The 41,477-nt window shown below is 33.0% G+C and carries 36 protein-coding genes and 5 pseudogenes; 7 read left to right on the top strand and 34 right to left on the bottom strand.

What is annotated here, in order from left to right:
* Both AC2CGR_RS23480 and AC2CGR_RS23475 read right to left on the bottom strand, forming a co-directional pair.
* The coding region (locus AC2CGR_RS23480) for a hypothetical protein (RefSeq protein WP_484481255.1) at positions 1–185 on the bottom strand (185 nt) is incomplete at its 3' end.
* 362 nt (positions 186–547) lie between these two features.
* Positions 548–1,172, bottom strand: a pseudogene (locus AC2CGR_RS23475) (IS6 family transposase).
* Positions 1,173–1,385: 213 nt separating this feature from the next.
* On the opposite strand from AC2CGR_RS23475, the gene AC2CGR_RS23470 reads away from it, so the two are divergent.
* Positions 1,386–2,672, top strand: a complete 1,287-nt coding sequence (locus AC2CGR_RS23470) for an FG-GAP repeat domain-containing protein (protein WP_484481254.1) — start codon at positions 1,386–1,388, stop codon at positions 2,670–2,672.
* A 360-nt stretch (positions 2,673–3,032) separates the two neighbouring features.
* On the opposite strand, the gene AC2CGR_RS23465 is transcribed toward AC2CGR_RS23470, so the two are convergent.
* Together AC2CGR_RS23465 and AC2CGR_RS23460 are read right to left on the bottom strand one after the other, a co-directional pair.
* On the bottom strand, positions 3,033–3,428 hold the full coding sequence (locus AC2CGR_RS23465) for a (deoxy)nucleoside triphosphate pyrophosphohydrolase (RefSeq protein ID WP_484481253.1): 396 nt from the start codon (positions 3,426–3,428) through the stop codon (positions 3,033–3,035).
* 424 nt (positions 3,429–3,852) lie between these two features.
* Positions 3,853–4,662 carry an HNH endonuclease gene (locus AC2CGR_RS23460; protein WP_484481294.1) on the bottom strand — a complete coding sequence of 270 codons (810 nt, stop codon included), beginning with the start codon at positions 4,660–4,662 and terminating at the stop codon, positions 3,853–3,855.
* Positions 4,663–4,898: 236 nt separating this feature from the next.
* On the opposite strand from AC2CGR_RS23460, the pseudogene AC2CGR_RS23455 reads away from it, so the two are divergent.
* Positions 4,899–5,006: pseudogene (locus tag AC2CGR_RS23455) on the top strand (right-handed parallel beta-helix repeat-containing protein); the annotation flags it as partial.
* 330 nt (positions 5,007–5,336) lie between these two features.
* Here AC2CGR_RS23455 and AC2CGR_RS23450 read toward each other — a convergent pair.
* From AC2CGR_RS23450 to AC2CGR_RS23440, 3 genes are read right to left on the bottom strand one after another with little or no spacing between them, the layout of a single operon-like run.
* Positions 5,337–5,912: a replication-relaxation family protein gene (locus AC2CGR_RS23450; RefSeq protein ID WP_484481293.1), complete on the bottom strand. Its 576-nt coding sequence runs from the start codon at positions 5,910–5,912 to the stop codon at positions 5,337–5,339.
* Between the two features lie 16 nt (positions 5,913–5,928).
* The gene (locus AC2CGR_RS23445) at positions 5,929–7,101 is read right to left on the bottom strand and encodes an FtsK/SpoIIIE domain-containing protein (protein WP_484481252.1); all 1,173 of its coding nucleotides are present in this window, start codon (positions 7,099–7,101) and stop codon (positions 5,929–5,931) included.
* A gap of 10 nt (positions 7,102–7,111) precedes the next feature.
* Positions 7,112–7,432, bottom strand: coding sequence for a hypothetical protein (locus AC2CGR_RS23440; protein ID WP_484481251.1), 321 nt, complete (start codon positions 7,430–7,432; stop codon positions 7,112–7,114).
* A gap of 288 nt (positions 7,433–7,720) precedes the next feature.
* Here AC2CGR_RS23440 and AC2CGR_RS23435 point away from each other — a divergent pair, with 288 nt between their 5' ends.
* On the top strand, positions 7,721–7,942 hold the full coding sequence (locus tag AC2CGR_RS23435) for a helix-turn-helix domain-containing protein (protein WP_075312952.1): 222 nt from the start codon (positions 7,721–7,723) through the stop codon (positions 7,940–7,942).
* Between the two features lie 397 nt (positions 7,943–8,339).
* Here the strand turns inward: AC2CGR_RS23435 and AC2CGR_RS23430 are convergent, their stop codons facing one another.
* From AC2CGR_RS23430 to AC2CGR_RS23365, 14 genes and pseudogenes are all read right to left on the bottom strand, one after another.
* Positions 8,340–9,137 carry a cell wall hydrolase gene (locus AC2CGR_RS23430; RefSeq protein ID WP_484481250.1) on the bottom strand — a complete coding sequence of 266 codons (798 nt, stop codon included), beginning with the start codon at positions 9,135–9,137 and terminating at the stop codon, positions 8,340–8,342.
* A 416-nt stretch (positions 9,138–9,553) separates the two neighbouring features.
* Entirely contained in the window at positions 9,554–10,219 is a 666-nt protein-coding gene (locus tag AC2CGR_RS23425; RefSeq protein ID WP_042514452.1) for a response regulator, read from the bottom strand.
* Positions 10,219–11,373 (bottom strand): sensor histidine kinase, encoded by a 1,155-nt coding sequence (locus AC2CGR_RS23420; RefSeq protein WP_042514453.1) that lies wholly within the window; start codon positions 11,371–11,373, stop codon positions 10,219–10,221. The genes AC2CGR_RS23425 and AC2CGR_RS23420 overlap by 1 nt, the downstream gene beginning before the upstream one ends.
* A 196-nt stretch (positions 11,374–11,569) precedes the next feature.
* Positions 11,570–11,842 carry an HU family DNA-binding protein gene (locus tag AC2CGR_RS23415; protein ID WP_042514454.1) on the bottom strand — a complete coding sequence of 91 codons (273 nt, stop codon included), beginning with the start codon at positions 11,840–11,842 and terminating at the stop codon, positions 11,570–11,572.
* A gap of 241 nt (positions 11,843–12,083) precedes the next feature.
* Positions 12,084–12,284, bottom strand: a complete 201-nt coding sequence (locus AC2CGR_RS23410) for a DUF2187 family protein (protein ID WP_071680247.1) — start codon at positions 12,282–12,284, stop codon at positions 12,084–12,086.
* A gap of 211 nt (positions 12,285–12,495) precedes the next feature.
* Positions 12,496–12,894: a hypothetical protein gene (locus tag AC2CGR_RS23405; protein WP_088308903.1), complete on the bottom strand. Its 399-nt coding sequence runs from the start codon at positions 12,892–12,894 to the stop codon at positions 12,496–12,498.
* Positions 12,895–14,453: 1,559 nt separating this feature from the next.
* Entirely contained in the window at positions 14,454–15,119 is a 666-nt protein-coding gene (locus AC2CGR_RS23400; RefSeq protein ID WP_484481249.1) for an aquaporin, read from the bottom strand.
* A gap of 1,077 nt (positions 15,120–16,196) precedes the next feature.
* Positions 16,197–17,615 (bottom strand): AcpB/EbpR/MafR family transcriptional regulator, encoded by a 1,419-nt coding sequence (locus AC2CGR_RS23395; protein ID WP_088308899.1) that lies wholly within the window; start codon positions 17,613–17,615, stop codon positions 16,197–16,199.
* 578 nt (positions 17,616–18,193) lie between these two features.
* Positions 18,194–18,660: pseudogene (locus tag AC2CGR_RS23390) on the bottom strand (IS6 family transposase); the annotation flags it as partial.
* A gap of 323 nt (positions 18,661–18,983) precedes the next feature.
* Positions 18,984–19,136, bottom strand: a pseudogene (locus tag AC2CGR_RS23385) (zinc ribbon domain-containing protein); the annotation flags it as partial.
* Positions 19,137–19,405: 269 nt separating this feature from the next.
* Positions 19,406–20,290 (bottom strand): Rpn family recombination-promoting nuclease/putative transposase, encoded by an 885-nt coding sequence (locus AC2CGR_RS23380; protein ID WP_088326198.1) that lies wholly within the window; start codon positions 20,288–20,290, stop codon positions 19,406–19,408.
* Positions 20,291–20,451: 161 nt separating this feature from the next.
* Positions 20,452–20,868: an ArpU family phage packaging/lysis transcriptional regulator gene (locus AC2CGR_RS23375; protein ID WP_088326201.1), complete on the bottom strand. Its 417-nt coding sequence runs from the start codon at positions 20,866–20,868 to the stop codon at positions 20,452–20,454.
* Positions 20,869–20,895: 27 nt separating this feature from the next.
* Entirely contained in the window at positions 20,896–21,066 is a 171-nt protein-coding gene (locus AC2CGR_RS23370) for a hypothetical protein (RefSeq protein ID WP_088326204.1), read from the bottom strand.
* A 104-nt stretch (positions 21,067–21,170) separates the two neighbouring features.
* On the bottom strand, positions 21,171–21,299 hold the full coding sequence (locus AC2CGR_RS23365; RefSeq protein WP_139254182.1) for a DUF3983 domain-containing protein: 129 nt from the start codon (positions 21,297–21,299) through the stop codon (positions 21,171–21,173).
* 266 nt (positions 21,300–21,565) lie between these two features.
* Between AC2CGR_RS23365 and AC2CGR_RS23360 the strand changes: the two genes are divergently transcribed.
* Positions 21,566–22,102 carry a hypothetical protein gene (locus AC2CGR_RS23360; RefSeq protein WP_042514467.1) on the top strand — a complete coding sequence of 179 codons (537 nt, stop codon included), beginning with the start codon at positions 21,566–21,568 and terminating at the stop codon, positions 22,100–22,102.
* 692 nt (positions 22,103–22,794) lie between these two features.
* On the top strand, positions 22,795–23,100 hold the full coding sequence (locus AC2CGR_RS23355) for a hypothetical protein (RefSeq protein WP_088326207.1): 306 nt from the start codon (positions 22,795–22,797) through the stop codon (positions 23,098–23,100).
* 389 nt (positions 23,101–23,489) lie between these two features.
* On the opposite strand, the gene AC2CGR_RS23350 is transcribed toward AC2CGR_RS23355, so the two are convergent.
* The 3 genes from AC2CGR_RS23350 to AC2CGR_RS23340 form a co-directional block, all read right to left on the bottom strand.
* On the bottom strand, positions 23,490–24,473 hold the full coding sequence (locus AC2CGR_RS23350; RefSeq protein ID WP_484481248.1) for a hypothetical protein: 984 nt from the start codon (positions 24,471–24,473) through the stop codon (positions 23,490–23,492).
* Positions 24,474–24,696: 223 nt separating this feature from the next.
* The gene (locus AC2CGR_RS23345; protein WP_484481247.1) at positions 24,697–25,488 is read right to left on the bottom strand and encodes an SDR family NAD(P)-dependent oxidoreductase; all 792 of its coding nucleotides are present in this window, start codon (positions 25,486–25,488) and stop codon (positions 24,697–24,699) included.
* Between the two features lie 3 nt (positions 25,489–25,491).
* Positions 25,492–26,466, bottom strand: a complete 975-nt coding sequence (locus AC2CGR_RS23340; RefSeq protein WP_484481246.1) for a helix-turn-helix domain-containing protein — start codon at positions 26,464–26,466, stop codon at positions 25,492–25,494.
* A 396-nt stretch (positions 26,467–26,862) separates the two neighbouring features.
* Between AC2CGR_RS23340 and tnpA the strand changes: the two genes are divergently transcribed.
* Both tnpA and AC2CGR_RS23330 read left to right on the top strand, forming a co-directional pair.
* Positions 26,863–27,261 carry an IS200/IS605 family transposase gene (gene tnpA, locus AC2CGR_RS23335; RefSeq protein WP_340935311.1) on the top strand — a complete coding sequence of 133 codons (399 nt, stop codon included), beginning with the start codon at positions 26,863–26,865 and terminating at the stop codon, positions 27,259–27,261.
* 11 nt (positions 27,262–27,272) lie between these two features.
* Positions 27,273–28,384 (top strand): annotated as a pseudogene (locus tag AC2CGR_RS23330) (RNA-guided endonuclease TnpB family protein).
* Positions 28,385–28,635: 251 nt separating this feature from the next.
* Here AC2CGR_RS23330 and AC2CGR_RS23325 read toward each other — a convergent pair.
* From AC2CGR_RS23325 to AC2CGR_RS23280, 10 genes are all read right to left on the bottom strand, one after another.
* Complete coding sequence (locus AC2CGR_RS23325) at positions 28,636–29,607, bottom strand: hypothetical protein (RefSeq protein WP_134189391.1); 972 nt, start codon at positions 29,605–29,607, stop codon at positions 28,636–28,638.
* Positions 29,607–30,476 carry an RNA-binding protein gene (locus AC2CGR_RS23320; protein WP_484481245.1) on the bottom strand — a complete coding sequence of 290 codons (870 nt, stop codon included), beginning with the start codon at positions 30,474–30,476 and terminating at the stop codon, positions 29,607–29,609. Before AC2CGR_RS23320 ends, AC2CGR_RS23325 begins: the two co-directional genes overlap by 1 nt.
* A 240-nt stretch (positions 30,477–30,716) precedes the next feature.
* Positions 30,717–31,091, bottom strand: a complete 375-nt coding sequence (locus AC2CGR_RS23315) for a DUF956 family protein (protein ID WP_088326253.1) — start codon at positions 31,089–31,091, stop codon at positions 30,717–30,719.
* Positions 31,092–31,293: 202 nt separating this feature from the next.
* Positions 31,294–32,205, bottom strand: coding sequence for a PTS system mannose/fructose/sorbose family transporter subunit IID (locus AC2CGR_RS23310; protein WP_484481244.1), 912 nt, complete (start codon positions 32,203–32,205; stop codon positions 31,294–31,296).
* 24 nt (positions 32,206–32,229) lie between these two features.
* A complete protein-coding gene (locus tag AC2CGR_RS23305) occupies positions 32,230–33,030 on the bottom strand; it encodes a PTS mannose/fructose/sorbose transporter subunit IIC (protein ID WP_484481243.1) in 801 nt (266 codons plus the stop codon).
* A gap of 33 nt (positions 33,031–33,063) precedes the next feature.
* Positions 33,064–34,050, bottom strand: coding sequence for a mannose/fructose/sorbose PTS transporter subunit IIA (locus AC2CGR_RS23300; RefSeq protein WP_097995842.1), 987 nt, complete (start codon positions 34,048–34,050; stop codon positions 33,064–33,066).
* Positions 34,051–35,269: 1,219 nt separating this feature from the next.
* Entirely contained in the window at positions 35,270–36,217 is a 948-nt protein-coding gene (gene manA / locus AC2CGR_RS23295; RefSeq protein WP_484481242.1) for a mannose-6-phosphate isomerase, class I, read from the bottom strand.
* A 17-nt stretch (positions 36,218–36,234) separates the two neighbouring features.
* Entirely contained in the window at positions 36,235–38,190 is a 1,956-nt protein-coding gene (locus tag AC2CGR_RS23290) for a fructose-specific PTS transporter subunit EIIC (RefSeq protein ID WP_484481241.1), read from the bottom strand.
* Between the two features lie 156 nt (positions 38,191–38,346).
* Entirely contained in the window at positions 38,347–40,293 is a 1,947-nt protein-coding gene (locus tag AC2CGR_RS23285; RefSeq protein WP_484481240.1) for a BglG family transcription antiterminator, read from the bottom strand.
* A 337-nt stretch (positions 40,294–40,630) separates the two neighbouring features.
* A complete protein-coding gene (locus tag AC2CGR_RS23280) occupies positions 40,631–40,897 on the bottom strand; it encodes a phosphocarrier protein HPr (RefSeq protein ID WP_042514478.1) in 267 nt (88 codons plus the stop codon).
* Positions 40,898–41,477 lie beyond the last annotated feature (580 nt).

Below are 41,477 nucleotides of genomic sequence, written 5' to 3'. Positions count from 1 at the left end.
CTATCACCACCCCCAACTACTACTACACCTCCAACTACTACTACGCTACCACCACCTCCAACTACCACTACACTACCACCTACTACTACACCTCCACCGCCTCCAACTACTACTACACTATCACCACCCCCAACTACTACTACACCTCCAACTACTACTACGCTACCACCACCTCCAACTACCACTACACTACCACCTACTACTACATCTCCACCGCCTCCAACCTTATAGTAAAGTGGTGGCAGAAAAAGCTAAGGAAAAGATTGAACTTTTCCTTAGCTTTTTTGAGGTAAGTCCTTATGTTTTTTAGTGGGGTAATTGCTCAACATTGTAAATACACATTTTTCTAAAGCCACTACTCTTCTATTATCCCAAACTTATCCAATCACTAAGGTAGTATGGGATTAAATAATAAATTCTCACTTCATACTCAATAAACAATAGTATTTTAAGGTTCTGGTGCAAAAAATGATAAATAAAATTGAATCAACCGAATTACCTGTTAAGCAGCTAATCCAAACAACTGGTTGATAAAAATATCCTAATTTTAAACAGACTGATCCTGCAAATCAATTTGTTCTTTTTGGACCATATGCATGGCTTCATCACTACTCAATATAGAAGCTGATGTTTTGTATGATTTTAATCCCAACATAGAGCGTACACGTTTTTTTATAGAATGATAATATTGTTCTACTATGTTATTTAAATATTTCATCCTCCAGATTTTGGTTCCTTTTGATATCCTTTTTTCTTTCTTCAACTCTTCAATAGCAATTGGATAAGCAGTATTCTTATCGACTGTTATAACACGAGGCTCTTAAACATGAAAAAACTGCGAAGCTTTCTTGAAAAAGCGCTTTGCAGCCTTATGATTTCTAAATTTACTCAAATAAAGGTCAATCGTGTTTCCTTCAGAATCAACAGCACAATATAAATACATCGATTGTCATTTTACTTATATATATTTCGTTCACTCTCCATGAGTTATTCGTTTGTTTGAGATGACGTCGAATCTGTTTATCAAACCCCGGTCCATATTGATGTACCCATCGCATAATAGTTGTATAAGCCAGGAATAACCCTCGTTCTTCCATTATTTCCACCAAATCACGAAAACTTAAATTGTACCGTAGCTACCAACGTACAGTAAGCAAGGATACGCTGAAAATAACTTTATAGTTACTTAATGAAACTGTTTGGTAACTACTGCTACCTGCCTCATTGCGTTTACCATTTATATGCAATTTAGACAATTCACCCAATTAATTCGCCGTTGAATTTATTTTATATATGAATATATATATATAATAGTAATTTGTACAAGCAGTAGTACGTTTTTTACAACAAATTTCTCTTCAAAATTGTTAAAAGGGGGATTTATTTTGATTTGTCCATCGTTTAATAGAGCGATAAATTATATGGTAGGGACTCATCCTGTAGGAATCACGAGTGGTGATTTTAATGGGGATGGTAATCTTGATTTAGCTGTTGCAAATAACAGGTTTATATCAATCCTTCTGGGAGCTGGAAATGGTACGTTTCTGCCTGCAATGAATATTAATATTGGGGATTCTCCATTACTAGGAATCCTTGCTGCTGATTTTAATGGGGATGGAAAGTTAGATCTAGCGGTAACAAACGACACACCTAGTAACGTTGTCTCGATTTTGTTAGGAAACGGAGATGGCACTTTTCAGGCTCCAACAAATTACGTTGCGGGAACAAGTCCTGGACAATTTATTGCTGCTGATTTTAACGGAGATGGAATTTTAGATTTAGCTGTTACAAATACTCTTTCCAGTAATGTTTCCATCTTTTTAGGGAATGGAGATGGCACTTTCCAACCTTCAACTTTTTATCCGGCTGGAGACGCTCCTATAGCAATCACGACAGGTGATTTTAATGGAGACGGAAAGCTTGATCTTGCCGTTACTGATGTTAATGTAGGTGCGAATAATGTATCCGTCTTGCTAGGAAACGGAGATGGCACTTTCCAATCTCCATCAAGTCTTCCAGTAGGACAAACACCAGTAGGAATCGCTTCGGCTGATTTTAACGGAGATGGAAAACTTGATCTTGTGGTCGCAAACGAAAATAGCCAGAATATTTCGGTCTTATTAGGGAACGGAGATGGCACATTTCAACCAGCAGTAAATTACCCAGTAGGGGCCATAGGAAGTTCCCCATTGTTTGTTACGGTAGCTGACTTTAACAATGATGGCCTTCTTGATCTTGCAGTTGGAAACCTTGGCACAAACAATATTTCGGTCTTATTGGGGAACGGAGATGGCACATTCCAGGCTGCAGTGAATTTTGAAGTAGGACAAAGTCCTGAAGTAATTATAGCGGCTGATTTTAACAATGATGGTGCCATCGATATCGCTGTCCCAAATTATGAATCTAATAATGTATCAGTATTACTAAACAACTGTTTCTCAAGTTGTGGTCAACAACATTCTCAACAAGTTTGTTACGTTCTTCAATTCAATATTTCCACAGAGAAATTCTCCACGACAGTAACTTGTGAGTCGTGCAATCAATCAGTTACATTTAACCCTACAACAGGAAATCTGACTATCACACTACCATTTACAGTTACTTATACAGTTACAATCACAAACACTTTCGAGTTAGATTGTAGTCTCATAAGTGTACAAGCAAATTTCTAAATAACAAAGGGAAAAGAATCCTGGTAACTAATCAAGGATCCTTTTCCCTATATTATTAAGGAAGCAAACTCTACTGATCCCTGTTTACCTTAAATTATTTGTCTTATTAGTTTTATCAATGGCTTACCCTTCACAATATTGCCCCTGCATTACAAGTCGAATATGTTCCCAAACACAATAATGCTGATAATAACCAACCAAACCTTTCAAGGTAGTTCTCACCTATCACTGTAAACAAATAGAAATACACAACGTTGAGGTAATGATTTGCTACACCAACACCAATTAGTGTAATGCATGAAGGATAGCATATATTTGTCTAAAATCCCCTCTTTTAAGAATCAAATTTTCAAACAGACATTAAAACAATAAACTTAATATCTTTACAGTCGGAATATCCGCAGGTGCCCACTTTAACTCTAATAAATTTTTATCTTGAATCCACTTGAGATCTGCATGCTCAAGTGCTTTAGGTATACCGGACTTTATGTGTGCCTTATAAGTAGCTAGATGAACTATAATATTCTCATACTCATAATCCACTTCTTCTATTTTTTCACCAACTGTAATCAAACATCCTAGTTCCTCTTTGATCTCACGTATCAACGCCTCTTGCGGCATTTCCCCTTCATTAATTTTTCCACCTGGAAATTCCCAATGGTTCGGTAATGACATTTTAGGAGAACGTAATGCACATAGGACCTCATTTCTCTCATTAAAAATGACAGCTCCAACAACCGATACTTTCTTCTTCATGAATCGTCACTTCTTTCACATCTTATTTAATACTTATAATCTCTACTTCTCGTCTTCTTGTTTATACCACAATATTTTTTAAATAATTTGTAAACATCTTCATGTAGGTTTAAAACATGCAACTTCCGATGATAATTTGCATATATTCCGACAGTGTTATAAATTGTATCTTTCCCGCTTTGGGATAGTCATTCCACATAATGTGCTTCTAGATATGGATTCCTTTTTTATCTTGGAAAGAAGCATATTATTCACATAACTCTCATATACCTTGCACACGCCTTTTAGCTAGCTCAGCTACATACTTATTACGTTGATATACTGTATATTTTATAAAGCACCTACTATAACCATGGGATACTACCTTTGTAGGTCAGTCCTTTAAGTTCTTTTAACTTATTGCTCCCAACAATTTTTTACCCACTTATCCCTGAAATATACACTCCCTATGCCATTCCATGTACTGACGCTGCATTTCATTCATTTTTATCTGCAAATTATTATGTATATTTAAAAAGATTTTTAAAGCCTCGTCTAAACTGTTCGAAATTAAAATTCTCCCGTCATCTCCAAAGCTAATATAACCTTTATCAAATAAAGCATCATGGTTAGGACAAAGTAGTAGTCCATTGTTTATATCTAACCTTTCTCTATGATTAGATTGGCTCCAAGGCTTAATATGACTTGCTATTAGAAAACGTTTATCAGAGACTCCACATAGTTTACATTTCTCTTCATTCTTCAATAAGTTCTTTTTAAAAATGGATTGTCCAATTCTAGATTTTATAACTTGTTCTTTTTCAGTTTGATTTAATACATACGACAAATCCTTCTCTATTTCTTCCAGAATAGTTTCTTCGTCACTACTTCTTATGTTTGATAGCTTGTTCCAAGTATCCCTATTTTTTTCTTTAACTATTGTTAATAAATAATCAGCAAGTTCTAGAGTTACTCTAAACAGGTAACCAGTATTACCACGCCCAATCTTATTAAATGGAGCGTATTTTTCCCCCTGTAGCTTTAATATGTTTTCTATGAAATCTTTATATATAATAGGAATCTCCAAATCATGGTACTCCACATTTACAATCCATCCTTCTTTTTCCCAGAGCTCAGTCTGTTCTAGTCCAATTGGCTTATCATGAACCTTATAATCCTCTTTTGCAACCAGAATTGATACTAACTTTCCTTTAAAACTATTAAAAATGATGTCACCTTTTCTTATCATTTTCATATCTGTCCAGTGATGAAATGTTTGTCCCTTGTTATTTTTTTGTGGCGCCCAGAGAAATCCTCCCTCCCTCTCTTCCTTATAACTTTTATTTTGAAAAACAAGAAAATAATTCATTTTACTACTCCCCATATATTAGATTGGAAACTTATCTTATCAATATTTAAGTAACTGTTTATATTCAAATAAAATATTATCAAATCTAGTAACCTTTTTCACATGAAACATCTAAATTATTCCTTGTTACTTATGGTACTTCACCTCATGTACAAAATAATTTAAATCATCTTTTGATAGAAAATAACCAATTAACAAATTTGAAATTAAGACTAAGTGAAGCAATTGCTGGAATTATTACATGAATGGTATGAAGAAATTCGTTTATATCATGTAAAAGAAGCTTAAAAGGACTAGAAGCAGACCAATATGTATCATTCTATTATTCCCCACTGGATTTTTGATATAAAGTCTTGGTAGATGCGTTCTCACGACCACATCCCACTAATAAAATTGGTAACAATAATCCTACTACTAGATACTTTTTCATATCTATTCTCTCTGTTTGTACCATGTTTATACAATAACAATGGCACATTTACCGCCTTCTAACAATCACCATCTCACATGGCTGAATATATTACTGAAAAGAAAAAAGCTCTGCATTATACAGGCTTTCTTTATGATTTTACCGCTAAATTATTCATAAAATTCTCTATACAATTCGCCTGAAATATACGTAAATGATGAGAATGAACGTCATAATGTTTATCAGTAATGATAAGAATTGAAGGAAAGAATTTAGAAGTTTTCGGTTGCCAGGATTCATTATGCCATTCTTGGCTATGGAAGTATAACTCATATCTATTTATCTTCTCTTGCATTATCTTTTTACTGTACACTGACTTTTGAATTTCAATAAAGAATGGCGACCTACGCCATATAGTAAATGCATCGGGTTCCATGAATTCTTTCCCATACTTTGGTTCAACTTCGAATAGTTCAGGCAGTTCATAATGAACGAGTTGTTTATATGCATCCACAATACCAAGGAAATGAGGAATTTTTTGACTTGTTTTTCTGATAGGACTGGGTTGCAGAAAATAAATGTATGGATGTTGCAATACGTTAGCATCAACATGACCGTCTCTTCTTAATCGTTTCATAACCGTATTACAGCAGGTTATCGCATTCTTTAAGCCTTGAAAATGCAAGTCAATAATATCGTCTCGGGACATACATCTAAATCGTTTCAAATCATTCAGAATTCCTTTATCTCTGCTCTTCATCATCTAACACCCCAAATAACGGAATTTCTAATTGCGATGAATACTTGAGTATCTTCTCCTCTTTAGACATGCGATATGGTTCAACAATTTGTTTCGCCTTACTTAATTCCAAATAAGGAGCTTGCACTTTCTTTAATCCATTTCGTTTAAAAATCATTTGTCCAGATTGCTCTAAATGCTCTGAACCAGGAGTACCCATAATATTACTATTAATCAAACTATCACATTTAAAGCCCAGCCTTACAGTCATATTAAGTTTTAACTTACCATCTAGCACCTTGGCATCCGGCCTCTGCATACTAAGCAAAAGAAAAACCCCAAGTGATCGCCCAACTGCTGAAATCTTTTCAATTGTAGCCATACACTCTTTTTCATCTTTAAGCATAGCCACTTCATCAATAGCAAGCAAAATATATGGCTTTTGATGAGGTGGATTTAATTTGTTATACGCATCAATATGATCAACTTCATATTCTTCCATAAGTTTTCTTCGTTCCCTGATTTCCTTCCATAACTTTTGAAGCATTATTTTCATTTCGCTCTCTTCCATACAAACTTCTTTTACATGCTTCACTCTACGTAAAAAATGAAATTCAGAGTTTTTTAAATCACCAAGATACATATGCAACTTTTTTGGAGACATATATTGAATGAGTGTGGATAGCACAACACGTACCATACTACTTTTCCCACTTCCCGTTTCTCCTGCGATTAATAAGTGCGGTGAATTGGAACCAATCATGTCGTACGCAATCATTTTTCCGAATTGGTCCTTGCCGACCACAACAGGCAAACGGTAACCTTTTAATAGCGGCTGCCATTCTCTATAACAATAAGTATACGGCTTTAGCCCAGCATTCGAATGAAATACATGTAGGACAAACTTTTTCACGTCCCCTTCAATCGTAATATTCCGCCCTAATATTTGCTGAAAACAAAACCATTTCTTTTCAATCTTCTGTGGATCTAATCCGTTTGGTATGGTAAATACATATCTCACGCTTTCTGCTGAGGCAGAAACAGTATGTACCTTTGGATAAATAGGTACTTTCCCTCCGCGTGTTTGATGTTCCGTATATAGACCTGCTTTTCCAAATACCTCTATAAGTTGATTCTTTAATCTTTTTGTATGAAGCCAATTCTTTATCATTCTCATATGCTTCCACCTAAAACATGATTAGGATACGAATAAATACATATCCAATCAAACAAACTCCACCTATCCGCATGCCGTAATAAATACCTTCACTTATAAATTTAGCTGCCGATATATGGTCATGTCGCACTAAATACTTTTCTAACATGACTGCCCCTATTAAAACCGTTCCCATTACTCCTAATGCAATGTAAGTATGTAGTACCTGATCTGACATATGAAGGAATGCGAAAGGACTAAATGAATTGTATTTACGATTTTTCTTTTCTTTCTCTTCGTATGGTTGATTCATACATTCACGAAAAGAAATTGTTTCCTTCCTACCACGCATTTAAATGCCCCCTCTATAAACAAAATGAACAAACTAGATAAAATATAGGGTTTATACGCCTATTACCTTGATAGCATTATCTTGATTGTTAACTTGGTAGATACTTTGCTAGTACAAAGCCTGGTTGATTTGGTATCTAATTTGGTAATAAGTTTGCTATATACCATAGTGGCTACCTTGATACATCATATTACGTGGGGCTTGTACATTATTAACACTTTTGTTTAAAAAAATCAGGCTTTGGTAAAGATGTGATTAATAGAGGATTTAAGAATAGGAGTGTTCACAATGTTTGGCTTGGGGAAACCATTATCAAAGTTTGGTAAGTTTTTAAGGAGAAATAATATTACTCAAACCGAATTAAAAGAATGGAGTGGAGTAAATCAAAATACAATTAGTCGTATTTCTCGTTCAAATACATTTAAGCCTTCATTAGGAAATGGCCAAAAACTAATTAGGGCCTTAAAAAGAAAAGGTTACAGCGTAGACTTTGAGGATTTTTGGATGTAATAATCAGCTCGATAAATCGAGCTGATTATTTTTTGAGGAATTTATCATTCTTTTTGATTTTTGGGACGCGTTAACTTATATAAAAATATTAAAATTCAAAAGAGCGTGTGTAAAATGTGACAAACAAAAGATATATTGTCAATAGCAATAGTATTAGTACACAAGTAAAATACACGATAGAAATACGCTTTCTATTCTCTTTCCAATTACGTATACTGGAGATTATAAAACTTACTATTACCATGCAACAAATCCCTACCAAAAACACCAATACATACTCGTGAATAATAACACCACACATTAAAAATATAACTGCTAGTATTGCTAATAGTGAATGAACTACACGCAAAAATAACCTCTCCTTATCTCATTGGAAACCTATTAATGTACGATTATTTTATTTAGCAAACAGATGGTTCCCAATTTGTGCAACGGTTTGACGTGTTGTAATCCATTTATCAGTCGAGGTTTTTGGATTGTAGAAATAAAGCCAATCAGAATTTGTTCCTTTTGAAGTGAGAGCCTCTTCTACTGCCATTTTTGCTTCCTGTGTAGCAGGCTGATTAATTCTACCGTCTGTAACAGGAGTAAATGCATAACCATTTTTAATGGGTTCATAAATTACGTCTGTAATTGTATTTGGAAAACCATTTGCGTTAGCACGATTTAATACTACCTTTGCAACCGCAACCTTTCCTGCATGCGGTTCTCCTCCTGCTTCTGCATTTACTAACCTGGCCATTAAGTCCACTTCTTGTAATGAAATACCAGTATCAATCTTTAAGTGCTGACCGACAAAAATATGGTTTTCATCTACGTTATTGTTTTGTTTTAGGGACTGTATTAAAACCTTATATTGTTGTGATATAGAACTTAATGTATCCCCACTTTTCACTTGGTAAATTGCTTGATATGTATTAGTTGAAACTGATGAATTATTTTTTTGAACATATTTGTTTGCAGTTGACGGTACCGGAATTGTTAAACGTTCTCCAATATTAATTTGATCATTTGCTTTATTGTTTTCTTGTTTAAGTGATTGTACGGACACCTCATATTGTTTACTTATTGCTTCTAGGGTATCATTCTTTTGAACCGTATAAACCGTTGAAGCCGCAGCCCCTACTGGATTTGATACTACTGTAATCATTGCAGCAGATAATGGTAACCAGGTTTTCGCCTTACATAACTTCATTCAAAAAAGCCTCCTAAAAATTATTAAGTACTCTTAATATGTTTAAGTTAAAAACAAATCAAGCTATTTATAGCGTAACAAAACATTGAATTCAAGTCATTGAATTTGTATTTCTATATAATAATTGAGTTTCTTATGATATTGAAAATGCAGTATTATTGTTAAGTTGAAAAAACGGATAATTTGCTCTAATTCTTAAATTAAATATGGTGAATATATAGAGTTACTTCAATTTATAAAGAAAAATTAAACCCTATTTTGAAACCATAAGAGCTTCAAAATAGGGTTTTTAATATATTTTATCTTCTGCAGTAATATATACGTAATTCCGTTTCAGCTTGAATACGAATAATACTTCGTTCATATTCAGGTTTTAACAAAGTTTTAATACCTTTTTACTGTTTGCAAAAGTGGCTTCACTTCACAATTTTTTGTCTAATTGCCATTACAGCCGCTTGTGTACGATCTGTTACCCCTAATTTTTGAAGAATTTTATGAATATGAGTTTTAACCGTTCCCTCTGAGACACAAAGAATTTTTGCTATTTCATGATTTTGTTTCCCGTAGGATAATAATTGTAAAACATCGATTTCTCGCTTCGTTAAAGTCTCATTATATTCACTTTTCACAATGTCCTTCTGAAGAGCATTATCACATTTTAAAAATTGTGCAAAAGCGTGGTTCGCTGTCGTACTATTATAAATCATGGCTCCCCTATTCATGGCACGTATACCATCTAACATTTCTTCTGTTTCTGTATCTTTTAATATATATCCAACTGCACCGGCGCGAATACCATCTAGTACATATTGCTGTACATCAAAAGTTGTTAATAAAACAACCTTAGTATTTGGTAATTTATCCATGATATTTTTAGTAGCTTCAATACCAGATATATCAGGCATTTGAATGTCCATAATAACCATATCTGGAACTGTCTCTAAAGTTGTACTAATTACCCCCTGCCCATTTTCACACTCTCCTATTATCTCCATATCATCTTGCATACCAATAATATAACAAAGACCTTTTCGAACAAATGGTTCGTCATCAGCCAGTACAATTCGAATCTTTTCTGCCATCATTCTCCTCCATTCTTATGAATTGGAATCCTTGCTTCCACACGTAATCCTTTCGGCTCATTTAAAGTAAAGGAACAACTGCCTCCGACCGACTCACAACGTTTTTTCATACCATTCAGACCAAATCCTAATTCTAATTCCTTATCTCCCTTAAATATACCATTATCAGCAACTGACAAACTTACTACTTCATCTATTTCTATCACACTCACAATAACAGAATCTGCATGTGAATGTCTTAAAATATTCGTTAAAGACTCTTGTAAGATACGGTATAATATTGTACTTTCTTCCATCGTCCACTCTGATATTTTTTCACTGTGAATAAATTCTATTTTTAATAGTGAATTTGCCTGAACCTGTGAAATTAACCCTTTTAACGAAGTAAGTCCAAGGTCCTTTTCATCACTTGTCCAATCCCTTACAGCCGTTCGGATTTCTTCCATCCCTTTACGCGCTACTTTTAAAAGATCGTCGACAGATTCATTTGCTGCAGATGGGTTTTTCTTTAGCATAATTTTAAGTGCCTGTAATTGAACAATAAGCGAGGTCATTTGATGTCCAAGTCCATCATGAATTTCCCGTGCTAATTTAGTTCTTTCAGCAAAAGCAGCATATCGCATTGAAAGTAAAGTTGTTTCTTGGAGTTCAGCATGGGCTTCATCTAATTCTTTTAACTGCTTTTGATTTTTTTGATATGCTTCCTTTAGCTTAGACGTACTACGAACCGAAACATAAATACCAGTTATCATTAAGATTTCTTGATAAGGAAACATACTCGAACTTGTAAATAACATTAAAATTATGCCAGTTGTAACAGCTAACACGGTCGTAGTTCTTGCCCACTTTGGTTCAGCCGCAGCAAGAAAAATTAGAAGTGGTAATAATACATAGTTAGGATAACTAGGATAAAAAAAATGTACTATACAAGACAATATTATTAATACAGAGGAAAACAACAAATATTTGATTTCATTCCAACGGTATTTAGGTGCATTTAACATCCAAAGATAAATTGCAACAAAAATACTACATACCCATATTGCAAAAGTACCATAAGGTGCGAAGCTTTTATAAAAAAACAGACACAACAAAATACTTCCAATTGCATTCCCTACATGACTACCAATAAACTTATAAAATGTTTTTTCCATATTGATAGAACCTCACACCCCTATTTATTAAAGTATTAACAGCCCTAAAATCATACCAACTATTGTCATAATTATAAGTGTAGTTAAATTCAATTCAGAAATAGTTATTTTCTTAACAAATATATGAACTTCATTACGTTTAGAATTAAGAAAAGGACCAGTACAATATGTAAGGTCCTTTTTCTTAATATAATCGTTATTTTACAGCTTCTTTTAATTCTTTCCCAGCTTTGAAAGCAGGTACTTTTGCTGCTGCAATTTGCATCTCCTCACCTGTTTGTGGGTTACGACCTGTACGAGCAGCGCGTTCACGAACTTCAAATGTTCCAAATCCGATAAGCTGTACTTTCTCTCCATTAGCTAAAGCGTTTGTAATTGTATCTAAGACAGCTTGCGTTGCTACAGCAGCTTCCTTTTGTGACAGTTCTACTTTTTCTGCTACACTTTTTACTAATTCTGTTTTATTCATTATCGTCACTCCTATAACTATACGTGATTGAAATTATAACGAAATTAACATTTCATTGCAAGAATGATATATTTCATTACGACAATTGAATGCTTGCCATTGCTTAAGATTATATAAAATAAATGAAAGAATTCTTTTCAATAAAAAATTCCCAAATAAATTTTTTATAAACCTATTTATTCTTAATCAAATGAACTGAATTACAAATCATATAAGTAGTTATTAACATAATTGTTTATAACTACTTATTGTAATGACCATGCTTAACCACCTGTCGAGATTCTATCTCTTCATATCCCTTATTCAATATATCTTCTGAAATATCTACAACGATTGTATTAGTTAGTACACTTACTACATACCCTTGTAATTTTAATTTAGAATTATCTCGATATGTAAAGCGAACTAGATCCCCTTTATTAGCGTCAGTTAATGTGCACATATAAGCCTCCCATGCAATCTTCTCAATTGTTCATTCAAAAGAGTTTTATTATCATTAATTGAGTTGTTTTCTTTTTTCTATAATGACATTTATGTATATGAGCATATACATTTACTTGATAAAGTTAAAGATGATTTCTCAGGTTCAAAATTGCTCATGTCCCTCTTTCTAAACCATATTTTAAAACTATTTACAAACAGTTTATTTAAATTCATCGCAATATACGCTTCTCGCTTTTTTTGATTTGCTTTTTTTCTTTCTTTTCCATTCTTAAAACACGAATTGTTAGAAAAGCGAAACCAAATGGTGCAATAAGAATAGAAAAAACAAATAATCCAATAGCAAGCAAAACCTTTAAAATCAAGTGTTTAATAATGTTACTTTTACGAACAGTTTCTTTGCTTCTTTTATTTATCATATTTCTTATTTGATAATAGACCATTCGTGAAAAAGGATATAAGATAGCATTTACAATAAGTAACAGCATATAACTTATTTTATTGGTTGGAATAATTTCCCGAATAGTAAGAAATATTAATACTGATATTAAATAACTTGTAATTAAAAACTTAATATCAAAAGATCGAAAAACACTAATTATAATTCTCATTTGCTCATACCTTCCTTATTTTTAGAACTATCGTTTAAAGCAATCATTAATAAAAAATAATTGCTTCATTCAAATAATATTATTTTTAAAAATTTAATAGTAAAAATTTAACGTATTCCCCGAAAGAATTCTCCTTCCTCAAGCGTGTGAAGGGCGTAGCCCAATGATAGGTGGGAGATGAATTTCGGTTTGGCATAGCCAAAAACTTTTGATAAACTAGCTATATGAAGTTCTTTGATAACTTGATATAGAAGGTTGCAGGAAGAAAATAGAGTGCGAAAACCAAGCCATTCGGTTCCTGCGTAAAATATCAACCGTACCAAAAGAGCATCCATGCGTTGGACTAGGGGTGGAACACCCCGAAGTAACGCTCAGGGAGACGAAAGGTTACTTTCGTCGTGGAACTGAGAAGCTCCCACTTCAAGCTTTGCTAAGTGGCGAGTAGTTCACATAAATAGAAAGACTCCTCAACAGTATTGAGGAGTTTTCCAAGTAAACAGTTCATAAACTAATCCTTATAATCAGAAATTATACATACATCCTTGAAAACATAGGATATTTAAGGAGTAAATCTATTATTTCATGAAAATGATTTTTGAAATGATATAAAATTTCCTGTTACAAGCAAAAATAGATTCACTAAAATTTATTCGTATGTGTTAAAATGCATATTTATATTTACAGCATTACTATTCTCATTAATTGTATTGAAGCTATTTTAAATACCTATTTTTAATCTAGTCAAAAATATTTCTTAATTAGCTACAAAAAAACAAACATACATTGGATATGTTTGTTTTTTTGTATACAAATTCTTTAGGCACATGAGACGAATACCAAAGAAAAACTTCTTATATTTATTCTATCAAAGTAATTCTTCAAAAAAATTAATGATTTTTCTCTTGATACGGAAATTTCGCATCACATTATTCTTATTTTTTAAATCATTTTTTAATAATACACAAAGATACATCATTGATTCTAATAATAATTAATTTCGAATATCTTAGTTTTTTATATTAGCAAAAATAAGGTAGAAAACAAGATAGTTTCTCTATTTTTATTGGAAGAACCCCTTCTGGCTAGGAATGCAGAAGGGGTTCACAATAAGGGATCATTCTGTTGCAATTTTTAAGGAGACAACATGTTTAGTTGTCTAATATTATTATTACACAGATTTCTTTCAATAAGTGTTCTTAAATTTCCTTATTAAAAGCAAAAATGAAACCGTTCAACAAATACAATTATGTTATGATTTTATTGCAGAGATGGGAAAGCAATATTAGATATTATGACACGGAAAAACAGCCGATACTCAAAATTGAGTATCGGCTGTTTTTTGGAATTTATATAGAAACCTCACTAAATTAATAAAGTCTACGAAATCTACGTATTACTTTATATTAAATAAAATACTCCCAATTCCAATTGGGAGTATTTTTAAAACAACACAATATAGATACCTTTCTCTTACTACTTGAAGTGAATACTATTAATTATCTCATCAAACTATATTTAACACATTATGGTCATTATAAGACAACGTGCTTATTAAAATATTATTTTTCAGTATTCAATAAAGATTTCCCTACCATGGCAGCAGCAATTCCACCTAGTACTGGAGCAATAGTGAATACCCATAATTGAGAAATTGCTTCCCCACCGGCAAATAATGCTGGTGCAAGACTACGAGCAGGATTCACAGAAGTTCCCGTTAATGAGATACCTAATAAGTGCACTAGCACTAAAGTAAGACCAATTACAATTCCAGCTAAATTAGTAATACCCTTTTTACCAGTCACAGCCATAATAACTAAAATAAAGACAAATGTTAACACGAATTCAACTAAGAATGAACCAGATGCTCCTAAATTTCCAAAACTATTCTGACCTAAGTTACTTAATGTCATACCTGATGATTTTAAAATGGTTACTAATGTTACAGTTCCTAATAATGCACCTAAGATTTGTCCTATTACATAATAAGCCAGTTCCTTAGCCGTCATACGTTTATTTATAAACATAGCAATAGATACAGCAGGGTTCACATGGCACCCAGAGATCGTTCCAATGCTATATGCCATAGCAACAATTGATAATCCAAAGGCCATCGCAATTCCTAAAATACCTATTCCTTCTACCCCTCCACCTATTACAGCTGTTCCAGTTCCAAATAGTACTAATACAAATGTACCAATACATTCAGCGATTGCTTTTTTTATCATGATTTTCCTCCTTTAAATATGCATAAAACTTAATCTAATAAAGATTTAAATCGTTTCATGCTAATTAAGTTCTCTTTAATAGAACTACAAATTAAAAAGCACTCACTTTTATTACAAGTGAATGCTTTTTAAAACACACTGAATAGATACTGAGCTTGAATAAATACATTGCAGTTCATAAAAACTCAATTAAATTATAACAAACACAAAATAATCTTTTCGCTACACTTTTTCCGGTTAAGCGGTAAAAATGTAGCGGAAATTATTCACTCTGACATTTTATATTATCGCTACCAATGCTTATTTCACTTAATTGATCTACATTACCTCTAAATATACTTCTCATATTCAAGGGTAGTAAAGAATTTATAAGCAACCTCCGGTTCTACATAGATTACAGTTTTTTTCTGAGTTCCTGATTCGAGTGTTACTGCCGAATTTGCCCTTATATATTAGGAACACTATTTTTGTTTTTGTATTTAAATTTAAATGTATTATAATATCACATTTATTATTAAATTCAAAAATTCTAAGTTTATATTTATTTGTTTCAATCTATCCTTTTCCCACTATTGTCTCCAAAAACTGATGCAGCTACTATGCCAGAAGCAATTAAGATAGCTAATACAAGACTAGTCACAGCTTCTAACTTTTTTGATAGCGATTTATTTTTTTCATTTTCTCAATCATTTAAAAATATTATTTGAAATTATAAAGGTCCTTGAGGCAAATAAGTTTAACGTAAAATACTCAAGTACTTAAAAATTTCATTTTACAAAGTTTAAAGAGAATTACTTTACCTAATTTTAAAAAGTGTTAAGAATAGTAGGAGCATATGTCCTACTATTCTTAACACCTTTAGTTGACTAACTTCCTTAGTAATCTCTCATAGATTTTTTGCGAGAAATTACTAGGAAATCCATGTGGTTTTTGAAAAACATTATGCGCTAACGCCTTATAATCCAATCGTTATAAATTTATTTCTAGATATTAAAATTAAAATAAAAGGAATCAGTTTGAATAAAATTGTTTCCTTTTATTTGATTGTAAAACATGAACTTTTAGAAACGGTAAAGTTTAATTCAAATGATAAATACAACTTTTAATTGAATTAATGTCACTGTCCGTTAACTTACCTGAAAAGTATATAATTGGGGTTTTTGTATTTGGTGGCTGATAATTAGTAATTATAAAATCATATTTTATTTCATCATTAATTGAATTATATATTTTTACATTTCCCCCAATGTTATTGGTTAATGTTGAATATATAAATCGTTTCTCTACCTCTGTACCGTTAAATAAAAATAAAATATTAATTTCATGTGCGAAAGAATTTAAAAGGAGTGTCGCATATGTGGTAAAAAATTCAATTTCTTCTTTATACATTCTATTTTTATTATAGGCCTTATTCCAAAATGAAACTAAGGATTTATTTTTTTTGTAATCCCGTAAAGACTCATTTTCAAGTTTATCCAACGAACTGAAATAGAATCCTAAGGATAAATTATATTGACTATAAATAAGACAATAATAAAAAATAGAACTTAAACCCACTACTAATTTTTCTTTTTTTTCTTTTTTTATATTATGTTTTTCCATAAGAATATCGATAAGCTTTAAATAGTTATGATAATCATCGTTTTTAACTTCCTTTAAATACTCAAGCATTGCCTCACTTTGTTTGCCTGTAGTAGCGAATACTAAAATTAAATAAACAGTTAATGCTTTTATTTCATTTTCAGGTAATTTGATTGAATAATATCTCTCAAAAGTTAGAATAATTCCATTAATACAATTGGCTTGGTAGCTATCATATATAGGTACATCATTAATTTCACTTTTTATATAGCACTTATTAGAAACTCTATTTATACAAATAGATAGAATAACACACAACATCTCAAAATCTACCGTTACTTTATGCTCTCGTATAATATTTTTGATCTCTTCCCTTAGTATATTTGGCAATAAGAATTGCTTTGTATATTTTTGTGTATTATAAAAAAAAGCGTGATAATAATGCCTAATATTTAGTTCTTCCCCCTCTAATTGGATTTCTCTTAAATTAATTTCTAACATACCCTTTGTTAGCATTTTTTTATGTTCTTTTATATGTTTTTTTAGTGTTAATTTACTCACAAATAAGTTTTGAGACCACTTTTCCAACGTATAGCATTTATTATTAAATAGACCTAGCATAATTTTATATATTATACTTTCATCTAAATAAGAATTTATGATAGGCAATATCGAATCAGTAATAGGTTTAATTAATATATACCCTTTCGATTTCACGCTTATAATATCCCAATGTTCAGGAAGGTCGCTTTTCAGTTGAGAAATGTCGCTTGAAACTGTCCGGATCGAACATTGAAGTTGTTCAGCAATATCTTTAGAAGGAACCAATTTTTGACCATTATCTAAAATCTCAAGAATTTGAATCATTCTTTTTACTGGTTTATCATGAATTAAACTATGTGTAAACTCAAGCATTAATATTTCCTCTCTTTTAAATGTATTTATGATGCAGAATAGAAAAATTTAAAAAATATCCTATTTAATGAAAGTAACTTTCCTACATACATATAAAATTTAGGACAACACTAATACTCTTTTTGTGTTACGACCATGTTATATATTATTTATTCCATTCTTAAATTATATATTGTTTATTCTATTCCTGCTTACTAAAAGTTAGTTTGTATTTTTTAATTGGAAGGGCATATGAATCAGGCTTCTCTAATGTATAAACGTATTAAATATAAAGACTTAAAAGTACCATCCACAAATGAATGAATGTCAATCATTTATAGGCTCGCATAAATTGAAGAATATTCTTGCATAGCAAAAATTAATGGATTTCATTCTGTAGTGCAAATATATCCTAATTTTAACTGTATCATTCTTATTATTTTTAGACATCTATCTTAAGATTGATTTTTTATAATTCCCTCTACCTAGAGATAGAGGGAATTATAAAAAAATCCAGTTCTGATGTTAATATATAATGAAGAACAAGTATAATAATAGATTCCTATCGGAATCTCTCCTCGTGCTATAAGATCAAGTACTTAATGAATAAATTTATTCTGATTTTGAACAGACTGGTTTTCTGGATGAACCTGTTTCTTTTTAATCATATGCATAGCTTCCATCCTACTAAGTACAGAGATGGTTGTTAGGAATGACTTAAAAGCACTAATATGCAGCTTACACGTTTCTTAATAAAACGGTGATCATGCTCCATGATATTGTTCAGATATATTATTTGTCTTACTCGGGTACCTTCTGGTATCTTTTTTTCGTTCTTCAACTGTTGAATCGATACTGGATAGGCTCGATTTTTATCTATTGTTATTACACGAGATCTGGCAACATGTGAAAAAGCCAAGACTTTTTTCAAGAAGCGCTTGGCTGCTTTGACATCTCTCGTTTTACTAAGTCAAAGGTCAATGGTATTCCCATCTGAATCGACTGCACGATACAAATACATCCATTGTCCTTTTACTTTGATATACGTTTCGTCAGCTCTCCATGAACCATATACAACACTATGATTCTTACGACTATTGCCTTTGAACACCTACCTTCTTTGTTGTTTAGAAGAACGTATTTATGTAGTTCTAGTTCAAAAAGATAATATATAAAAAGGAATCAAAATTTCCTAACAGACTCACCTGTTAAGCAATTAATTCAAACAGCTGATTGATAATGTTTCCTCGTGAACTACCCGCCACTTAACGTCCTAACGGACTGTTTGAAGTGGGGGCTTCTCGGTTAGTCGTTACTTTTAATAGCTAACGAATTCGTCCTAGGACAACCGAGCTAACTCCCTTGTTCCAAGGGTTATTTTATTACTATCTATGCTAACGCTAATAGGCGTATTGCTTCATTTTTGATATTGATAGCTGCGTTATAATCTCTATCGAGATTTACACCGCATATACAAGAATAGACTCGCGCAGACAATGACATATTTTTCACATTACCACAACTGCTACATGTTTTTATGGAACACCTTAACTATTCATATATTAAATATCCATTAACTGTGATTTCAGCTATAGCTATAATAAAAACAGGTTATGATTTAGGTTCCTTTATAACAAAGTTAAAATATTTTTAAATTATAAAAAGGCAATTGACTTTTTTACAAAAGATCAATTGCCTTAAATAATATAGAAAAAGCACTGCTGAAATCTTCATCAATGCTTTCCCATTAACCGTATATGATAATGAACGTCTAATTTTTCTACTCATGAGTTCTGTATACTCACATATATTTATTTTAGATTTAAGATACGTTCTATTTCCTTCACACTCAACTTACTTGCTTTTGCAATAGTTTCAAGTGGTACACCAATTTCATGCATTCCTCGGATCATCTGCATCTTACCTTGCTCAATCCCTTTTTCCATGCCCTCTTGTTCTGCATGCGCTAACTTAGCTTGTTCATCTAAAAGCAATTTTTCTCGAGCTTCGTACGCTGTTCTAAAAGAAGAATCATGGCTCATATTTTCCCATTTATTTATTGCCTTTTGTAAAATTGGATCTTGATTCATCGCAATCTCCTCCAATGTTTGAGTTAAATGTTCATCTTCATGTGCTGGTAATAATAACATCCAACGAACAAATGTATTTTCCCACGGGTTTACTTTTTCTTCACGCCATTGTTTTACCAATTTTGGTATCTCTACAAAATGGATTTCAATGTCGTCACTTAGGAGTTGCTGCATTTTAGTATTCCATAATTGCCCGATGGTATGAAATGCATCATCATGAGAAAATAAAATAAAATCTAGTAAGTTAATGGTAATAGTTTTCCGAAGTGAACGATATGGCATTCCTTCTTGCATTTGGGATGTATAAAGTTTACTCCAGTAATATAAGGAGCGCTTTACCATATCATGTGTATTTCGAAGCTGAATTTCAATATTTACTTGCGTCCCATTATCTAGCGTTGCTAATAGGTCTAAAATCGATAACTTATCATCTTCATAAGATTTATGGAGATGTGGATCATCTAATTGTAGCGAAGTAATAGGCGCATCTAAAGATTCCTCTAAAATTGCATTTAGGAAACCCGTTAAAATTTCCTCATTTCCTTTTGTTCCAAATAACTGTTTAAAAGCAAAATCAATGCGTAAATTCACTAATTTAGTGGACATGGATTTCCTCTCCCTGTCTATATCATATCTTATTAACTATTGTACATAAAAAAAGGTAGCACATGCAAACAGACTCTTATGTTATTAGAGTGTCTAAACTTTTGAACTACCCCCACTTTCACTTCTAAACGAAGTGAAAGTGGGGGTAGTTCAAAAAATATCTATATGAACGGCATAAACCTAATTGTTTTTAAACACAAAAAAGAAAGTCTTATATACACCATATAATCGCATACATCTTCATCTTCCAAATAACGCTTAATAATAATGTTTCTTTGGTCCTTTCCAGCACTCCCATTTCCTAAACGACTTAGAAATTGATCAATACAAAATGATGTTTGCTTAATCCACTCTTCTCGTTTACTTTGTTGTATATTAGCCATTGCAACATCTTCTAATGGCTTTCCTACATCATTTGTAGGTCCGTGATATCTAATTTCATAAGAAGGAGTGACTTTCATTTCTTCCCGCATCATTCCAAACTGCCTATATAAACGTACACTTTCCAGAACACCTTCTAATTTTTTCTGCGTTGCTACTCTATCGATTTTTGGTAAGAAAGATAATTGTTTAGTCATGTAAGACCACTCCTTTTTTATTTTTTATTACTTTTGTCTTAATGCTCCGCGTCTACGTTCATAACAAGGTCTATGCATCCCCATTAAATCCTCAATTTCACGATTGCTTAACTTCTCTTTTCGTTTTTTCTTAGCTTTCTTTTTTGTTTGATTCGATTTCTTTTTCCATTCACGTAATTGATCTCTTAACCCCTTCATTTACCCATCTCCCTTTTTAAAATAAAAAGGACACCTATTCCTAAAACAGCCTTACTTGCTGCTTTAATGAATTGGTGTCCTCTAGTTTTCTAGCCGGACTGTATTTATTTTATGATACTTGACTGCATGAAAAGATTCATCCATGCTTTATCTAATCTTTCTTTCTCATATTTTTGTATAGCCTTTGTGCGACGAGAAATTGCTTTTTTTATTTTCTTCTTTAAATTATTCAATTCTTTTACTGCCCATTTTTGGGTGTTTTCATTAGTTTAATACCTTATTACATTCAAAAAACTGATTGAATGTGAATTGTACCTATTTAACTTCAAAAGGATTATTTTGTTGTGTTCCTCAAAGAATTAATTCCGATTCCTCTTTTTAAAGTTATCTTTTTTCTTAATTAACAGAAAAAACATATCTCTTAAGCATATCCAAATTCTTTATAATTCTTTATTAAATAGAGAGTTCTATTTGTAATGTAAAAATAGGAGGTAATATAATGAAAAAACTTTTATTAATTGCTGTTCTGCTATTTACATCTTTTGTGTCTACTTCAAATATCTACGCTTCAACTACGTCTCAAACTACCTCATCCTCAGATCAATCAAAATGTACAGTTTGTGAGAATAAAGAAAAAGGAGAAATTCTTTCTGGTGATTCCAAAGAAAAATACATCCAAAATGCTATTGAAGACGAAAAAGTTTCAAACTTATTAAATGCTTATAAAGAAAAAGGATACAAGCTAAAAGTTGAAGATTCACAAGTTGGTAAATCACTACAAAATGTTATTGGAACTACACTAGTACTGTCAAAAGAATCAGATAAAGGCCATGAATATGCCTATATTCTTTACAATGATACTACTGGACAAGTTAACGACTTTGATGAAGAAAAAATAGAGAAAATTAAAAACATGAATGAATCTGAAACTCAGCCTCGAACATGTTTTGCTTGTATAGCGTATTGCGCTGCTCTAGTCGAAATACCAGCTGCATTTGCAGCTTGTATAGCATTTTGCGCAGGTTCACTTTGTTAAAAGGATAATTCATTAAAACATCGAATAAATTATTTACAAATAGAACTCTCTTAGTTAAAGGATGTTATTGAATGACAAATGATAGACCAATCAAGAAAAATAAATTACGTTTATCTAAAAGACAAAAAATATTTTTAATCATCTTTTTATATGCGATAGCAATTACTTCTTACATTTTGTTCGAAATATTTAGAGATAAGATCCACTAGAAGCCTCTCACTTGAATAAAACTCAATATTCCGTCAATACTGCAGGCAACCCATTTCGAACCATATTCCATTACCTGAGCAGTTAGCTTTTGCTAGCTGCTCTTTTATTTCATTACTACTCCTGTTACTTAAAGAAATCCTTTAGTTATACTTTCCAAAGTAAAAGAAAAGGTACATATTAAATAGTTACCCAATCAACATAAAAGATAATCTCTTATATATGATATAATTTCATAGTATATTACCATCTATTTTGAGTATTATATATTTTAGAATATTGATTGAATTATGCTATAGTTCCTTATCACTTCTTGATATTATATGATATTTCACCACTGAAGACCTCTGAAATAACATTATTCAGGGGTCTCCATTTATGTATAAAAGCACTAACTTTATATACTTAACATATAACATGTGTAACTTTTGAGTAAGTTTGATAATTCGCCTTTAATTATTAGTTCTATATTAGGAGTGGATCTTATGGAAGGAAAAACATTGATAAAGTATATTTTTTACTTTTTTTCTTATTTACTTGTTTACATACCCTCATTTCCAGTTATAGTTGTTCTTAGTATGGCTGGCGCTTCACCTGATGTAGAACATACTATACTAGAATGGATAATTACGATTTTTGAGTTATCTATTACAATTTTAGGTGCTTGGTTTTTTAACTTTATTTTCAAAAACATAATAGGAATTAAGAAGAATACAAAATTCACTTGGACTATCTGTCTTCTTCATTTAATTCTTATTCCTTTGACATGGAGACTTCTTCTTTATTATTAGGTTATCAACCCTTTTTATTAATAAATCTATATTTCAAATCCTAATTATTTAATCGTGTACTTGCATACTAAAAAAATAAATCCCTTTGTTTGTCTTAAACAAATATTCTTCATAACTGCATGCATAATAACCTCCTGGATCTAATTGTTCTAATTTTTGGTTTGGAATACATTTTGATTAGAGCTTTAGGAATTTTATCCCCTGATGCAAAACGGTGCAACTTTTTTATAAATAGTACAACTTAGTTCATTACTCTATACTCTTTCAAACGATACGACTTTCATTTTAAAATATCACATTAATAAAACTAACGTAACCATCTATCGTTAAAGAGTTAGATGGTTATGTTAGTTATTAAAAAATTATTACATATTATTTTTGATAAACAATTATTTTATTAGTTCATTGATGTTATTACTGTTTTGAATTTTCTCTGACGTTAGCCAGAGTGAATAACTTGTTCTATCTTTGTTGGATACAAATATATCAAATTTCTCGTTATGTAGTTCTTCTTTAAAAATCGTGACCACCTTTGTCAGATCCTCCATTACATTGGGATCATTTTTATACTCCATAGAACTGTCATTAAAAACTATCGTAGCTTCATATTTTGGACATTTCCCTTCCTTCGGATGTGCACAAGTAATATCTTTAATTACAAAGCGGTCATTTTGAATTTCTTTTAATCTTTCAAAGACTTTTGTTTGTGTTTCAATCATATATGTCCAATAACTGCTTACTGTATCTTTCATTGTTAGTAGAAGTTCTCCTTTCTTTATATCCTTTTGCACGTTTTCGAAAGGAAGACCAATCGATTTACCATTATGATCCTCAATCTCAAGTTCTGTTATCTTTTTATTACTCTTTTGAATGAGTTGGAATAATGAATATAAACGATCTAATTCTATTGTTTCAAATTGACTATAATCGATTTTCTTACTCGTTTTTAAGGTTAATAACAACTCATCTGTTGGTTTTCCTGCTGTATTGTTATAATCTACTATATATTGAAGAACATTTTTATTTTCAGATTGCTCGTAGCCTAACTTTTTCACTTCTTCAAGAATGGGTTTGAAATTCTTATATTCCTCGTATGTGTTTTTCCCATATTCGTATTCATCACCTTGTATTGTGGAATAGAAGATGCCATTTACCTCTACTCGAAATTGAATATTTTTATTATCTTTTGCTTGAACAGTATGGTATGTATGTCCCATATTTCCTTCATTTATCCCGCCCCAATTTGTTACAACAACATCGAACCCATGTTTTTCTTTTATATATTTTTTTACCTGATCTTCATTTTCATAATTGCATCCACTCAAACATAAGAAACATAACACGAACAACCATATATATTTCATTCTTTTCATATTATTTCTTATACTCCTTCCTTGTTTAAGAAACGTTCACAGGTAGTATACTGTATAATATATTAATAGGTAAAACTACTTTTTGAAAATTGTGATTCCAGAGTAAGCTATTTTAATCATTCAACTGTTTCGCATGTCACTGTAAGCCGAATAAATGTATGTAAGATTATAATCACAAAACAACAATAAAACTATATATAAAGAATTATAAATATAAATAATTTTAATATATTGTTGGTACCATGCCGCCATCCATTCGAATCGGAGAGCCTCTAAAAGCTGTAGCATCAGGGCTACATATAAAGCTAACAAGACGAGCAATCTCTTCTGGTCGAATAAAACGCTGTAGTTGTGATTGAGGTAAATTTTGTTGCATGAAAATTTTCTCTTTTTCTATAAAAGGAAGTTCTTCTTTTATCATAGTATCAATAATATCAATAACTTTCTCTGTTAGTGTAGGTCCTGGCATAACCGTATTTACAGTCACATCTAAACCGGCAGTTTCCATAGAAAAGTTTTTTACTATTGCAAGTAATACCGTTTTACTTATACTATATTGTGGCATCATCCCTGATGGCATTACTGCTTCTTCACTCGCAACAAAAACTATTCTACCGAAATTTTGTTTCTGCATAGATGGTAGGTAATGTTGCGCTAAATAATGCCCTACCAAAGCATTGGTCTCAATGTATTTTAAAAGAATATCATTCGTAACATCTGACATTTTCATCATTTCATAAATACCTAAATTATTTATTAATAAATCTACTCTAGAGAATTTCCCTAATAAATTCTGCCTTTGTTCAGCATTGAGTAAGTCTCCTGCTGCATTTTGTGGTTTTGTATTTGGGTATTCTCGTTGTATTTCCATAACTACCGATTCAACTTCGTCGTAATTTTTACCATTAATTAATACGTTAACACCCGCATTAGCTAACCCCTTTGCAATTGCTTTCCCAATTCCTTTACTAGATCCAGTTATTAATGCTGTTTTTCCTATTAAATTTAATTCCATAAATCATCCTACTTTCTTTCGTTTTTTCCATTCAGATATTGTTGTTTTTTCCCACTTCTTAAAAGCCCTATAGAATGAATTTTCATCACTATAACCTAATAAAAAAGCGATTTCTTTATTACTCAATCGTTCTTCTTGTAAATATTGTTTCGCTAATTCCATCCTTACTTTTTTCACTTCTAAATTATAAGTGGTTCCTAGTGTCTTTAATTGTCGTTGCAATGTTCTGCTACTCAACATTAATTCCTTAGAAATCTGTTCTATCCCTGCCTCATTACGGGTTAAATTTCTTTTAATGTGCCATTGCACAATTTCTAAAGTATTTGGTGAAGTAGAATTTCCAATCTGTTTATCTAACTGTGGAACAACTAATTTTATTAATTCTGCATTGTAAGAATTAAAGACTCTATAGCCATCCTCTTTTTTTAGTAATAATTTGTTCATCTCACTGCCATAAAGTACTGGACAATTAAAATAATGACTCAGTTCCTGTGAATTTGAATCTTTAATCGTTGTGTATACTGCCAAGGGAGTAATAACCTCTCCTGTCCCAAGACGACCGATTTCTATTAAAAATGCCAAGGTACTACCCGCCATTAAATCTGGTAATGCTATATTGTTGAAACATGAAGATACAGTTATACCTATGTTATCCTCCTCTTCTATAACAATTTTTAAAGGTGGACATAACTTTGTGTATTTACAAATTGTTTTTAAGCATTCCATGTAATTTTGAGCATAATATGCTGCCATAATTGTTGGCGGATATTGTGTAACATCAAAACCTGTTGCCATTTTAATTATGCTACTTTCAATATTAGAAACTAAAGATGAATAGTTATGCCAAATCGTAACATATGTCTCTAAAGATATACTTTTCTCATTAATAATGTTTACAGGCAATTGACTACTTTTAACAAATTGTTCATACGATACTCCTAAAGATTCAAATGTCTGCCACAGACCATTGTTTATCATATCCCACACCTCATGTATTTATTTTATAGTTTGCAAATGCTTTAATCACTAGCTTAAGGAGACATTATACATACAAAACACGACACAATACAAATGTTGTATATTATCCTAGCGAATCATTTTTTCTACATATAAATCAATCATCCAGTTCATATATTTCACCTTTAGAAGGACAAAAACCGTTGAATTAGAACAAATCTCAATAATAGGAAGTTGGAAATATTGATTTAAAAATTTAACGAATTTCCCGAAAGAATTCTCCTTCCTCGAGGGTGTGAAGGGCGTAGCCCAACGGTAGGTGGGAGATGAATTTCGGTTTGGCGTAGCCAAACGGTTTTCCTTTTTATTTTGCCTCTGATATAATCAGTCTTATAAATGATAAAGGCTTGTATATAAATGAAATTAGATAGTAATAACTATTCAGTATTCTTGTTGTATTATCACCTTGTGTTGGTCGTGAAATACAGAAGAAATGTGTTTGATGATGATATGTCAGACTATGCAAAAGATATGTTTGTTCGACTATCTGAAAACTATAACATCACATTAGTTGAATGGAATCATGATGTAGACCATGTTCATATTTTGTTCAAGGCACACCCTAATACAGAAATGACAAAATTCATCAATGCTTATAAAAGTGCAAGTTCTCGACTTATTAAAAGAGACTTTCCACAAGTGAAAAAGAAACTTTGGAAAGAGATGTTTTGGTCAAGAAGTTTTTGCTTGCTAACTACTGGTGGTTCGCCAATAGACGTAGTAAAAACATATATTGAAAATCAAAGTGAAAAGTGAGGTGAAATGATATGACAAAGCAGAATAAAGCATATAAATTCCGTTTGTATCCAACAGAAGACCAAGCACATCTTATACGTAAAACCTTCGGTTGTGTACGTTTCGTGTATAACAGAATGTTAGCTGAACGGAAAGAAGCGTATGAAAAACATAAAGATGATAAGGATCAACTAAAGAAACAAAAGCTTCCCACTCCCGCGAAATACAAAGCAGAATTTGAGTGGTTAAAAGAGGTTGATTCATTAGCTTTGGCAAATGCTCAATTAAACTTGCAAACTGCCTATAAAAATTTCTTTAGTGGTCAAAATGACTTCCCAACATTCAAAAGCAAAAAAGACAGAAAGTCTTATACAACGAATGTAGTGAACGGAAATATTATGTTGCTTAACGGTCATATCAAATTGCCAAAACTGAAAATGGTACGTATCAAACAACATAGAGAAATACCACAAGGCCATATAATCAAGTCATGTACGATTTCTATGACACCTACTGGTAAATACTATGTGTCATTTTGACTGAATACGAAAAAGAGACTGTACAAAAAGAAGTAGAAACAGTTGTTGGATTAGACTTTTCGATGGATCAATTATACGTCAGTTCTGAGGATGAAAGAGCCAATTATCCTAAGTTCTATCGTGAAATGTTAGACCGATTAGCAAAAGCTCAACGAGTATTATCAAGACGTACAAAAGGTTCAGGGCGTTGGAATAAACAACGTATCCGTGTAGCTAAGCTGCATGAAAAAGTAGCAAACCAACGTAAGAACTTTCTTCATCATAAGTCTAAAGAGTTAGCTACTCATTTTGATGTTGTAGCTATTGAAGATCTAAATATGAAGGGAATGTCGCAAGCACTTCATTTTGGAAAAAGCGTCGCTGATAATGCTTGGGGTATGTTCACTTCTTTCTTAGCTTATAAACTAAATGAACAAGGCAAACAGCTTATGAAAATAGACAAATGGTTTCCTTCCACAAAAACATGTAGCAGTTGTGGTAATGTGAAAAATATGTCATTGTCTGAGCGAATATATTCTTGTATATGCGGTGTAAATCTCGATAGAGATTATAACGCAGCTATCAATATCAAAAATGAAGCAATACGCCTATTGGCGTTAGCATAGCTAGCAATAAAATAACCCTTGGAACAAGGGAGTTAGCTCGGCTGTCTTAGGACGAATTCGTTAGCTACCAAAAGTAACGACTAACCGAGAAGCCCCCACTTCAAACAGTCCGTTAGGACGTTAAGTGGCGGGTAGTTCACACTATAGATAGCACGGTAAAGTTTTGAGCAAGTAAAATATACTGTTGAATATCGATTCATTGTTAGATCAACAAAGAGCCACTTCAGCGTATTTACCTGAAGCAGCTCTTGTTATCTCAAAAATGGTAATGATGCTTGCTGAATACTGCTTTGAGTTGAGACATAAAATGATTTTGCGAATCCCTCATTGTGAATACATTCATCTATTACAAGCATTATAGGAATCTTTCGTAAATCTAACATTAGCTCCTTTCTAACATGTTCTGCTAAAGCAAGATTAGATATAGATAATATAAAAATTCCTGGTAAACTCTTCGTGTTTTCGAAATTCAATAGATTATTTGGTCCATTTCGAATTTGATCTTCCCAAATTTTCAATCTCGATTTCAAATGTTGTGCATATCGTTGACCTTGTTGTACCCTTTCAAATATGAAGTTTTGATTTCCAATTGGAGTTTTAATTTCTCCAACAGCAATTGGGTTATATCCATTACCAGTACCTTTTAGCTTTGGATACCAGCACCAGTTTTTTAATAATTGTTGGCCTATTGCAAACTCATATTTTATTTGATTCATAGTGACAAATCTTTGTACCCCCGCTACTCCAAGTTTTAACCACTGTTCTGGCTTCAAAGAATAGTTTGTATTACGGTTATGATAAGCCCACATCATCAAATGTCCAGCAGTATTTAACGTAATTGGAGCAGAGGTTTTAGGTTGATCCGGAAATAGCTCCGATTTTATCTCCCATCGACTAACAAATCCATACAGTACCAGTTTTTTCAACGATTCTGAAACCTGTGACCTACTAATTTTAGATTCCACAAAATTTTTAATTTGAGCTTCAGTAATCGCTAATGAATCCCAAATAAGCTTTAGTATTAAATTATCTTTTTCATTTATAAAACCTGAATTAATCCTGTCATAAATACTACGTAAATCTGTGAGTGGTTTGAATTTATCTGGAAGAATTGGTCCTCCCTGCAAGGAGGGGTCATCCCAAAGTGATAAAGATTGGTCCCTATTAAGCCAATATTGAACCGCCTTTCCATTCTCTTGTACGGAAACCTGCGGCGCACTCATTAGTTATATAAAAACGCCGTTGGGTCGTTAACTTTTTTGCGTCCAAAAGGAAACTTAAAGATAACCCCCGACCCTCTCTCTTTTTCTACATCCACATTCACAATTCTCATACTAACTACTTCATCCAATACTGGCTGTTCGATTGTTTTAGGGACAATTCCTTTAATTGTGCAGCCTTGGTCCAATTCAACAAAAACTCCAAAACGCGGGTCAACATTTACTACCCTTCCAACGATTGTATCTCCTTCAGCTAATTCAGATAATAACTGATAAGGGTTTTCCACTGCTGCTTTTCTAGAAACGTGGATTAATCGTTGCTCTGGATTAAATTGCAGAACTTTAACTGGGATGCGTTCACCAACAGGTGCATAACGATCCACAGCGTTTTTATACACTCTTCCATAGTTTAGTTCATGTAATTTCATGAAGCATTCTGCACCATTAATGCGTAAGAATATGGTTGGAACCTGAGCATTCATGTTGTATCCAGTTACTTCTGCTTCGTAGGTTGGCTCTTGCAGTCTTTCATCTTGCTCCAATTCTATTAACTCACGAATTAAAGCATCGGCAGATCTCCTACTTGCTTCTTTTACTGAAACCTGTACTTTATTTACATCCAGTTCATCCGACATTTGAGTAATTACTACGTTAAAAATATTACCTGTGAATTGTGTAATACTTCTAAAAGAATAATCAGAGAATTCCTCTTTTTTACAAATACCTATAATCTTACCGTTTTCAAGGGCAAACTCAGCATATTCAGTATCTGGATCGTCTTTATCATGTTTTTTAACCGTTCTCAATACCGCTTGAATTGGCTCTTTATATCTACGTAGTGCCTGTAGCTTTTCATAAGTTTTTGAATCCATAAAAATATCTCCTCTCCCTTGCTCAATGTTTATAAAATTCAAAAATAATACTTCTACTTGAATTATTGTTACTTTTAACTGAGAAACTAAGTTTTTTAGGGATATTTTCTGGAATTCTTTAATTCTCTTTATTCTAGACCTGCCCGTTACCTTATATATAAGAATTAATGTTAAAATAGCTATATATCTAATCATTTAAACACTGTCTACTTGAGAAGGATTACTTCACCTTTCATTCCATTATTTTTTCTTGCCCATCGACTTAAATGATCGTTTAATAACATCAAAGAAACTTAGAGAACGAACCATGTGATTTGGTTCTACATATTCTCGTATGGTCCGAAGAACTTTTTTGGGGTCCTTAGAAGAAAAGCTGAAGGTCCCGTTTCTCTTCGTTTTAATCGCATAACGCGGAATCCATTTTCCCTTAAACATCACAGAGGCTATAACGTGATCTACTTCTTCCCATGGAATTTGAATAAATTTACGCGAGTCACGGGAATTATAAAATTCAAATCCTTTATCACCAATCATAATTTCCCCATAATCCGAAAGTCCCATAAAAGAAGTCGCATCTATTACTAAATCTACCTTTGTATTAATTGACTGTATCATCAAATCCGCTCCATTTCTTTTATATTTATTAATTGCTTCTTTAAGCAATTAATTCAATATAAAAAGTGGCTGAATCAATACCCTCCAGCCACTTTTGTATGCAAACAATTATATATTTGCAGGCTGCAAAGATCTCCTACAAACTGCATCTCAATAATTCCTCAATAGTAAATATTGAGAATTGAGAGTATCAACACTTTCATTATAAAAGTCCAATTACATGACCAACTACCCCAACTATAAATAAAGAAAGAATAATTACAATTGGACTAACTTTTTTCTTAAGCAACCACATACATAAGAATGTTAGAAGTAATGCAGCTAAACCAGGAATCAATTGATCTAAGTTATTTTGTAAGGTAGTTACTTTCGTAGGTGAAAGTGCCATTCCTGAGTTTACTTGTTCAAAAGCTTTACGTGTTCCTTCCCCGTTTAAAGGAAGCTTATCCCATTCAATATATGCACCTTTATCTAACTGAACTTTAGATATAACCGGCTGAAATTTAATCGATACCCATCGTTGTACTAAGGCAGCAAGTACGAACATCCCAAGAATTGATGCACCTTTTGTAACGTCTTGTAATAATCCACCTGAAAGGTCATCGGTGATTTTAGAGCCTGATTTATAACCAAATTCTTGTGTATACCACATAAAGCCCCAACGAACCAAGTTCCAAAATAAGAAGAAAATGATTGGTCCAAGAATATTTCCAGTCATCGCTAATGATGCACCTAAAGCACCTAGCATCGGACGTAAAGTAAACCAGAATACTGGATCACCAACACCTGCTAAAGGACCCATCATCCCAACCTTAACACCTTGAATTGCCACGTCATTAATTTCCGCACCGTTGGCACGTTCTTCTTCGAGTGCTAATGTAACTCCTAGAATCGGTGAAGCAATGTAAGGATGTGTATTAAAGAATTCTAAATGACGTTTTAACGCTGCTGTACGCTCTTCTTTTGATTTATATAATTTTTTTATTGCTGGAATCATAGAGAATGCCCAACCACCATTTTGCATACGCTCATAGTTCCAGGAGCCTTGTATAAACGTAGAACGCCATGCAACGGCTAAGCGATCTTTTTTTGTTAATTGAATTTTTTCTTCCATTTCCCTTCTCCTCCTCCTACTAGATTAATAATCGTTTAATATATCGCCAAGCGGATCACCAGAGTTGCCTCCGCCCCCATTGGAAGAACCACCCATTTTAGAAAGTTTTAAGTAAATAAGAGCTAAAGCTACACCCAAGGCACCAAGCGCAATAAGTGTTAATTGAGAAATTGCGGCAATTACAAAACCAATAATAAAGAATGGCCATACCTCTTTTGTTGCCATCATATTAATAACTAATGCGTAACCAACAGCAACAACCATTCCACCACCAATTGCCATACCATCAGTTAACCATGCAGGCATTGATTCCAAGAATGATTGAACGCTTTCTGCAGGAATAAACAAAAGTGCTCCTGCCGGAATCACAATTCGGATACCTTGTAAACAAACTGCCATGATGTGTAGTATTTCAATTTTTCTCACGTTTCCTTCTTCAGCTGCCGCATCCATCATGTGCACGATAGGAACTGCAATTGTACGAACAAGCATTGTTAAGAAAAGACCTGCTACTGCAAGCGGAATCGCCACTGCAATCGCTGATGCAACGCCATTAACACCTTGACCACCTAATACTAAAATAATTGCCGATGCAACGGATGCTAACGCAGCATCCGGCGCTACAGCTGCCCCAATATTCGCCCACCCAAGTGCAAGCATTTGAAGTGTTCCACCTAGAACAATTCCAGCCTCTAGGTTCCCTGTTACTAATCCAATTAGTGTACATGCTACTAGTGGCTGATGAAATTGAAATTCATCTAGTATTCCCTCTATACCAGCTAGGAAAGCAACTAACAATACTAGAACTATTGATATAATAGACATAATAGCCTCCACTTTGTTTGACTTTTTATACCACTAAGCTAATTCAGTTTTCGCTTTTCTTAGAATGTCATCCATGTTTTCCCGAGAATCATTTGGTACTTTACGTACATCAAATTGAATGCCTTTTTCTTTCATTTTATCGAAAGCTTCAACATCTTCACGTCCCATAGAAAGTACTTTATTAACAACAACTTTACCAGTTGTATGGGCCATAGAACCAACATTAATCTCCTTAACATCCACCCCTCCTTCAATAACTTTTAGAACATCTTGTGGGTTTTCAAATAGTAATAATGCTTTTGTATTACCAAAACGTGTATCCTTTGCAACTTCAATCATTTTGCTGATAGGAATAACGTTTGCCTTAACCCCTGGAGGTGCAGCTTGTTCAATCAATTTCTTACGAAGATCGTCTTTAGAGACTGCATCTGAAACTACAATAATACGATTTGGTTGTGTAGACTTTGTCCATGCAGTCGCTACCTGTCCATGTAATAAACGAGAATCTATACGAGCTAAAACGAATTTAATTTTCCCGTCACCAACTACTGTTCCTGGAGCAAGTACACCTTTTGATTGTTTAGCTTCATCAATTGCTACAACTTTTTCTTCTTTAGGCTCTAGTGCTTCGGGTTTAATTCTTACCCCTTCTTTTGCCGTTTTAACGATATGTGCTGCGATTTCTTGAGCAGACGTCATTGAAAAACGAGATGCATACGCTTCAATCACCATTGGTAAATTCATACCAGCAACGATTGCCCATTTGTCTTTATGCTCTTCATACATGCCATTCGCTTGATTGAATGGAGTACCGCCCCATAGATCAACTAAGAATAATACTTCATCTTGATTATCAAAAGATGCAACCGCAGCTTCCATTTTTGTTCTTAGGTCGGCCGGACCTTCGCTTGGCATTAAGGTGACAGACTTAACGTTTTCTTGTTCTCCAAAAATCATTGCGCCAGATTGTAAGATACCTTCAGCAAATTCGCCATGACTTGCTAGGATAATCCCTACCATATTACTACCTCCTAAATATTCCCTCCTGTTTTTTCTGAATAGACACAACTGTTTCGTCTTTTTTCATCAGTCTTTGTCTATTGAAAAGGTAACTTTTTCTTCTCTGAGAAAACCACCTCCTTTATTTCTAGTAATACTCTCGGCATTCATCATGCCATATTGGCTCTGGCCTGCTGGCCAAGATCTATCATTGATTCCCCCAAGAGCAAACTTGATTCTCGACACTTTTAAAGCGGTTTCAAAATCGGCGAGGAGGCATTGTTTTCGCCTATCTCTTCGAAAATTGGGTGATTCCTGTGAAACCTGTTTCCCCTTCTCATCAGGACTACTTGACCTTCTCCTGACAGACCGCCTGCTTTATTCTGTTCCCCTATGAGATTACGATATAAAGCGAGGCGGCGGATGGTGTACTATCCCCACTAGCGCCCTAATAGTACTGCGCCAGATTAAATGATTGATGAAAGCTTAGTCATAAAACTCATTTTGTTGTTCCATATGCCGCTTGTGATTTTATTCACAAACAGAAGTAGCAAATAAGGCACTTTTATACAATGCCAGATTAACTAATTATTGACTTAAAACCTATAAAGTCAATAAAGGTTCTGCTAAGTAATAAAATTCACTGTCATAACTTATATTGCTAGAATGCCTTTCTATCCCACATTCACTAACAGAATCTAATATTCAGTTGTCATTAAAAACGCTAATACTTCTCTTCAAACCTTAATAAAAGCATCTACAATTACTGTATTTCATTTTCAAACAGTTAAAAGTTTTATTTTTTACCGTAACTTCCGGAAAAATAGTAATTTCACCTCATTTCATGACGTAAATAAGGTAAAAACTTCATTACTTTCTTTTATTCCGTAAACTTTTGAATATAAGACGGATTTTCGATTGTCCTTATTAGCTAGCAAAAATACGGCTCTATTACAAAATTTGAAAAAAGCATAAACAGGTTGATAAATAAGGCAAAATGATTAGGAAGTAGCTAGTTAATTTTGATCCCCCAAAAAAGAGTAACAAAATGTTACCCTCATCAGAAAAAATCAAACTAATGTTTTCTAAGCTATACTCCAAACACAGTCATTCCTAAATGAACTAAAATATAACTCATTAAAACACTTGTCAGAATCAAACTTTATTCAAAGGCTACAGTTCGTTAATTTGTCTTACAATAAATTATAATCATTAATACGTTATATATGAATAAACAGAATTATTGTAGGCTTGAAATAATACAATTAGTGTTACCTATCAAACCGTATTCCCCAAAATTATTAGGTAATATAAAATGGTCTCCTTTTTTAAAGAAAAAGTGTTCGCCGTCTTTAATTAACTCACCCTCTCCCTCAATTACACTAACAAGAAGGAATCCTTTTTGTTGTTTCAAACTGGCTGATCCATCTAGCTCCCATTTTCCCACTGAAAAATACGGGCATTTGATAAAGTTTGTTACGCTCAAATCATCTACTTTTTCATGTTTTACAGTTAATTGATTCGATATAAACGGAATTTCGGTTACATCAATACTTTTTTCAAGATGAAGCTCACGTAAATTCCCCTCCGAATCTCTTCTATCATAATCATACAATCTATAAGTTGTATCAGAGTTCTGCTGTGTTTCTAATATCAAAATCCCTTTACCGATTGCATGAACAGTTCCACTTGGTACATAGAAGAAATCTCCCGGTTTTACCTTCACACGATGTAACAGTTGATTCCATTCTTTCTGTTTAATCATAGTCATGAATTCTTCTTTTGTTTTTGCATGATGCCCATAAATAATTTCTGCGTCTTCTTTGGAATCGATTACATACCAACATTCAGTTTTTCCGAGTTCTCCATTTTCATGCACATTAGCATACTCATCATTTGGATGAACTTGAACAGATAGGTCTTGATTAGCATCCAAAATTTTTGTAAGAAGAGGGAAACGATCTCCCTCCATATTTCCAAATAACTCTCGATGTTCTTCCCACAATTCACCTAAAGATAACCCTTTATACTTTCCGTTCTTAACAATACTTTGTCCATGTTGATGTGCTGCAAAAGCCCAACACTCTCCAGTTTGATTTGATGGAATCTCATATCCAAAAGAAGTTAATTGCGTTCCACCCCAGATTCTTTCTTTAAAAACAGGTGCAAAAAATAATGGTTCAGTCATAATTATAATCCTCCGTTCTATATAATTTCATCTAGCAGCTTGTATACTTCTTGTTTTGTTTTGACGGATAATAACCGCTCTCTATAATTGTCATCCATTAGTTTTCGAGAAAGCATTTGAAGGATTTTTAAATGTTCATTTCCTTCACTTTCTTTTGGTACCGCAATCATAAATATTAATTTCGCTTCCGTTCCATCAAGGCTTTTCCAATCTACGCCCGATTGTTTAATTCCAAATACCACACTCGGTTTCTTAACAGCTTCTGATTTTCCGTGCGGAATCGCAATATTCATACCAATACCTGTTGTACTTTCTTGCTCACGATTCATAATCGCTTGTCTAAATTCTGTTTTGGAATACAATGCACCAACATGGTTTAATTTTTGAATCATTTCATCAATGACGTCATCTCGTGTTTCTCCTATTAGTTCTGTTTCAATTAACTCTAAGCTCGTAATATCTGTTAGTTTTTTTATTTCTACCTTATCTACTTGTTTGCTTTCTTTTTGAGTTTCTTGCTCTACTTGTAGCACTTCTTTCGTGGCTGAAACTTCTTTTATTTGTTCAACTGGTTGTTTTTCTACCTTTGAAATGTCCTTTTTCAATACATTTACTACAACAGCAGTCACAGCGGAACCTACAATTACAGCTACAAAGAACATAAATACATTATCTACTGCTCCTAGCACCGCAACAATTGGACCACCATGTGCCACTCTATCTCCTACATGACCAATCATGGCAATCACAGCACCTGTCATTGAACCAGCCATAATACTTGGAATAACACGAAGTGGATCTTGTGCTGCAAATGGTATCGCACCTTCCGTAATCCCAAATAGTCCCATTGTAAATGATGCTTTACCCATCTCTTTCTCTGAATCTTGGAATTTCCCCTTACCTATGAAAGTGGCAAGCCCCATTCCAATTGGTGGAATACAGATTGCCGCAGCAATCGGACCCATAATTTCATAGTTTCCTTCTCCAATCATTGCTGAACCAAATAAGAATGCAACCTTATTGACTGGTCCACCCATGTCAAATGAAATCATTGCCCCTAAAATTAATGCTAGGAGAATTGAACTTGATCCCTGCATACCCGCCAACCAAGCAGTTAATGACTCGAATGCTTGTGCAACAGGAGCACCAATAATAAATATAAATGCTAAACCAACTACAAGAGAAGCGAACACCGGAATAATAATAATCGGCATAATTGGTTGAATCGCTTTTGGAACTTTTATTTTTTTAATTCCTAATGCTACATAACCTGCTAGGAAACCAGCGATAATTCCGCCGAGAAAACCAGCACCACTTTCACTTCCATAAAAACTTCCTGTCGCTGCAATATATCCACCAATCATACCAGGAACAAGACCAGGTTTATCAGCTATACTATACGCTATATATCCAGCTAAAATTGGAACCATAAACGTAAATGATGCACCACCAATTTGTTCAATTGTTTTCCAGAAAGATCCATCTGGAATCACTAGACCTCCAGGTGTTTTTTCTCCACCCAGCGTCAATGCAATTGCAATTAACAATCCACCAACTACAATAAATGGAACCATAAAAGATACACCATTCATTAAATGACGATATATCGGATTTTGCTTTCTCTCCTGTTGATTACTTTCAACTGTTTTGGCCTGTGAATGATAGACAGGTACATCACCACTTGCTACTTTCTGAATTAATTCTTCTGGTTTACGGATACCATCTTGAACTCCGACAACCAACAATTTTTTGCCTATGAATCTATCTTTATTTACCGCTCTATCAGCAGCTATAATGATACCGTCTGCTTCTCGAATATCTTTTTCGGTCAACTCATTTTCTACCCCTATACCACCTTGGGTTTCAATTTTCATCTGAATACCTAATTTATCCGCTGCTTTTTGCAAATTTTCTGCCGCCATATAAGTATGGGCAATTCCATTCGGACATGATGTAATCGCTAACAGTTTCATTTCTAATCCTCCTCACACTATCGTTGTAAGCGCCTACACATAATATAAATCAATATCGTAATGACAAAAGTTTCATTTTTTACCGTAACTTCCGGAAAAATAAACCTTTTACCGAAACAAACAAAAAAGCGAAGTATTTCGGCCTTCACTTTTTGTTTAATTATGTAAATGCGATAAAAATTTCATTACGTTTGTTTCTTTGGTAAGCTTTTGAATAAAGGATGGTCGCTGACTTATGAAGGATAACTCATGAAATAACTGTTTCGTTACCTCTTTCCCATCACTTTTAACTGCTAGCATAAATACAAGTGACACCTTCTCTGATCCCCAATCTATTGGTTCCTTTAATGTAGCAATTGCAATTACCGACTCTTGAATAAATTTCGGATTGCCATGTGGAATTGCAATCCCTGCTCCAATCGTTGTTGCTGACATCTTTTCTCTTATAATTGCATTTTCTGCATACTCTTTATCTACATAGCCTTTGCTATGCAAAGCATGTGCTAGCTTTTCAATTAGCTCATATGGGTGCTGCACGTCCTGTTGTAAAAATACTAAAAATGGAGATGTATAATTAAGCATAACAAAGTCTTTTTGTTCTTTATAACTCGGTTCATCGCATTCTTTTATAAAATCTCCTAGCTTCTTTTCTTCCGCTCCCTCTAATAATGGGGATACTACGATATGAGGAATAAGTAATTTTGTAAGGGCAATGGTAGAAATAACGAGTTCCACATCATGATGTTTCATCATATAATCTTGTAAATCAGCTTTTGCAATGCAGTCCATCACATGGATATTGCGAAATTTACGCTCAATTTTTGTCCGTAACAACTGTGACATCCCAATCCCCATATGACATACTATAATTACATTTTTTGATTTTTCCTGATGATCTAACCGTTCAACAGATGCTTCAAAGTGTAGAGTAAGATATGCCGCTTCTTCCTCCGGAATATATAGAATTAGAGATTCATTTATTTCTTCTAATACCTGAATCAACATATTAAATATATAAGGATACATTCTCTTTATATCATGTAGCATTGGATTGGATACAGAGAGATCATAGTTCAAACGATTCAACGTTGTATATAGATGGATTGTTAATCCCTCAATTAAAATTTGGTCTCTACTGAAATCAATTTCATACAACTGTGACATTCGTTTTATTAATTGATGTACAACCCTAGAAAGGATTGGATTACTTTCAGTAAGTTTACTACCTTCCCCTGGCTTGTCTTGATAACGGAATTTCCCGCCCAAAATATGAGCTGTTAAATACGTAGCTTCTTCTTCTGTAAAATGAACAGCGAAAACACTCTCTAATCGTTTTAAAAACTCCAATGTCCATTTATATTCTTTTGTTTCTTGTATTATTTTAATTTCCCTTTTAGGGGTTAAAATTGATTGCTTAAGCTTCATTCTCCGTACCATCAGCAACGTATGAACTAATAAACTTTCAAATGCATCATCTGTAAAAAATAATGCATTTCGTTTTTGTAGCGCTTTCAATTCATTCGTAACAAATTCAACCTCATGATATAAAAATTGTTCCTTAATAAATTGATTCGTTAGCTCTGAATTACGAATTAAATCTGATAATCTAGCCAAGGCTTTTCTTTTATTCTTTTCAGTTCCCTTAACAAACAGTCCTATCCTCTGCTTTGAAACAACAGTTAAATCAAAATGATATAGCCACTTTTCAATTCTATCTAAATCTTTCTTTATAGTAGTACGATTTACAAAATGTTGAGAAGCCATATCCTGTGCAGTAACTGCCTTTACATTCATTAATAAGTTATAAGCAATTTGCAGGATTCTTTCTTCATCTGATTCATACTTTGTACGATTATTTATACAGTAAAGTTTATTAAACAAATCTACCTTTTCATATTCCGCAATCTCTAAGTAAACTCCTAAGCCCGGCTTCCTAACAAGAATTGCACTCGCGTAATTCGTGAGGTGATCCTCAATTGCTTTAAAATCATTACGAATTGTTTTTTCAGAGCAATTTACTTGATCCGCAAGGTCTTGTACTAGTAAATAATCATTAGATTCAGATAATAACAGAAACAAAATTTCTTTTTGTCTTGTATTCATGAATTTCACCTATCTCTTATATCCTTCTAAGTTATATACATTACATCAAAGGATATTTTTACTTTTCCTTATAACTAACACTTTAGATACTATATATTGATTTTAAAATTCCAACTATGTTACGGCATACACTAATATCTATATGTAATAACACTACATTGCCCTTACTAGTAAGCATCAAAATTCCCAAGAAGTTAACTCTATTGGGAATTTTGATACTCTTTCAATACTTATTAATATATGATATACCGTTTATTGACTCTGGAGTTTCTAGATGATACCTTCTCGCGTTTGAAATTCCTTTTATTATATAAACCATTCAAAACATTACTTATTATCATGCGCCAATACTTTGTGTTTGCATTACTTTACTTACACCTTGAAGTACTTGTTCTTCATCTTCCCCTTTTGCAATCACTTTAATTTGTGCTCCTTTTGGAACACCAAGTGCCATAATACCCATAATAGATTTTAAATTCACTTGTTTTTCTTTATACTCAAGCATCACTTCTGATTTAAATGAGCTAACTGCATTAACTAATGTTGTTGAAGGACGCGCATGAAGTCCCCCATCCTCTAATATTGTAAAGATTTTTTCAACCACTTATGATTCCTCCTTTAGTTTTCTAAATTTATTAAGGTCACATTCTAAGTATCTTCGCTAAGAACAGAAACCGCTTACATTTAATATATAATAAAGCAAACTAAGTAAAATTTTTATTTTTTACCGTAGCTTCTGGAAAAGCTGTTTTTATCTTTTTCCGATAGAAGATCTCCCCTCTAATATTACGCGAGGTTAGAGGTATACAAGTTTCTCTAAAAAACATTAAAAAGATTATATTTAACTATAAACATTCGAATGATTTTTAATGTTTTCTAGATACAATTCAGCCAGCATTTTAACTGAATTCACTTTCCAGAATTCACTAAAAAATATAATCATTTTTTCTCTATCATCCATTCCTTCACCCCTATTCTATATAATTCTGGTATAGAATAGGGGTGAAGATGTTACAATTTCGTTTCGAATGATTATTATTGCTTCCCCTTTATGCATTTAAGTCTTATTTGGTTCTTCTCTTTAATCCCACGGTTTAATTTGACCTGAAAATGCTGCGTTTTAGCATTTCATAGGTAGAACGGCTTCCAAACTTATTATGGTGGTTACTTAATATACGCGCTAG

This window comes from Bacillus sp. LSHTCR4 (assembly GCF_057197025.1).
The sequence above is the reverse complement of the archived record's forward strand: the minus strand, read 5'-3'. Positions and strand labels throughout refer to the sequence as shown.

Coding starts and splice junctions, on each gene's coding strand:
- AC2CGR_RS23460 (WP_484481294.1), bottom strand. CDS start 4,662: ATGAAAATGATAAGAAAAGGTGACATCATTTTTAATAGTTTTAAAGGA.
- manA (WP_484481242.1), bottom strand. CDS start 36,217: ATGACTGAACCATTATTTTTTGCACCTGTTTTTAAAGAAAGAATCTGG.
- AC2CGR_RS23405 (WP_088308903.1), bottom strand. CDS start 12,894: ATGAGAATTATAATTAGTGTTTTTCGATCTTTTGATATTAAGTTTTTA.
- tnpA (WP_340935311.1), top strand. CDS start 26,863: ATGAAATTAGATAGTAATAACTATTCAGTATTCTTGTTGTATTATCAC.
- AC2CGR_RS23395 (WP_088308899.1), bottom strand. CDS start 17,615: ATGCTTGAGTTTACACATAGTTTAATTCATGATAAACCAGTAAAAAGA.
- AC2CGR_RS23285 (WP_484481240.1), bottom strand. CDS start 40,293: ATGAATACAAGACAAAAAGAAATTTTGTTTCTGTTATTATCTGAATCT.
- AC2CGR_RS23360 (WP_042514467.1), top strand. CDS start 21,566: ATGAAAAAACTTTTATTAATTGCTGTTCTGCTATTTACATCTTTTGTG.
- AC2CGR_RS23300 (WP_097995842.1), bottom strand. CDS start 34,050: ATGGTAGGGATTATCCTAGCAAGTCATGGCGAATTTGCTGAAGGTATC.
- AC2CGR_RS23435 (WP_075312952.1), top strand. CDS start 7,721: ATGTTTGGCTTGGGGAAACCATTATCAAAGTTTGGTAAGTTTTTAAGG.
- AC2CGR_RS23325 (WP_134189391.1), bottom strand. CDS start 29,607: ATGAGTGCGCCGCAGGTTTCCGTACAAGAGAATGGAAAGGCGGTTCAA.
- AC2CGR_RS23350 (WP_484481248.1), bottom strand. CDS start 24,473: ATGAAAAGAATGAAATATATATGGTTGTTCGTGTTATGTTTCTTATGT.
- AC2CGR_RS23375 (WP_088326201.1), bottom strand. CDS start 20,868: ATGACTAAACAATTATCTTTCTTACCAAAAATCGATAGAGTAGCAACG.
- AC2CGR_RS23290 (WP_484481241.1), bottom strand. CDS start 38,190: ATGAAACTGTTAGCGATTACATCATGTCCGAATGGAATTGCCCATACT.
- AC2CGR_RS23430 (WP_484481250.1), bottom strand. CDS start 9,137: ATGAAGTTATGTAAGGCGAAAACCTGGTTACCATTATCTGCTGCAATG.
- AC2CGR_RS23465 (WP_484481253.1), bottom strand. CDS start 3,428: ATGAAGAAGAAAGTATCGGTTGTTGGAGCTGTCATTTTTAATGAGAGA.
- AC2CGR_RS23345 (WP_484481247.1), bottom strand. CDS start 25,488: ATGGAATTAAATTTAATAGGAAAAACAGCATTAATAACTGGATCTAGT.
- AC2CGR_RS23445 (WP_484481252.1), bottom strand. CDS start 7,101: ATGAGAATGATAAAGAATTGGCTTCATACAAAAAGATTAAAGAATCAA.
- AC2CGR_RS23305 (WP_484481243.1), bottom strand. CDS start 33,030: ATGTCTATTATATCAATAGTTCTAGTATTGTTAGTTGCTTTCCTAGCT.
- AC2CGR_RS23340 (WP_484481246.1), bottom strand. CDS start 26,466: ATGATAAACAATGGTCTGTGGCAGACATTTGAATCTTTAGGAGTATCG.
- AC2CGR_RS23320 (WP_484481245.1), bottom strand. CDS start 30,476: ATGGATTCAAAAACTTATGAAAAGCTACAGGCACTACGTAGATATAAA.
- AC2CGR_RS23425 (WP_042514452.1), bottom strand. CDS start 10,219: ATGGCAGAAAAGATTCGAATTGTACTGGCTGATGACGAACCATTTGTT.
- AC2CGR_RS23410 (WP_071680247.1), bottom strand. CDS start 12,284: ATGTGCACATTAACTGACGCTAATAAAGGGGATCTAGTTCGCTTTACA.
- AC2CGR_RS23370 (WP_088326204.1), bottom strand. CDS start 21,066: ATGAAGGGGTTAAGAGATCAATTACGTGAATGGAAAAAGAAATCGAAT.
- AC2CGR_RS23420 (WP_042514453.1), bottom strand. CDS start 11,373: ATGGAAAAAACATTTTATAAGTTTATTGGTAGTCATGTAGGGAATGCA.
- AC2CGR_RS23315 (WP_088326253.1), bottom strand. CDS start 31,091: ATGATACAGTCAATTAATACAAAGGTAGATTTAGTAATAGATGCGACT.
- AC2CGR_RS23415 (WP_042514454.1), bottom strand. CDS start 11,842: ATGAATAAAACAGAATTAGTAAAAAGTGTAGCAGAAAAAGTAGAACTG.
- AC2CGR_RS23400 (WP_484481249.1), bottom strand. CDS start 15,119: ATGATAAAAAAAGCAATCGCTGAATGTATTGGTACATTTGTATTAGTA.
- AC2CGR_RS23380 (WP_088326198.1), bottom strand. CDS start 20,290: ATGTCCACTAAATTAGTGAATTTACGCATTGATTTTGCTTTTAAACAG.
- AC2CGR_RS23310 (WP_484481244.1), bottom strand. CDS start 32,205: ATGGAAGAAAAAATTCAATTAACAAAAAAAGATCGCTTAGCCGTTGCA.
- AC2CGR_RS23440 (WP_484481251.1), bottom strand. CDS start 7,432: ATGCGTGGTAGGAAGGAAACAATTTCTTTTCGTGAATGTATGAATCAA.
- AC2CGR_RS23355 (WP_088326207.1), top strand. CDS start 22,795: ATGGAAGGAAAAACATTGATAAAGTATATTTTTTACTTTTTTTCTTAT.